The 56,476-nt window shown below is 70.8% G+C and carries 54 protein-coding genes and 2 tRNA genes (1 of these 56 cut by a window edge); 27 read left to right on the top strand and 29 right to left on the bottom strand.

All coding sequences use genetic code 11. From position 1 onward, the window contains the following. Positions 1–194: 194 nt before the first annotated feature. The 3 genes from ABZV93_RS22460 to ABZV93_RS22470 form a co-directional block, all read right to left on the bottom strand. Entirely contained in the window at positions 195–395 is a 201-nt protein-coding gene (locus ABZV93_RS22460; RefSeq protein WP_092656270.1) for a cold-shock protein, read from the bottom strand. A 250-nt stretch (positions 396–645) separates the two neighbouring features. Beyond that, positions 646–1,680: a methyltransferase domain-containing protein gene (locus tag ABZV93_RS22465; protein WP_354939283.1), complete on the bottom strand. Its 1,035-nt coding sequence runs from the start codon at positions 1,678–1,680 to the stop codon at positions 646–648. Between the two features lie 62 nt (positions 1,681–1,742). Next, positions 1,743–2,525: an enoyl-CoA hydratase-related protein gene (locus tag ABZV93_RS22470; protein WP_354939285.1), complete on the bottom strand. Its 783-nt coding sequence runs from the start codon at positions 2,523–2,525 to the stop codon at positions 1,743–1,745. Between the two features lie 490 nt (positions 2,526–3,015). On the opposite strand from ABZV93_RS22470, the gene ABZV93_RS22475 reads away from it, so the two are divergent. From ABZV93_RS22475 to ABZV93_RS22485, 3 genes are all read left to right on the top strand, one after another. Next, on the top strand, positions 3,016–4,653 hold the full coding sequence (locus ABZV93_RS22475) for an MDR family MFS transporter (RefSeq protein ID WP_354939287.1): 1,638 nt from the start codon (positions 3,016–3,018) through the stop codon (positions 4,651–4,653). A gap of 133 nt (positions 4,654–4,786) precedes the next feature. Next, positions 4,787–5,872, top strand: coding sequence for an S-(hydroxymethyl)mycothiol dehydrogenase (locus ABZV93_RS22480; protein ID WP_354939289.1), 1,086 nt, complete (start codon positions 4,787–4,789; stop codon positions 5,870–5,872). Continuing rightward, positions 5,869–6,498 carry an MBL fold metallo-hydrolase gene (locus ABZV93_RS22485; RefSeq protein ID WP_354939291.1) on the top strand — a complete coding sequence of 210 codons (630 nt, stop codon included), beginning with the start codon at positions 5,869–5,871 and terminating at the stop codon, positions 6,496–6,498. The genes ABZV93_RS22480 and ABZV93_RS22485 overlap by 4 nt, the downstream gene beginning before the upstream one ends. 142 nt (positions 6,499–6,640) lie before the next feature. Here ABZV93_RS22485 and ABZV93_RS22490 read toward each other — a convergent pair whose 3' ends face one another. Next, positions 6,641–7,561 carry an SMP-30/gluconolactonase/LRE family protein gene (locus ABZV93_RS22490; protein ID WP_354939293.1) on the bottom strand — a complete coding sequence of 307 codons (921 nt, stop codon included), beginning with the start codon at positions 7,559–7,561 and terminating at the stop codon, positions 6,641–6,643. Positions 7,562–7,899: 338 nt separating this feature from the next. Between ABZV93_RS22490 and panC the strand changes: the two genes are divergently transcribed. Genes panC through panB form a run of 3 tightly spaced genes read left to right on the top strand, consistent with a single transcriptional unit; the run spans position 7,900 to position 11,035 of the window. Then, a complete protein-coding gene (gene panC / locus ABZV93_RS22495; protein ID WP_354939295.1) occupies positions 7,900–9,702 on the top strand; it encodes a pantoate--beta-alanine ligase in 1,803 nt (600 codons plus the stop codon). Positions 9,703–9,704: 2 nt separating this feature from the next. After that, positions 9,705–10,127 carry an aspartate 1-decarboxylase gene (gene panD, locus ABZV93_RS22500; protein ID WP_354939297.1) on the top strand — a complete coding sequence of 141 codons (423 nt, stop codon included), beginning with the start codon at positions 9,705–9,707 and terminating at the stop codon, positions 10,125–10,127. Continuing rightward, positions 10,124–11,035 (top strand): 3-methyl-2-oxobutanoate hydroxymethyltransferase, encoded by a 912-nt coding sequence (panB, locus tag ABZV93_RS22505; protein WP_354939299.1) that lies wholly within the window; start codon positions 10,124–10,126, stop codon positions 11,033–11,035. The genes panD and panB overlap by 4 nt, the downstream gene beginning before the upstream one ends. A 34-nt stretch (positions 11,036–11,069) precedes the next feature. On the opposite strand, the gene ABZV93_RS22510 is transcribed toward panB, so the two are convergent. The 3 genes from ABZV93_RS22510 to ABZV93_RS22520 are packed head-to-tail and all read right to left on the bottom strand — an operon-like array spanning position 11,070 to position 13,563. Next, entirely contained in the window at positions 11,070–11,504 is a 435-nt protein-coding gene (locus ABZV93_RS22510; protein WP_354939301.1) for an OsmC family protein, read from the bottom strand. Next, positions 11,501–12,367, bottom strand: coding sequence for a universal stress protein (locus tag ABZV93_RS22515; protein ID WP_354939303.1), 867 nt, complete (start codon positions 12,365–12,367; stop codon positions 11,501–11,503). The genes ABZV93_RS22510 and ABZV93_RS22515 overlap by 4 nt, the downstream gene beginning before the upstream one ends. Further along, the gene (locus ABZV93_RS22520) at positions 12,364–13,563 is read right to left on the bottom strand and encodes a universal stress protein (protein WP_354939305.1); all 1,200 of its coding nucleotides are present in this window, start codon (positions 13,561–13,563) and stop codon (positions 12,364–12,366) included. The genes ABZV93_RS22515 and ABZV93_RS22520 overlap by 4 nt, the downstream gene beginning before the upstream one ends. A gap of 339 nt (positions 13,564–13,902) precedes the next feature. Here ABZV93_RS22520 and ABZV93_RS22525 point away from each other — a divergent pair, with 339 nt between their 5' ends. The 5 genes from ABZV93_RS22525 (at position 13,903) to ABZV93_RS22545 (ending at position 21,080) form a co-directional block, all read left to right on the top strand. Next, positions 13,903–15,153: a site-2 protease family protein gene (locus tag ABZV93_RS22525; protein WP_354939307.1), complete on the top strand. Its 1,251-nt coding sequence runs from the start codon at positions 13,903–13,905 to the stop codon at positions 15,151–15,153. A 35-nt stretch (positions 15,154–15,188) separates the two neighbouring features. After that, a complete protein-coding gene (locus ABZV93_RS22530) occupies positions 15,189–16,709 on the top strand; it encodes a GAF domain-containing protein (protein WP_354939309.1) in 1,521 nt (506 codons plus the stop codon). Between the two features lie 34 nt (positions 16,710–16,743). Next, positions 16,744–18,279: a GAF domain-containing protein gene (locus tag ABZV93_RS22535; protein ID WP_354939311.1), complete on the top strand. Its 1,536-nt coding sequence runs from the start codon at positions 16,744–16,746 to the stop codon at positions 18,277–18,279. A gap of 120 nt (positions 18,280–18,399) precedes the next feature. Then, positions 18,400–20,514: a glycogen debranching protein GlgX gene (gene glgX / locus ABZV93_RS22540; RefSeq protein WP_354939313.1), complete on the top strand. Its 2,115-nt coding sequence runs from the start codon at positions 18,400–18,402 to the stop codon at positions 20,512–20,514. 146 nt (positions 20,515–20,660) lie between these two features. Further along, positions 20,661–21,080: an RbsD/FucU family protein gene (locus ABZV93_RS22545; protein ID WP_354939315.1), complete on the top strand. Its 420-nt coding sequence runs from the start codon at positions 20,661–20,663 to the stop codon at positions 21,078–21,080. Positions 21,081–21,254: 174 nt separating this feature from the next. On the opposite strand, the gene ABZV93_RS22550 is transcribed toward ABZV93_RS22545, so the two are convergent. From ABZV93_RS22550 to ABZV93_RS22570, 5 genes are all read right to left on the bottom strand, one after another. Next, positions 21,255–22,112, bottom strand: coding sequence for a PhzF family phenazine biosynthesis protein (locus ABZV93_RS22550; protein ID WP_354939317.1), 858 nt, complete (start codon positions 22,110–22,112; stop codon positions 21,255–21,257). An 89-nt stretch (positions 22,113–22,201) separates the two neighbouring features. After that, entirely contained in the window at positions 22,202–23,470 is a 1,269-nt protein-coding gene (locus ABZV93_RS22555) for a hypothetical protein (RefSeq protein WP_354939653.1), read from the bottom strand. Next, positions 23,391–24,692: an ATP-dependent Clp protease ATP-binding subunit ClpX gene (gene clpX / locus ABZV93_RS22560; protein WP_092656288.1), complete on the bottom strand. Its 1,302-nt coding sequence runs from the start codon at positions 24,690–24,692 to the stop codon at positions 23,391–23,393. Before clpX ends, ABZV93_RS22555 begins: the two co-directional genes overlap by 80 nt. Positions 24,693–25,058: 366 nt before the next feature. Beyond that, complete coding sequence (locus ABZV93_RS22565; protein WP_354939319.1) at positions 25,059–25,748, bottom strand: ATP-dependent Clp protease proteolytic subunit; 690 nt, start codon at positions 25,746–25,748, stop codon at positions 25,059–25,061. Positions 25,749–25,776: 28 nt separating this feature from the next. Beyond that, positions 25,777–26,391, bottom strand: coding sequence for an ATP-dependent Clp protease proteolytic subunit (locus ABZV93_RS22570; RefSeq protein ID WP_354939321.1), 615 nt, complete (start codon positions 26,389–26,391; stop codon positions 25,777–25,779). Between the two features lie 229 nt (positions 26,392–26,620). Here ABZV93_RS22570 and ABZV93_RS22575 point away from each other — a divergent pair, with 229 nt between their 5' ends. Beyond that, positions 26,621–27,370: a winged helix-turn-helix domain-containing protein gene (locus tag ABZV93_RS22575; protein ID WP_354939323.1), complete on the top strand. Its 750-nt coding sequence runs from the start codon at positions 26,621–26,623 to the stop codon at positions 27,368–27,370. Further along, positions 27,367–28,719: an MFS transporter gene (locus tag ABZV93_RS22580; RefSeq protein WP_354939324.1), complete on the top strand. Its 1,353-nt coding sequence runs from the start codon at positions 27,367–27,369 to the stop codon at positions 28,717–28,719. Before ABZV93_RS22575 ends, ABZV93_RS22580 begins: the two co-directional genes overlap by 4 nt. Positions 28,720–28,836: 117 nt before the next feature. Here the strand turns inward: ABZV93_RS22580 and tig are convergent, their stop codons facing one another. Continuing rightward, the gene (gene tig / locus ABZV93_RS22585; protein WP_354939326.1) at positions 28,837–30,306 is read right to left on the bottom strand and encodes a trigger factor; all 1,470 of its coding nucleotides are present in this window, start codon (positions 30,304–30,306) and stop codon (positions 28,837–28,839) included. 180 nt (positions 30,307–30,486) lie between these two features. Next, positions 30,487–30,560, bottom strand: a tRNA-Pro gene (locus ABZV93_RS22590). A 217-nt stretch (positions 30,561–30,777) separates the two neighbouring features. Between ABZV93_RS22590 and ABZV93_RS22595 the strand changes: the two genes are divergently transcribed. Continuing rightward, a tRNA-Gly gene (locus ABZV93_RS22595) sits at positions 30,778–30,851 on the top strand. 190 nt (positions 30,852–31,041) lie between these two features. On the opposite strand, the gene ABZV93_RS22600 is transcribed toward ABZV93_RS22595, so the two are convergent. From ABZV93_RS22600 to ABZV93_RS22610, 3 genes are all read right to left on the bottom strand, one after another. Next, on the bottom strand, positions 31,042–31,353 hold the full coding sequence (locus tag ABZV93_RS22600; RefSeq protein WP_354939328.1) for a replication initiator: 312 nt from the start codon (positions 31,351–31,353) through the stop codon (positions 31,042–31,044). Between the two features lie 57 nt (positions 31,354–31,410). Beyond that, positions 31,411–32,196: a class F sortase gene (locus ABZV93_RS22605; RefSeq protein WP_354939330.1), complete on the bottom strand. Its 786-nt coding sequence runs from the start codon at positions 32,194–32,196 to the stop codon at positions 31,411–31,413. Positions 32,197–32,279: 83 nt separating this feature from the next. Beyond that, the gene (locus ABZV93_RS22610; protein WP_354939332.1) at positions 32,280–33,056 is read right to left on the bottom strand and encodes a hypothetical protein; all 777 of its coding nucleotides are present in this window, start codon (positions 33,054–33,056) and stop codon (positions 32,280–32,282) included. Positions 33,057–34,164: 1,108 nt separating this feature from the next. Between ABZV93_RS22610 and ABZV93_RS22615 the strand changes: the two genes are divergently transcribed. Then, entirely contained in the window at positions 34,165–36,084 is a 1,920-nt protein-coding gene (locus tag ABZV93_RS22615; protein WP_354939334.1) for a glycoside hydrolase family 76 protein, read from the top strand. 33 nt (positions 36,085–36,117) lie between these two features. On the opposite strand, the gene ABZV93_RS22620 is transcribed toward ABZV93_RS22615, so the two are convergent. After that, positions 36,118–37,506 carry a bifunctional DedA family/phosphatase PAP2 family protein gene (locus tag ABZV93_RS22620; RefSeq protein WP_354939336.1) on the bottom strand — a complete coding sequence of 463 codons (1,389 nt, stop codon included), beginning with the start codon at positions 37,504–37,506 and terminating at the stop codon, positions 36,118–36,120. Continuing rightward, entirely contained in the window at positions 37,503–38,165 is a 663-nt protein-coding gene (locus ABZV93_RS22625) for a phosphatase PAP2 family protein (protein WP_354939338.1), read from the bottom strand. Before ABZV93_RS22625 ends, ABZV93_RS22620 begins: the two co-directional genes overlap by 4 nt. A 114-nt stretch (positions 38,166–38,279) precedes the next feature. Between ABZV93_RS22625 and ABZV93_RS22630 the strand changes: the two genes are divergently transcribed. The 6 genes from ABZV93_RS22630 (at position 38,280) to ABZV93_RS22655 (ending at position 43,722) form a co-directional block, all read left to right on the top strand. Continuing rightward, the gene (locus ABZV93_RS22630; RefSeq protein WP_354939340.1) at positions 38,280–38,645 is read left to right on the top strand and encodes a BlaI/MecI/CopY family transcriptional regulator; all 366 of its coding nucleotides are present in this window, start codon (positions 38,280–38,282) and stop codon (positions 38,643–38,645) included. 3 nt (positions 38,646–38,648) lie between these two features. Then, complete coding sequence (locus ABZV93_RS22635) at positions 38,649–39,587, top strand: M56 family metallopeptidase (RefSeq protein WP_354939342.1); 939 nt, start codon at positions 38,649–38,651, stop codon at positions 39,585–39,587. A gap of 75 nt (positions 39,588–39,662) precedes the next feature. Then, positions 39,663–40,265, top strand: coding sequence for a methyltransferase domain-containing protein (locus ABZV93_RS22640; RefSeq protein ID WP_354939344.1), 603 nt, complete (start codon positions 39,663–39,665; stop codon positions 40,263–40,265). Positions 40,266–40,402: 137 nt separating this feature from the next. Then, on the top strand, positions 40,403–40,813 hold the full coding sequence (locus tag ABZV93_RS22645; RefSeq protein ID WP_354939346.1) for a hypothetical protein: 411 nt from the start codon (positions 40,403–40,405) through the stop codon (positions 40,811–40,813). Between the two features lie 91 nt (positions 40,814–40,904). After that, positions 40,905–42,467, top strand: a complete 1,563-nt coding sequence (locus ABZV93_RS22650; RefSeq protein ID WP_354939348.1) for a multicopper oxidase family protein — start codon at positions 40,905–40,907, stop codon at positions 42,465–42,467. A gap of 331 nt (positions 42,468–42,798) precedes the next feature. Further along, complete coding sequence (locus ABZV93_RS22655) at positions 42,799–43,722, top strand: cation diffusion facilitator family transporter (RefSeq protein ID WP_354939350.1); 924 nt, start codon at positions 42,799–42,801, stop codon at positions 43,720–43,722. Positions 43,723–43,809: 87 nt separating this feature from the next. On the opposite strand, the gene ABZV93_RS22660 is transcribed toward ABZV93_RS22655, so the two are convergent. From ABZV93_RS22660 to senA, 3 genes are all read right to left on the bottom strand, one after another. Then, positions 43,810–45,249, bottom strand: coding sequence for an MFS transporter (locus tag ABZV93_RS22660; protein ID WP_354939352.1), 1,440 nt, complete (start codon positions 45,247–45,249; stop codon positions 43,810–43,812). 330 nt (positions 45,250–45,579) lie between these two features. Then, positions 45,580–46,569 (bottom strand): selenoneine biosynthesis selenosugar synthase SenB, encoded by a 990-nt coding sequence (senB, locus tag ABZV93_RS22665; protein ID WP_354939354.1) that lies wholly within the window; start codon positions 46,567–46,569, stop codon positions 45,580–45,582. 16 nt (positions 46,570–46,585) lie between these two features. After that, positions 46,586–47,938: a selenoneine synthase SenA gene (gene senA / locus ABZV93_RS22670; RefSeq protein WP_354939355.1), complete on the bottom strand. Its 1,353-nt coding sequence runs from the start codon at positions 47,936–47,938 to the stop codon at positions 46,586–46,588. Between the two features lie 117 nt (positions 47,939–48,055). Here senA and selD point away from each other — a divergent pair, with 117 nt between their 5' ends. Continuing rightward, on the top strand, positions 48,056–49,093 hold the full coding sequence (gene selD, locus ABZV93_RS22675; protein ID WP_354939357.1) for a selenide, water dikinase SelD: 1,038 nt from the start codon (positions 48,056–48,058) through the stop codon (positions 49,091–49,093). 163 nt (positions 49,094–49,256) lie between these two features. Then, a complete protein-coding gene (locus ABZV93_RS22680) occupies positions 49,257–50,252 on the top strand; it encodes a permease (protein ID WP_354939359.1) in 996 nt (331 codons plus the stop codon). A 10-nt stretch (positions 50,253–50,262) separates the two neighbouring features. On the opposite strand, the gene ABZV93_RS22685 is transcribed toward ABZV93_RS22680, so the two are convergent. The 3 genes from ABZV93_RS22685 to ABZV93_RS22695 are packed head-to-tail and all read right to left on the bottom strand — an operon-like array spanning position 50,263 to position 51,864. Beyond that, on the bottom strand, positions 50,263–50,547 hold the full coding sequence (locus ABZV93_RS22685; protein ID WP_354939361.1) for a class I SAM-dependent methyltransferase: 285 nt from the start codon (positions 50,545–50,547) through the stop codon (positions 50,263–50,265). Positions 50,548–50,605: 58 nt separating this feature from the next. Next, complete coding sequence (locus ABZV93_RS22690; protein WP_354939363.1) at positions 50,606–51,175, bottom strand: amino acid transporter; 570 nt, start codon at positions 51,173–51,175, stop codon at positions 50,606–50,608. Further along, positions 51,136–51,864 carry a TetR/AcrR family transcriptional regulator gene (locus ABZV93_RS22695; RefSeq protein WP_354939365.1) on the bottom strand — a complete coding sequence of 243 codons (729 nt, stop codon included), beginning with the start codon at positions 51,862–51,864 and terminating at the stop codon, positions 51,136–51,138. Before ABZV93_RS22695 ends, ABZV93_RS22690 begins: the two co-directional genes overlap by 40 nt. 91 nt (positions 51,865–51,955) lie before the next feature. Here ABZV93_RS22695 and ABZV93_RS22700 point away from each other — a divergent pair, with 91 nt between their 5' ends. Both ABZV93_RS22700 and ABZV93_RS22705 read left to right on the top strand, forming a co-directional pair. Next, positions 51,956–52,375: a DoxX family protein gene (locus tag ABZV93_RS22700; protein WP_354939367.1), complete on the top strand. Its 420-nt coding sequence runs from the start codon at positions 51,956–51,958 to the stop codon at positions 52,373–52,375. A gap of 31 nt (positions 52,376–52,406) precedes the next feature. Continuing rightward, positions 52,407–52,877: an NUDIX domain-containing protein gene (locus ABZV93_RS22705; RefSeq protein WP_354939369.1), complete on the top strand. Its 471-nt coding sequence runs from the start codon at positions 52,407–52,409 to the stop codon at positions 52,875–52,877. A gap of 168 nt (positions 52,878–53,045) precedes the next feature. Here ABZV93_RS22705 and ABZV93_RS22710 read toward each other — a convergent pair whose 3' ends face one another. Beyond that, on the bottom strand, positions 53,046–53,633 hold the full coding sequence (locus ABZV93_RS22710; protein ID WP_354939371.1) for a dienelactone hydrolase family protein: 588 nt from the start codon (positions 53,631–53,633) through the stop codon (positions 53,046–53,048). A gap of 58 nt (positions 53,634–53,691) precedes the next feature. Between ABZV93_RS22710 and ABZV93_RS22715 the strand changes: the two genes are divergently transcribed. Next, a complete protein-coding gene (locus ABZV93_RS22715; protein WP_354939373.1) occupies positions 53,692–54,294 on the top strand; it encodes a winged helix-turn-helix domain-containing protein in 603 nt (200 codons plus the stop codon). Here ABZV93_RS22715 and ABZV93_RS22720 read toward each other — a convergent pair. Both ABZV93_RS22720 and ABZV93_RS22725 read right to left on the bottom strand, forming a co-directional pair. After that, positions 54,240–54,827 (bottom strand): GNAT family N-acetyltransferase, encoded by a 588-nt coding sequence (locus ABZV93_RS22720; RefSeq protein ID WP_354939375.1) that lies wholly within the window; start codon positions 54,825–54,827, stop codon positions 54,240–54,242. The two genes, ABZV93_RS22715 and ABZV93_RS22720, sit on opposite strands and share 55 nt — an antisense overlap. A gap of 40 nt (positions 54,828–54,867) precedes the next feature. Then, positions 54,868–55,374 carry a GNAT family N-acetyltransferase gene (locus ABZV93_RS22725; protein ID WP_354939377.1) on the bottom strand — a complete coding sequence of 169 codons (507 nt, stop codon included), beginning with the start codon at positions 55,372–55,374 and terminating at the stop codon, positions 54,868–54,870. A 67-nt stretch (positions 55,375–55,441) separates the two neighbouring features. Here ABZV93_RS22725 and ABZV93_RS22730 point away from each other — a divergent pair, with 67 nt between their 5' ends. Next, complete coding sequence (locus ABZV93_RS22730; RefSeq protein ID WP_354939379.1) at positions 55,442–56,293, top strand: class I SAM-dependent methyltransferase; 852 nt, start codon at positions 55,442–55,444, stop codon at positions 56,291–56,293. Between the two features lie 129 nt (positions 56,294–56,422). On the opposite strand, the gene ABZV93_RS22735 is transcribed toward ABZV93_RS22730, so the two are convergent. Further along, positions 56,423–56,476: the 3' portion of a bifunctional nuclease domain-containing protein gene (locus ABZV93_RS22735; RefSeq protein WP_354939381.1), read on the bottom strand. 1,083 nt of this gene lie beyond the right edge of the window; 54 of the gene's 1,137 nt are visible here — the last part of the coding sequence; its start codon lies off the right edge, out of view; the stop codon is at positions 56,423–56,425.

Here is a 56,476-nt window from a genome sequence, read left to right on the forward strand (position 1 = left end):
CTCACCCACGGCACCAGCTACAACGAAGCCACCGCCTGGCCAACCCAAGAAGCCATCGCCGCTTGACAGCTTAGAGCCGTGGGATGTCTAGGCCATGAGACGCCTCGACCCCGGACATGACAAAGGCCCGCGGGGACATACCCCGCGAGCCTTCGTTTCTCACCGTGATGTGTGCGACCACACCCGGAGGAGGGTCACACCGTGCGGACGTTCTCCGCCTGCGGGCCCTTCGGACCCTGCACGACGTCGAACTCCACGCGCTGGTCCTCGTCCAGTGAGCGGTAGCCGTCGGCGACGATCGCGGAGAAGTGGACGAACACGTCCTGACCGCCGTCGACGGAGATGAAGCCGAAGCCCTTGTCAGCGTTGAACCACTTGACGGTTCCCTGCGCCATGTTTCTCTGTTTCCCCTCGCGGAGACGTTGGTGCAGCACTCGAACCTCACGAGCACCGAGTCGCCACGGGGCACTGCCCGCGTGTCGAATCCCGCGGGCCGAGAGCCACGCGTGCAGACCGACCGGAACCCTCCGACGGCCTGCGACGCACGCTCCCGCGCGTCTTGTTGAAACGACGAACGACCGCGCAGGAACGTATCACTTCCGTGCTCGTCTGACCACGCCTCGACCGGTTTGCCTCCGATGTCGGTCAGGGCGCGTCGTTCGGGGGACGGATCCCGGTGATCGAGACGTTGTAGTACAGCTCGGCGGGCACCACCGGCTTCAGCAACCGGTCGACCGCGCTCAGCCGCTGCCAGCTCCGGTAGGCGAAGTTGGCCCACCCCCAGCCGAGGCGGTCGGGGTTGACGGCGTACTCGAACGTCCGGACCGGCCAGCCGAACCACGCGGCGGTCAGCTCCTCGGTGACGGTCCGCACGTCCGCCGCACCCGCGCGCTCGGCGGTGCGCGCCAGGGCGTCGGGGTCGAAGGTGTGCAGGTCGACCACCGACTCCAGGGCCGCGGCGCGGGAGGACTCGTCGAGCTCCTCCTTCGAGCGGGCCCAGCGGCGGCGGAGCGGAGCCAGGTGGGTGGCCCTGGTGGCCAGCCACCAGGTGGCCTGGGACAGCTTGCGCGCCACCCGGTCGCCGTACCTCGTCGGCTCGCCGCAGATCACGAACCGCCCGCCCGGACGGAGCACCCGCAGCATCTCCGCGAACGCGAGCTCCACGTCGGGGATGTGGTGGATGACGGCATGCCCGACCACCACGTCGAAGGTCTCGTCGGGGTAGGGCAGGCGTTCGGCGTCGGCCACCCGGCCCTGCGCCTCGAAGCCGAGCCGGCGGGCGTTCTGCCGGGCCGCCTCCACCATGCCCGGCGACAGGTCGGTCACGTGCACCTCGTCCACGACACCTGCCTGGCGGAGGTTGAGGCTGAAGAAGCCGGTGCCGCACCCCACCTCCAGCGACTTCGCGTACGGCCAGCCGGCCGCACCCGCGGCGGCCACGAACCGGTCCCGGGCGTAGGCGATGCAGCGGTCGTCGAAGGAGATGGACCACTTGGAGTCGTAGCTCTGCGCCTCCCAGTCGTGGTAGAGCACGTTCGCGAGCTTGGGATCGCCCCAGGCTGCCGCCACCTCCTCCTCAGTCGCCACCGGGTGCGGTACCGGGTCCTCCGGTGTGCCGCGGGTGCTCGGTGTGCTCGGGGTGCTCGGGATCGGTGCGAACTCCTCGACGTGCGACGACATAGGGCTCCTAGCGCTCGGTGGTACGGCAGTGCGGGCGGTGCGCTGATACGGCGGCGCGGTGGTCAGCGTCCCTCGAAGCGGGGCGGCTTCTTGTCCACGAACGCCTGCATGCCGATCGTGCGGTCCTGCGTGGCGAACAGTGCGGCGAAGCTCTGGCGTTCGATCTCCAGGCCGGTGCCGAGGTCGACGTCCAGCCCCCGGTCGACGGCGGACTTGGCCGCACGCAGCGCCACCGCCGGCCCGCCGACGAACTGCGCCGCCCAGGCCCGGGCCGCGGCGTACACCGCGTCCGGCGCCTCGTCCTCGACCACCTCGTCCAGCAGTCCGACGGCCCGCGCCTGCGCGGCGTCGACCATCCGCCCGGTGAAGATCAGGTCCTTGGCCACCGACGGGCCCACCAGCCTCGCCAGCCGCTGGGTGCCGCCGGCGCCGGGAATCACGCCGAGCTTGATCTCGGGCTGTCCCAGGCGCGCCGTCGCGGCACCGACCCGCCGGTCGGCGGTCAGCGCCAGTTCGCAGCCGCCGCCGAGGGCGTACCCGGTGATCGCGGCCACCACCGGCTTGGGTATCCGGGCCACGCTGTCGAACGCCGAGGTCAGTCCGCGCGAGCGGACCTCCATGTCGGCGTAGGACATCGCCAGCATCTCCTTGATGTCGGCGCCCGCGGCGAACACCCGCTCGCCGCCGTAGAGCACCACAGCCGCCACGTCGTCCCGGTCGGTCGCCTCTCGCGCCGCCGCCCGGATCTGTTCCTGCATGGCGGTGTCCAGCGCGTTCATCGGCGGCCGGTCGAGCCGGATCGTGCCGACGCCGTCCTCCACCTCCAGCCGCACCCAGGTGTCCACTCGGGGCCTCCCCTGACGCCGTTCGGTGAGTCATCCGGCCGGTTTCGGCCTGCCACGACCCTAGGGCACCGGGCGTGGCGGATCGGCCGGGATGTCGGCTTTCTCCACGGCGGTAGGGGAGGGGCGCACGAGAGGGCGGCCGACGCGGCCGATGACGGTCAGCGGCCGATGCGTTCCGACGTTCGAAATCAAAGTTGCAGTAAGCAACCATATTCTGTGAAAGTCGACCGAACGCCCACAGAACAGGAGTGCTCACCCCGCGATGTCCGCGCCCGGTTCACATACCAGCGTCACAAGCCCGACCAGCCGTTCCACCGACCGTCAGCCCGCCGGCCCTGTCACCAGGCAGGCCGCCGGTGCGGTCCCCGGCCCCGCCACCAGCCCGGAGAGCCGGAAGGGCCTGGACAGTCCCGAAGGCCCGAAGAGACCGCCGGCCCCCTCCCCCGCGCCCGTCCCGGCAGCTGAACCCAGTGCGGTCAGCCCGGCCGCCGTGTCCAGCGCGGCCGAGCCCGGTGCGGCGGCGACCGCGGCGACGACCTCGACACCGCCCGCGTTCACCCACAAGGAGATCCTGGAGATCGTCTGGGCGCTGGTGCTGTGCCTGTTCGTCTCCTCGTTGTCCGGCACCGTCGTCGGCACCGCCCTCCCCACGATCGTGGGTGACCTCGGCGGTCAGGACCAGCTCGCCTGGGTGGCCAGCGCCACCCTCCTCACCACCACCGTCTCCACTCCGCTGTGGGGCAAGCTCTCCGACCTGTACGGCCGCAAACCGCTGATGCAGGTCTCCATCGCCGTCTTCGTGGTGACCTCGGCACTCGCCGGGCTGTCCCAGTCGATGGGCGAGATGATCGCCGCCCGGGCCGGGCAGGGCATCGGCGCCGGCGGCCTGATGGCGCTGTCCCAGGCGATCATGGCCGACATTGTGAGCCCGCGCGAGCGGGGCCGTTACTCCGGCTACCTCGGCGCGTCGTTCGGCGTGGCCACCGTCGCCGGCCCGCTGATCGGGGGCTTCCTCGTCGACGGACCCGGCTGGCGCTGGTGTTTCTACGTCGGCATCCCGATCGCCGTGCTCGCCTCGGTCGTCCTGCAGAAGACCCTGCACCTGCCGCGGGAACGCCGCAACACCCGGATCGACTGGCTCGGCGCCACCGTCATCACCGGCTCGGTGACCTCGCTGCTGTTGCTGGCCTCCCTCGGCGGCAAGGAGTTCGGGTGGGTGTCGGGCTGGTCGCTGCTGCTGGCGGCGATCTCCGTGGGTGGTCTGGTCGCGGCCGTACTCGTCGAACGCCGGGCCGCCGAACCCATCCTGCCTCCCAGGCTGTTCCGCAACCCCACCTTCAACCTCACCGGCACCGCGGCGTTCTTCACCGGCTTCGCGATGTTCGGCGCGATGATCTACCTGCCGCAGTACCTCCAGGTCGTGCGGGGCCAGAGCCCCACCGCGTCCGGGCTGCTGACGTTCCCGCTGGTCGTCGGGATGCTGTCGGTCTCGGTGCTGAGCGGCCGGGCGATCACGAAGTGGGGACGCTGGAAGGTGTTCCCACTGGTGGGCCTGACGCTCGTCGGCATCGGCACCGGGCTGCTGGCCACGCTGCGGGTGGACACCCCGATGGTCGCCGTCTGCGCCTACATGCTGGTGTTCGGAGCGGGTCTGGGCTTCACCATGCAGGTGCTGATCCTCGCGGTGCAGAACACCTCCGAGCGGCGCGACCTCGGGATCGCCACGTCCGCCTCGACGTTCTTCCGTTCCATGGGTGGAGCGGTGGGAGTCGCGGTGTTCGGCGCGGTGCTCAGCTCCCGGCTCACCTCGGCCATCCCCGAACTCCTCGCCGAGCACGGTGTGCGGGCGCGGCCGTCCGGGGGCTCCTCGGCGCCGCATCTGGGCACGCCCGCGGAGATCGCCCGGCTGTCCGAACCACTGCGGTCGGTCGTGCGGGAGGGCTTCACCCTCGGCCTGGACCGGATCTACCTGCTGGCGGTGCCGCTGGTGGTGCTGGCGTTCCTCGCCGTGCTCGCCGTACGCGAGGTCCCGCTGCGCGGTCGCGGACCCGACACCGGCAACGACTCCGGCGACCACCCTGGCGGCACCCGTCCTCGAGCCGCCGCGCGGGGCCGGCACCGGCGCTGAGGCCGGCCCGGCCTTCCATGGCCGCGCGCCCGGGTTCCCAACCGGGCGCGCGTCCTGGAAGGATCGCAACCGCGGAGCGAACCACCCGGTCGAGTCATCCGAACCACCGAACGATCCGAAGGGAAGTACGCCGATGCCGGACGTACAGGCCGTCGTTGCCCGAGCCAAGAACGAGCCGGTCCGCGTGGAGACCATCCACGTGCCCGACCCCGGACCCGGTGAGGCGCTGGTCAAGGTGCAGGCGTGCGGTGTGTGCCACACCGACCTGCACTACAAGCAGGGCGGGATCGGCGACGACTATCCGTACCTCCTCGGGCACGAGGCGGCCGGTGTCGTGGAGTCGGTCGGCGAGGGCGTCGACGACGTGGCGCCCGGCGACTTCGTGATCCTCAACTGGCGCGCGGTGTGCGGCAAGTGCCGGGCCTGTAAGCGTGGCCGGCCGTGGTACTGCTTCGACACCCACAACGCCAGGCAGAAGATGACGCTCGCCGACGGCACCGAACTCTCCCCCGCCCTCGGCATCGGCGCGTTCGCGGAGAAGACGCTGGTGGCCTCGGGCCAGTGCACGAAGGTCGACCCCGACACCCCGGCCACGGTCGCCGGCCTGCTCGGCTGCGGCGTGATGGCCGGGCTGGGCGCGGCCCTCAACACCGGCAACGTCCAGCGCGGCGACTCGGTCGCGGTGTTCGGCTGCGGCGGCGTGGGTGACGCCGCGGTCGCCGGCGCCAGCCTCGGCGGCGCGACGACCGTGATCGCGGTGGACGTGGACGACCGCAAGCTCGAGTGGGCCCGCCAGTTCGGGGCCACCCACACGGTGAACGCCCGCAACGAGGACGCCGTGGAACGGATCCAGGCGCTGACCGGCGGGTTCGGCGTCGACCTGGCGATCGAGGCGATCGGCCTGCCCGAGACGTACAAGCAGGCCTTCTACGCCCGCGACCTCGCCGGCACGGTCGTCCTGGTCGGCGTACCCACCCCGGAGCAGAAGCTCGAGCTTCCGTTCATCGACTTCTTCGCCCGCGGCGGATCGCTCAAGTCGTCGTGGTACGGCGACTGCCTGCCCGAGCGCGACTTCCCGACGCTGATCGACCTCTACCGTCAGGGCCGGCTGCCGCTGGACGCCTTCGTCAGCGAGGAGATCGGCATCGGCGACGTCGAGGAGGCGTTCACCAAGATGCACGCGGGCGACGTGCTGCGGTCCGTGGTGGTGATGAAGTGAGCGTACGCATCGAGAACGTGGTCACCTCCGGGACGTTCAGCCTGGACGGCGGCACCTGGGACGTCGACAACAACGTCTGGCTGGTCGGCGACGACGACGAGGTGCTGGTGATCGACCCCGCCCACGACGCCGAGGCGATCCGCGCGGCGGTCGGCGACCGTCGGGTCACCGCGATCGTGTGCACGCACGGGCACGACGACCACATCGGCGCGGCACGCGACCTGGCCGAGACGGCGAAGGCACCGGTCTGGCTGCACCCGGCGGACCGGATGCTGTGGGACGTCGTGCACCCCGACGCCGCACCGGACGCCGACCTCGCCGACGGGCAGGAGTTCGCGGTGGGCGACGTCACGCTCACGGCCGTCCACACACCGGGTCACTCACCCGGCGGCGTCTGCCTGTCGGCACCCGCGCTGGGCGCGGTGTTCAGCGGCGACACGTTGTTCGCCGGCGGACCGGGCGCCACCGGTCGTTCGTTCTCCGACTTCCCCACGATCATCGACTCGATCCGGGACCGGCTGCTCACGTTGCCGCCGGAGACCGTCGTGCACACCGGTCACGGTGACACCACCACGATCGGCGCCGAGCGGCCGCACCTGCAGGAGTGGGTCGACCGAGGCCACTGACAGACCCGCTCGTGGTCCTACGAACGCCGATGCCGGCGACGGTTTCACGCCGTCGCCGGCATCGTCATTCGTGGCGGGGATCATCGGAGCCTGTCCAGCCCGCAAGGACCGGTTGACGGTGTTCCGGTGGGATTGACAGACCCTAGCGGCGCAACGCGCCGTTGACGGGGAGCAGGACGCTGTACAGCGACGTGGTGGCGGCGATGAACAGCCGGTTGCGGCGCGGGCCGCCGAACTCCACGTTGGCCACCGTCTCCGGCACGAGGATCTTTCCGAGCAGCGTCCCGTCGGGGTGGTAGCAGTGCACGCCGTCGGCCGCGCTGGTCCAGATCCGCCCGGCGGTGTCCAGCCGGAAGCCGTCGAACAACCCCGACGTACAGGTGGCGAACTCCTTGCCGCCGCTCAGCGTCCCGTCGGCGGCGACGTCGAAGACCCGCATGTGCCGGGGCCCGCCCCGGTGGTGCGTCGAGCCGGTGTCGGAGACGTAGAGGCGGGTCTCGTCGGGTGAGAACGCCAGGCCGTTGGGGCGTACGAAGTCGTCGGCGACGATGCGCACCTCCCCCGTCGTCGCGTCCCAGCGGTAGACGTGGCAGGCGCCGATCTCACTGTCGGCCTGGTGACCCTCGTAGTCGCTGTCGATGCCGTACGCCGGGTCGGTGAACCACACCGACCCGTCGGACTTCACCACCACGTCGTTGGGGCTGTTGTAGCGCTTCCCGCCGAAGTTGTCGGTGAGCACCGTCAGCGAGCCGTCGTGCTCGGTCCGGGTGACCCGCCGGTTGCCGTGTTCGCAGGTGACCAGGCGCCCCTGCCGGTCGACTGTGTTGCCGTTGGTGAACCCCGCCGGCTCCCGGAACACCCCGACCGCCCCGGTGGTCTCGTCCCAGCGCAGCATCCGGTCGTTGGGGATGTCGCTCCACACGAGGTAGCGGCCCGCCGGGAAGTACGCCGGCCCCTCCGCCCAGCGGCAGCCCTGGTAGAGGCGCTCCACCTGGGCGCTGGTCTTGACGAGGGTCGAGAACCGCTCGTCGATGATCTCGAACCTCTCGGCGACGCCGGGCATACGTGCCTCCTGATCTCCACTCCGATGCGCACTCCCGCACTCCGACCCGTCCGGGCGGGGATGTTCTGGTGCGAACGTAGCGACCCGGACGTGGCGGGCGCGACCGGCAGGTGCCAGGGTGCCGACCTTGGCCGTCGGTCGCCGTCCGGCCACGGCTCGCAGCCGGGCCGCCCTCGGCTTCGGCCGCCTTCGGCGGGACCCGCGAGCACCTATACTTTTGCTGCGCCGCGACCCGGAGCCCGCACTTTTCGCGAGACCTGGGCGCGGACGCGAAAGGTTCTGAAAAGCACCAAAGCACACAACCACGCACCCACACCGAAAGCCGTCTGGTATCTCCGATGCGAGAACTGGAACGGAACCGAGACGCCCCTGACCAGGGGGCGCCGACCGGGCTGCGCAGCCTCGCCGTGATCGGCGCCGGCCGCACCGGCGGTTCTGTCACACCCGCCGCCCGCGCCGCCGGGCTCGACGTCCGCGTCGGCACCCGGGGCACCGTCGCCGACGCCGCAGGTGGCTCCGACGTCACGTTGCTGTGCGTCCCCGACGAGTCGATCTCCGCCGTCTGCGCCGAGGTCGCCGCTGCGACCCACCTCCCCGCCTACGTCGGTCACGTCAGCGGTGCCACCGGCCTGGACGCCCTGGCGCCCGCCGCGGACCGTGGAGCGCAGACGTTCCGGTTGCACCCGCTGCAGACCATCCCGGCGGCGGGGACCAGCCTGGCCGGGGTCGCGGCGGCGGTCACCGGGTCCAGCCCGGCCTCGGCCGACGTCGCCCGCGCGCTCGCCCGCCGGCTCGGGATGGTGCCGTTCGACCTGCCCGAGGAGCACCGGGCCGCCTACCACGCGGGTGCGGTGTTCGCGTCCAACTTCGTACTGGCCCTGGCGGAGACGGCGGCCGGCCTGCTCACCCGCGCCGGGGTGAAGGACGCCCGGGCGGCCCTCACGCCGTTGGTGCTGAGTACGGCCGCGAACTGGGCCAACTCGGGCCCGGCCGCGCTGACCGGCCCCATCGCCCGGGGCGACGAGGAGACCGTGCGCGCCCACCAGGAGGCGCTGGCCGACCTCGCCCCCGACCTGCTGCCGGCCTACGCAGCGCTTGCCGACCGCACCCGCGCCGTCGCCGCGGACCCGAGCTCGCCGAAGTCGGCGAAGCTCTCCGAGTCCCTTGCCCACAAGGGACTGTCCGACCAGCACCACCCAGGAGGTACGCCGGTGTCCACCCCGAAGATCGTCCGGACCCGGGAGGAGTTGCGGGCGGCGCTGGCACCCGCTCGCCGGTCCGGCGCCCGGATCGGCCTCGTACCCACCATGGGCTTCCTGCACGAGGGGCACGCCAGCCTGCTGCGTGCCGCCCGGGAACGCAGCGACGTCGTGGTGATGAGCCTGTTCGTCAATCCCACGCAGTTCGGCCCGAACGAGGACCTCGCGGCCTACCCACGCGACGAGTCGGCCGACCTCGCCGTGGCCGCCGCTGCCGGTGTCGACCTGGTGTACGCACCGGCCGCGGACCACGTGTATCCGCCCGGGTTCGCCACCACCGTCGAGGTCGGCGGCGAGCTCACCGGCGTGCTCTGCGGCGATCCCGCGCGCCGGGGCGCCGCCCACTTCCGTGGCGTCACCACCGTGGTGGCCAAGCTGCTCAACGCCGTCGGCCCGGACGTGGCGTTCTTCGGCCAGAAGGACGCCCAGCAGGCGATCGTCGTCCAGGCGATGGTGCGCGACCTCGAGCTCCCCGTCGAGATCGCGGTCCTGCCCACCGTGCGCGAGCCGGACGGCCTGGCGATGAGTTCGCGCAACGTCTACCTCACCGCCGAGGAACGCGTCCGGGCCCGGGCACTGAACCAGGCCCTGACCGCGGCCGACCGCACCGCCCGTGCCGCTGGCACGGGATTGAGCACCCGGGACGCACTGGCCGCCGCCGGGAAGGTGCTCGCCGACGCCGGAGTCGAACCGGAGTACCTCGAGGCCCGTGACGCGGAGAACCTCACCGTGGCGGAGCGGTTCGGCGACCGCCCCGTCCTGATCGCGGTCGCCGCCCGGGTGGGCCGCGCCCGGCTGATCGACAACGTTGTCGTCCACGTGGGCCACGTAGCTCGGGAAACCCGAGAAGCTCGAGAAGCCCAGGAAGTCCGAGGAGCATGACCATGCAGCGCACCATGCTGAAGTCCAAGATCCACCGCGCCACGGTGACCGCGTGCGACGTGGACTACGTGGGCAGCATCACCATCGACACCGACCTCATGCGGGCCGCCGACCTGCTGCCCAACGAGCAGGTGCACGTGTGGGACGTCGACAACGGCGCCCGCTTCGTCACCTACGTACTGGAGGGCGCGCCGGGCTCGGGCTCCATGCAGGTCAACGGCGCGGCCGCGCTGCTGGTGGAGCGGGGCCACAAGGTGATCGTGGCGTCGTTCGCGAGCTTCGACGCGGCCGAGCTCGCCACCCACGACCCCGCGGTCGTGCACGTGGACGCCGGCAACGCCATCGCCCTGGTCGGCTCCGACGCCGGGGTGCTGATGGACTCCCCGCTCGCGTCCGCCGCCGGTTTCGAACGGAGCGTCCCGTGAGCACCCGGCCCGCGACCGGTTCCGGAGCAGGCACCGACGGAGCCGCTCCGGCCCGGGCCCGGCTCACCGTCGGCTCGCTCGCCCAGCTGAAGGCGACCGGCATGCCGATCACGATGGTGACGGCCTACGACTTTCCCTCCGCCCGGGTCGCGCAGGACGCCGAGGTCGACGTGGTGCTGGTCGGCGACTCCGCCGCGATGACCGTGCTGGGCCACGACTCGACGCTGCCGGTCGGGATGACCGAGATGCTGGTGCTCGCGGCCGCGGTCCGGCGTGGCCTGCGTACGCCTCTGCTGGTCGCCGACCTGCCGTTCGGGTCGTACGAGCGGTCCGACGAGCTCGCGATCGACAACGCCCAGCGGTTCGTCAAGGAGGCCGGGGCGGACGCGGTGAAGCTGGAACGCGGTGGCACCTCCGCCGACCGGGCCCGGGCGATCGTCGCCGCCGGCGTACCCGTGATGGGTCACGTCGGGCTCACCCCGCAGACGGCCGGCCAACTGGGCGGCTTCCGCGCCCAGGGCCGCACCGCCGCGGGGGCGACGCGCATCGCCGAGGAGGCCCTTGCCCTGCAGGAGGCCGGCTGCTTCGCCCTGGTGCTGGAGGCGATCCCGGCGGCGGTCACCGAGCAGCTGATGCCGTACCTCCACATCCCGGTGATCGGCATCGGCGCCGGGCCGGCCACCGACGGGCAGGTGCTGGTGTTCCACGACCTGCTGGGGATGTCGGCCGGCACCCCCGCGAGGTTCGTCAAGCGGTACGCCGACCTGCACGAGCAGATGGTGCGTGCCGTCGGCACGTACGCCGAGGAGGTGCGGATCGGGAAGTACCCCGGACCCGAGCACACCTACCGCATCGACGCCGAGGAGCTGCGGGCGTTCAGGGAGAGCCTGGCCGCGCGGGCGGTCTGAAGGTCCGGCGCGGTCTGCGGTCTGCCCTGCGGCCCTAGCCCGGCGCGAGACTCGGGAAGCCGTCGATCTCCAGGTCCAGCTCGACGGCCTGCGTCAAAGTGTTCTTGACGGTGCACGCGCCGAGCACCGCCCGCAGCGCGGGTACGCGTTCGGGCGGCAGGTCCGGCGGCACCACGACCCGCACGTGCACCGCCTGCACCCGGGCCGGACCGTCCGCCGCCATCGACGATGTCGCGCGGACCACCAGTCCCTCGGTGCCGACGCCGTGCCGGGTGAGGAACCGTCCGGCGAAGACGGCGACGCAGGCCGCCAGCGAGCCGATCAGCAATTCCACCGGGGTCGGCGCGGTGTCGGTCCCGCCCTCCTCGCGCGGCTGATCGACGTGCAGTTGGTGCCCGCGTACCTCCACGACGTACGCGTCGCCCTCCAGCGGGCGGACCTCGACCGGCGCCGGCTCGTGGCTGCTCACCGGCGGGCCGCCCGTACGACCGCGACCGAGCAGTGCGCGTGGTGCAGCAGGGACTCGGCCACCGAACCGAGCAGCATGCGTTCCAGGCCGCCGCGACCACGCGACCCGACGACGACCAGCTCCGCGCCCCGCGACGACTCCGACAGCAGCACCGCGGCGCGCCCCTCCAGCACGCTGGTGGTCACCGCGACGTCCGGGTACTTGGACCGGAAGCCGGCGAGGGACTCCGCGAGCCACACCATGTGCTCGTCGCGTCGGCGGGAGAAGGCGTCCGCGTCCCACTGCGCCTCGTCGGGGTGTTCCAGCCGCCAGCAGTGGATGGCGACCAGCGGCAGGCTGCGGCCGGCGGCCTCCTCGAATGCGAACTCCACCGCGCGTTCGGAGCACTCCGACCCGTCCACTCCCACGATCACCCGCGGGCCGGCCGGTGAGTGTTCCTTCGATGCCCGGGCCACGATCACCGGACAGCGTGCGTGGTGGGCGACGGCCGACCCCACCGAGCCGAGCACCACCGAGGCCACCGTCGACCGCGCCCGCGAACCCACCACGATCAGCTCGGCGCCCGCGTCCTCGGCCTCCCCGAGAATCGCCGGTGCCGGCCGGTCGGCGACCACGGCTCTGGACACCTGGTCGGGGTCGAGCTGGTCGCGGGCGATGGTCACCGCCGCGTCCACGTCGGCGGTCTCAGCTTCGGTGTCCAGCTCGTCGATGCCGCGCATCGGGGCGGGAAGCTCGTGGGAGACGACGATGCGCAGGGGAAGCATCCGGTTGCGGGCTTCCTCGATGGCCCACTGCAGGGCCAGCCGGCTCTCCGCCGTTCCGTCGACGCCCACCACCACGGGGTGCCGGTTCCGATCGGTCATCGCAGGGCCTCCTCCCGCGGCCGGGCCGGCGGCTGGGTGGCCGGGCGGCGAGCCTGCGGAACGCGGATGCGCCGGCGAATGCGGTCCCTGGTCTTGTTCCCGGTCCCCTCCCCGGGGCCGTCGCCGGCCGGGACGGGAACGAGTGCGACCGGGCACCGGGCCCGGTTGATCGCCGTGCATCCGAGGGTGGAACCGAGGAGTCCACTGACGCCCGCGTCCCGGCTGCCGACCACGAGCAGGTCCGGCGGCCGCGCGATCCGCAGCGGCCCGGCCACCGTGCCGTCGCCCTGCGCGACCGCGACCTCCACGTCGGGGAAGGCCGAGCGGTGGGACACCAGCAGCGCCTCGACCTCATCCACGGCCGGTGCGCTCACCCCGTGCACGTGGGTGTCCAGGGCGCGGGTCCACCACTTGTCTCCGCGTGGCGGCACGGGCACGGCGAGCAGCCGGGCACCGCGCCGGGCGGCCACGTCGAACCCGAACCCCATCACGGCCCGTGTCGACGCCCCGCCGTCCACGCCGACCACCACGTGGGCGTCCAGCCCGTCCAGCAGGTGCCCGTCGCCCACCGGCAGACCCGACAGCGCCGGCGGCCCCTGCAGCCCGGGCAGTTCCGGCAGATTCGGCAAGCCCGTCAGGCCGGTCAGGCTCGTCAGGCCCGTCAGGCCCGTCGAAGTCGGGCGGGCCGACCTGCTGTCCTGCCGGGCGAGGACCACCGGCGGTACCGGTCGTCCCTCCCGCCCGGCTCGGTGCGCACCACGAAGGAACGCGAGCAGCACGCCCCTCCCCCGGGTGCCCACGACGACGAGAGCGGGATCGGCGACCGCCTGGCCGAGTACGTCGGGCAGCGGACCGGCGGCGGCCCAGGCGTACGCCTGCAGCGTGGGTTGCAGCGCCACCGCCGTCGCGACCGCGGCGTCGGCCAGCCGCCAGGCCCGTTCCCGGGTCGTCGGCGTCCCGCCCTCGTCGTCGTCGACGGCCCTCTGGCCGTCGCCCGGACCGGATTCACTTCCCACCGGCCCGTCGGCGGGTCGCCGGTCGGTACGAGGACGTTCGCCGTACGCCTGCACCACCACCAGTGGCAGCTGGCGGAGGACGGCCTCGCGGGCGGCCCAGTGCAACGCGGGGCTGGCCAGCGCCACCCCGTCGAACGTCACCACGACCGCCCGCGCGGGACGCGGCTGCCGACCGGTCATCGAACGTCCCCCGATCTTTCCCCGCCCCTGGTGGCGACCCAGGCGCCAGACTCGTCCGGCACGTACGGGTCGACGTAGAGACCAAGGTCCCGTACCGGCGAGTCCTTGGCCCTCGCCGGTTGCGAGAGCCGGCTCGAGGACCCGCCATGGTCAAGAGGTCCGTGCCGCCGGGTTCATACCCACCGGCCCCGGCTCGGACGCCAGGATCTGCGCGCCGGCCCCACGCGAGCACAGGGAACGGGCCCTAATCCTCTGTAGGTCCCGGACCGGCGCGCGGACGCTTGGACCGGGGGTGCGGGCCTGTCGCCGGACGGCCCGCCGTTGACACATGGCCGACTCATGAAACCGACGTTCACGCTGGGCCGCGTCGCCGGGATCTCGATCGGCGTGCACTGGTCGGTCCTGGTGATGATGCTGCTGGTCACCGAGATCGTGGCGGTGGCCATCCTTCCGGTGCAGGCGCCGATCGCCAGTACGGCGGTCGACTGGGTGGCCGGGGTGCTGGCGGCGGTCGCGTTCCTCGCGTCCCTGCTGGCGCACGAGCTCGCCCACGCGGTGGTCGCCCGGCGGTACGGCATGCCCGCCGACCGGATCACCCTGTGGCTGCTAGGCGGGGTGACCGAGCTCGGCACCAACCCGCCCAGCCCGCGCGCCGCCTTCCTGGTCGCCGGCGCGGGCCCGGCGGCCAGCCTGGTCCTCGGCGCGGTGCTCGGCGGGCTGGCCGCGGGTGCCGCCCTGCTCTCGCTGCCGACCGTGCTCCGCGAGGTGCTGACCTGGCTGGGGTTCGTGAACCTGGTGCTCGGCGTGTTCAACCTGCTGCCCGGTGCGCCGCTGGACGGCGGCCGGCTGCTGCAGGCCGGACTGTGGAAGCGCTCCGGCGACCGGGCCAGGGCCGGAGTCTCGGCCGCTCGGGCCGGCCGGTTCCTCGGCATGACGCTGATCGCCCTCGGTGTGTTCCAGCTCGTGGCCGGCCAACTGGTCAGCGGTCTGTGGCTGGCCCTGATCGGCTGGTTCCTGGTCATGTCCGCGCTGTCGGAGGAGTCGACGACCGGGCTGCGTGAACGCCTGACCGGCGTGCGGCTGCGGGACGTGATGAGCCCGCAGCCGGTGACCGCCCCATCGTGGTGGACGGTGGACACCTTCCTGGAAAGGGTCGCCGAACACGACCACCACCGGACCTTCCCGGTGGTGGACATGGAGGGCCGGCCCGTACGGCTGGTCACCCTCACCGACCTGGTCCGCGTGCCCGAGCAGACGCGGGGCACCACCAGGCTCGCCGACCTCGGCCGGCCGCTGCGACCGGACGGGACCGCCGGCCCCGAGGACCTGCTGACGGAGCTCCCGGCGGGTACGTGGCAGCTGTCCGGCCGCGGGATGCTGCTGGTCGTCGAGGGCGGTCACGTGGTCGGCATCGTGAACACCCACGACGTGAACCGCGCCGTCGAGCTCGCCAACCTCGGCCACCTGCCCCGCCCCGGCGACGGCTCGGCCGGCGAACAGCCGAATCAGGCGGGGCATGCGGGTCAATCGGGCCGAACGGGTCAGGGCACCTCGAGCCCGTACGTACCCGAGCAACGGCCCGGCGGTTGACCGCCCGCCCGCACCACCCGGCCTACCATCGAAGGGTGGTCGGGAACGGTTCCCCTCCGCGCGAGCGCCTGCGCTCCCTGGTCAGTTCTCTTCTCACCCTCGGCACCGACCTCGAAGGCGAACAGGCGGCCGAGCGGATCCTGCGGTCGGCGAGCGAGCTCGTCCGTGGCCGGTATGCCGTTCTGCGCCGGGCGATCCCTCCGCACGGGGCGATCGAGCTCTTCCTGCACGGTCTGAGCCGGGCCGAGTACGCAGAACGCGCCGATCGCCCGGAATTCACCCGGTTGGTCGAGCAGCTCACGTTGTCTGGCCGGCCCGTCCGCACCCCGACCCTGCTGGGCGTGCCCATGCGCCCGCGTGACCACCACTCCGGCCAGCTCCTCGTCGGGGACCCCGAGACGGGCAGGTTCACCAGCGACGACGAGGACCTGCTGGCGGCCTACGGCGCCGCCGCGGCGATGGTGATGCACCGGGCCGATCTGCGCGAACGCGAACGCCGGCAAGAACGCTGGCTGCACGCGGTCGCCGAGATCACCGACCTGCTGCTCGGCCAGGTCGACCGGGAGAAGGCCCTCGGCACGCTCACGTCCCGGCTGCGCGAGGTGTCCGGCGCGGACTACAGCGCACTGCTCCTGCTGGATCCCGCCGACCCGGAGACCGGCACCCTGCACGCGGTCAGCGGACTGTCGCTGGAGCCGCACACCGGTCGGCGTACTCCGCTGCGCGGCCTCACCGCCCGGGTCGTCCGCACTCGGCGCAGCGTGGTCAGCCCCGAGCTGGACCAGGTGTACGGATACGGGGCGCCGCCTGCGTGGCGGACCGCGCTCGCCGAGATCGGGCTGGGGATGCTGCTCCCGCTTCGTACCGACGGCGAGGTGCTGGGCGTCCTGTTCGCCGGCTGGCGCAAGGGGTCCCCGGTGGCGCACCTGGCCGCCCGGGAGGTGGATCTGGTGGAGATGTTCGCCCACCAGGCGGCGCTGGCGCTGCGACAGGCCCGCGCCCAGACCAGCCGTACCGAACAGAAGGTCCTCGCCGACCGGGAGCGGATCGCGCAGGACCTCGACACCGTTGTCGCCCACCGCCTGACCCGGGTCGCCGCGGACCTGGGCGTCGCGGTCGAGCAGAGCCGGCGTTCGGTGGTACGCGAACGGCTGGCCGCGGCCGCACGGGGGGTGGACGAGACCGTCGCTCGCATCCACGACGTCAGCGGCGACCTGCGTAATCCTGCCGGTCCCGCGGGCGGTGCTTCGCGGTGCTGGCTGCGGTTGCAGGCGGAGGTGGACGAGGCACGGGACCGGTTCGGCGTGGTCCCGGGCCTGGAGGTGCACGGCGCGCTGGACGCCCTGCCCGAGGCCACCCAGTGCGCGCTGGCCGCCCGCGTGCGGCAGGCGCTGGACCGCGCGGCGGAGTACGACTCGCCGAGCCGGGTCGACCTCGTACTCGACGTCGAGGAGGGCCGGCTCCGGCTGATCGTCGCCGGGGCCCGCGAGCCCCAGGCGAGCGGCGAGCAGGTGTCCGGCGACCAGGTGACCGAGTGGGCGGTGCGGCTTGGTTGACCAGTGGTCGCGGAACGCGGGCCGGAGCACCCTGGTGCGCCTGGTCGACGCGATGGTCGACGTCGGTTCGGAGGTCGACGTCGAGAGCGTGGGAACCCGGGTGGCCGCCGCGTCCGCCCGGCTCACCGGCGCCCGGACGGCGATCCTGCGGCTCACCTCCGGGCCGCACGCGGTACGGACGTTCCGGCACGGTGTCGGCGCCGAGGACGCGGCGCGACTGCTCGCCGACTCCGAACTCACCGCCGTCCGCGAGGCGCTCGCCGAGACCGGCGAACCCGTACACCGACCCGGCCTGCTCGCCCTGCCGCTGCCGGCCGACGGCACCGACCACACCGACCACACCGAACACACTGACCACACCTCCACCGCCGAGCTGTACCTCCTGAACCGGCGGGACGCCCCCTTCACCGCCGACGACGAGGCGGCCGTCACCGTCCTCGGCAGCGCGGCCATGACCGCGCTGCACAACGCCGAGCGGTACGAGGCCGAACGCCGCCGCCAGCGGTGGCTGCGCTCCACCGCCGAACTGACGTACCAACTGCTCGGTGAGCTGGACCGGCACCAGGCCCTGGACCTGCTGATCACCCGGCTGCGCGAGGTGTCCGGCGCCGACTTCGGCGCGCTGCTCCTCCTGGATCCGGCCACCCCGGACGCCGTCATCCTCGAGGCCGCGCAGGGTGAGGGGATCGAGGACACGGCCGGCGGCCGGGCACCGCTTCGGGGGCTGACCGCGCAGGTCGTCTCCTCCGGGCAGAGTGTGGTGAGCGACGACCTCCGTACGGTTCCGGGCTACAACCCGCCGCCTGCCTGGCACGCGGCCCTGGAGAAGGTGGGTCCGGGCATGCTGACGCCGCTGGCCGCGGAGGGCCAGGTGCTCGGCGTGCTGTTCACCGGGTGGCAGCGAGATTCCCGGTCCGAACCACTGACCGATGCCGACGTCGCCCCGGTGGAGATGTTCGCCAATCAGGCGGCACTGGCGCTGCTGCACCAACGTGCACAGGAAGAACGCGTCGAGCGGCGGGTACTCGAGGACCGGGACCGGATCGCCGCGGACCTGCACGAGCGGGTGATCCGCCGGTTGTTCGACGTCAGTGCGAAGCTGGACCTGGTCGCCAGCCTCCGTGACCGGCCCGAGGTCGGCAGCCGCGTCGAGCGGGCGATCGGCGACCTGGACGCCGCCACCCGGGAGGTACGCGGCGCGATCTTCGCACTCACCGAACCATCCCCCGGCAGGCAGTCCCTGCACGCCGACCTGCTGGCCGCGATCGACCGTGCCCGCGAACGCCTCGGCGTCGTTCCCCGGCTCGTCGTGCACGGGCCGCTGGAGTCCGTGCCGCCGGCGGTGCGCGCCGATCTCCTCGCGGCCGCGCGGACGGCGTTCGACCGGATCGAGGAGGCGGGACCGCCACGCCAGCTGCAGGTCGAGGTGCGGGCCGCCCACGACGAGGTACGGCTGCGGGTGACCTACTCCCTCGCCGACGAGCCGCCGGGCGGTCTGGCGTACGAGCAGACGGCCGCCGACTGGCGCGCCCCGCTCGGCGAGCGGAACCCCGAGCGGAAACAGCCCTGAGCCGGTGCCGAGCAGCGGAAACCACACCGGTCAGCGCCGGGATGGTCACCGAACGGCATCGAGCGGGGCGGTCTGGATGATCCCTGCCCGCCACGCCGGCGGACCGGCGAGGATGAGCGCGTGAGCACACCATCCCAGACCCAGTGGTGGCCCGACGGTGGCCCTCCGCGCGGGGCGACCTATGACGGATCCGGCGTGACGTTCGCCCTCTGGGCGCCGATGGCCGACCGCGTCGAGGTCTGCCTGTTCGACGACAAGTCCACCGAGCGCCGGGTTCCGCTCACCGAGCAGTTGTTCGGGGTCTGGTCGGGCCGGGTGCCCGGCCTGCACCCGGGCCAGCTGTACGGCTACCGCGTGCACGGGCCGTGGGACCCCTACACCGGTCACCGGTTCAACGGCGCGAAGCTGCTCGTCGACCCCTACGCCCGGGCGATCACCGGTGAGGCCGACGACCACGCGGCGGTGTTCGGCCACGTGGCCGATGCCGACGACACGGTGCGCGACGACCGGGACTCCGCGCCGTACGTCCCGCGTTCGGTCGTGGTGGACCCGACGTTCGACTGGGGTGAGGACCCGCGGCCGTACGTACCGTGGAGCGACACGGTGCTGTACGAACTCCACGTCCGCGGGGCGACGATGCGGCACCCGGAGGTGCCGCCGGAGCTGCGCGGCACCTACGCCGGTCTGGCGCATCCGGCCGTGCTGGGCTACCTGCGCGACCTCGGCGTCACCACGGTCGAACTCCTGCCCGTGCACCACTTCGTCAGCGAGTTCGTGCTGCGCGGGCGGGGGCTTTGCAACTACTGGGGCTACAACACCCTCGGCTTCTTCGCACCGCACGCCGGCTACGCCAGCAGCGGCACCGAGGGCCAGCAGGTCACGGAGTTCAAGCAGATGGTCAAGGCGATGCACGAGGCGGGCCTCGAGGTGGTGCTGGACGTCGTCTACAACCACACCGCGGAGCAGAACGAGTTCGGCCCGACGTACTCCTTCCGCGGTATCCACAACATCGCGTACTACCGCCTGGCCGGCGGCGGACGTCGTTACCGCGACCTCAGCGGCACCGGCAACACCCTCAACCTGCGCCACCCCGACATCGTGCGGCTGGTCCTGGACTCGCTGCGCTACTGGGTGCAGGAGATGCACGTGGACGGTTTCCGGTTCGACCTCGCGCCGATCCTCACCCGCGGGGTCGGCGACGTGGACATGTTCGGGGCGTTCCTCGCCGCGGTCGGGCAGGACCCGGTGCTGTCGCGGGTCAAGCTGATCGCCGAGCCGTGGGACCTCGGCTTCGACGGCTACCAGGTGGGGGGGTTCCCGGCTCCGTGGTCGGAGTGGAACGACCGTTTCCGCGATGCCGTACGCGAGTTCTGGGCAGGTTCGGCCGACGGCGTACGCGACCTCGCCTCCCGGCTGTCAGGGTCCAGCGACCTCTACCGCCGCAGTGGGCGGCGGCCGTTCGCGTCCATCAACTACGTCACCGCGCACGACGGCTTCACCCTGCGCGACCTGGTGACCTACGTCGACAAGCACAACGAGGCCAACGGCGAGGCCAACGACGACGGGCACAACGACAACCGGTCGGTCAACTTCGGGGTGGAGGGCGAGACCGACGACCCGGAGATCGTCAAGCTGCGGTTGCGCCAGGTGCGAGGACTGCTCACCACCCTGCTGCTGGCCACCGGTGTGCCGATGCTGCTCGCCGGCGACGAGAGCGGTCGTACGCAGCACGGCAACAACAACGCGTACTGCCAGGACAACGAGATCTCCTGGCTGGACTGGGCGGAGGACCAGACCTGGCCGCAACTGCGCGACACCGTGCGGGAGCTGCTGCGGATCCGCCGCGAGCATCCGGTGTTCCGCCGGCCGCACTTCTTCCACGGCCGGCTGGACCCGGCCGGCGGACGGCGCGACGTCGGCTGGTTCGCACCGTGGGGTGAGGAGATGGACGACGAGGCCTGGCACGACTCGTCCCTGCACACCCTCGGGATGTTCCTCGCCGGTGAGCACACCGGCCGGACCGCGCCGAGCGGTGAACCCGTACGCGACGACTCGTTCCTGCTCTGGCTGCACGGCGGCGACGCCCCGGTCGACGTCACCCTGCCAGGGCCGCCGTGGGCGATGGCGTACACCGTCGTGCTCGACACCAGCGACTGCCTGGGCACCGACCAGGTGGCCGCCGGGGAACACCTTCGTCTCGCCCCGCACACGGCGGTGGTCCTGCGGGCGGTGTGACCCGGAGTGTGACCCGGAGTGTGACCCGGAGTGTGACCCGCGATGGGCCGACCGCGGACAGCGCGCGGCCACCTGGCCCGTAGCACCGGCTGAGGGCCGATTCCACCCGTTATAGTCCGAGGCCGAAGCCGACGAAGAGGTTGTCCATGCTGCGCTACACCCTGATCCACCCCGAGATCCTGGCCGCGCTGGCGTCGGCCGGGCACGGCTCGCGGGTGCTGATCGCCGACGGGCACTATCCGTTCGCTACCGCGGCGGGCCCGAACGCCACGCACGTCTTCCTCAACCTGTCCCCCGGCAAGCTGTCGGTGACCGACGTGCTGACCGCACTGGTGGACGCGGCGCCGATCGAGGCGGCCGCGGTGATGCAGCCGCCGCCGGACCAGCCGACCCCGGCGATCTTCGCGGAGTTCGAGGACCTGCTGCCCGCCGGCACGCCGGTGGAGCGCCTGGACCGGTTCGACTTCTACGACGCGGCGAAGACCGACGACGTGGCCCTGGTCGTAGCCACCGGCGAGCAGCGGACGTACGCCAACCTGCTGTTGACGCTGGGCGTCGCCGCCTGAGCGTCTCTCCTAGGGTCTGTCCTGCGGATCAGGGCCGAGTAGTGAGCGGGTCATCCGCGCCCGGTCGGCAAGGCGGAGGAGGAGTCGCGTAGCGGTGTTCTACGCGCGACGACGACAACGCGGCCGGGCGGGATGCGGGGGCACGCGAACCGGCCATGGTCCGCAGGACGGACCCTAGCCGGGTAGCCGGATCTCGCCGGCGGCCACCAGCGCGACCTGCCCGGTGACCCTTGTCTCGCGCGCCTGTCCCGCCTGGGCGCGCACCACGCAGTCCAGCCGGGACGGCCGGCCCATCTCCGCGCCCTGGACCACGGTGTAGGTCGTCTCGCCCTCGCCGGGTACCAGGCCGTTGCCCACCAGCCACACCCCGAGCGCCAGCGCCGCCGACCCCGTGGCCGGGTCCTCGGCGATGCCGAGTTCGGGGGCGAACAGCCGGGCGTGCGCCTGCCGCCGGTCGGCGTCCCAGGAGAACAGGTAGACCTTCTTCACACCCTGCGTGCGGGCAGCACCCGAGTCCAGGCTCGCTCGGGCGACCGCCTCGTCGACGACGGGAAGAAACACGTGGTCGACGCCGGCGGCCGCGCCCTGGGCGGGCGGGCCGAGCAGGTCGGCGAAGCTCAGTCCGGCGGCGGCCAGCAGCGGCCCCGGGTCGAGCTTCGCACCGAGCACCGGCTCGCCACCGGTGATGGTGGCCAGGTCTCCGTCGACGTGCACCGGCAGGTTGCCGGCTCCGCACTCCTGTACGACGTCCCCGGAACGGATGCGGCCGAGGCGGGCCAGCGTCGCCGCGGTCCCCACGCTCGGGTGTCCGGCGAACGGAAGCTCCGAGCCCGGGGTGAAGATGCGCACGCGGTAGTCGCCACCGGACTCCGGCGGGAGCACGAACGCGGTCTCGGAGAGGTTGAACTCCTTGGCGAGCGTCTGCATCGCCTCTCCGCTGAGGCCCTCGGCGTCCAGGACGACGGCAAGCGGGTTGCCGGCGTAGGGCCGGTCGGTGAACACGTCGACGATCTCGTACGGTCTGCTGGGCATGGGCCCCATGATCGCAGCCGGGTCTGCCCTGCGACCAACGAGTTAGGACAGACCCTGACTGCTGCGGGGACCCCGGCGCGGCCGGCGGCTCAGCCCGCGGTGAACGGCTCCCAGGTGCGGCCGCCGTCGTCGGTGCGGAACAGCTGGGACGTGTGCAGGTCGGCGTAGCCCGCGACCAGCGTGCCGTGCAGGTCGTCGGTGAACGCGAGGTCGTACACCGGGCCGCGCTCGGGCACCGCCATCGTCGTCTGCCAGCTGCGGCCGCCGTCGAAGCTCGCGTGCACGAAGCTCTCGTCGCCACCGGTCGCGCCGACCGCCGGCGTGCCGTGCGGGGACACCGCGAAGCCGGTGGTGATGCCGGTGGCCGGAGCCGTCCCGACCGTGGTGAACGTGCCGCCCTCGCCGGCCAGGCGGACGTCCTTGTCCATCCGGCCGCGGCCGGGGTTGAAGCTGCACAGCGCATAAACGTCGCCCGCGCCAGACAGCCCGAGGTCGGTACTGGCCTCCTGCCGGCACGGAGCGCTCCGCGACGTCCAGGCGCGGCCGTCGTCGGAGGAGGTCCAGTAGCGGGTGGGCGAGAACACCTGGCCCAGGCTCACCGCGACCGAGGACCCCCGGGCGGCGAGCGACCCGCTGGCGTACACGCCACCGCCGTTGTCGGCGAGGCGTATGCCCGGAACGGCGGCCCAGGCACGCTCCCCGATCGGGGTGCGGAAGACCTCGGTGCGCTTGTCCTGCCCGGACCCGGACGCCAGCACGACGTACGCCGTCCGGTGGGTGGCGGCGATGTCGCCGACGTAGACGGGCGTGCGCGCGCCGGCGAGCTGCTCGGCCCGCCAGGTCCGGCCGCCGTCGTAGGTGGCGTACAGCTCCAGGCCGTTGGTGACCAGGCCGATCGAGCGGCGGTGGGCGAAGTCACCGAAGCGCTGGGCGAACACGACGCGCACCTGGTCGTGGCTGGGTGAGCTGCGGACCGGCGGCGCCGGCACGCGGGTCCAGCGGGCGCCGCCGTCGGTGGTGTGCAGCAGGACCGGGCACTGCCCGCCCGGACCGGGGCCGGAGGGCCAGCACACGGAGTAGCCGAACACCCAGCCGTCACGCGGCGTCGTCCACGACGTCGAGGAAGGGCTGAAGCCGGGCGGGGCGACGCTCCTGCCCGGAGCCTTCGCCGCTGCGGACGCACGAGCGCCGGCACCGGCGAGCGGGACGGTGAAGGCGATCAGGAGGGCGGTGAGGACCAGCGCCGAGAGGGTGCGTGCCCGTGGGCGCCGCGCGCCGTCAGGCCGACTTCTCGCGGCGCTCCCCGCTGCGGGACTTGCGACCTGGCTGCTCGCGCGGGACCAGCGTCGGGTTGACATTGTCGAGTACCACCTCGCGTGTGACGATCACCCGGGCCACGTCGTCTCTGCTGGGTACTTCGTACATCACGTTGAGCAGAACTTCCTCGATGATCGCCCGGGTCGCCCGCGCACCGGTGCCGCGCAGCAGCGCCTGCTCGGCGATCGCCTCCACGGCGTCCTCGCTGAACTCCAGCTCGACCCCGTCGATCTCGAAGAGCTTTTGGTACTGCTTGATGAGCGCGTTGCGGGGCTCGCTGAGGATGCGCATCAGTGCCGGGCGGTCCAGCGGCTGGACGGTCGCGATGACCGGGAGCCGGCCGACGAACTCCGGGATCAGCCCGAACTTCAGCAGGTCCTCGGGCATCACGTCGGCGAACGTGTGCTCCTTCTCCCGGTCCTCCCGGGTGCGCACGTTGGCGCCGAAGCCGACGCCCTTCTTGCCGACGCGCTGCTCGATGATGCGCTCCAGCCCGGCGAATGCGCCACCGACGATGAAGAGCACGTTGGTGGTGTCGATCTGGATGAACTCCTGGTGGGGGTGCTTGCGGCCACCCTGCGGCGGCACGCTCGCCGTGGTGCCCTCCAGGATCTTCAGCAGCGCCTGCTGAACCCCCTCGCCGGAGACGTCACGGGTGATCGACGGGTTTTCGCTCTTGCGAGCGATCTTGTCGACCTCGTCGATGTAGATGATGCCCGTTTCGGCCTTCTTGACGTCGTAGTCGGCGGCCTGGATGAGTTTGAGCAGGATGTTCTCGACGTCCTCGCCGACGTAGCCCGCCTCGGTGAGCGCGGTGGCGTCGGCGATCGCGAACGGCACGTTGAGCATCTTGGCCAGCGTCTGGGCGAGGTAGGTCTTGCCGCAGCCGGTCGGGCCGATCAGCAGAATGTTGGACTTCGCCAACTCGACCGGCTCGTCCTTGGCGTGCCGGCCGCCGGCGGAGAGCCCGGACTGGACGCGTTTGTAGTGGTTGTACACCGCCACCGAGAGCGCCTTCTTGGCCGCGTCCTGGCCGACGACGTACTGGTCGAGGAACTCGAAGATCTCCCGGGGCTTGGGCAGCTCCTGCAGCCCAACCTCGGAGGACTCGCTGAGCTCCTCCTCGATGATCTCGTTGCAGAGGTCGATGCACTCGTCGCAGATGTAGACGCCCGGACCTGCAATGAGCTTCTTGACCTGCTTCTGGCTCTTCCCGCAGAACGAGCACTTGAGCAGGTCGCCGCCGTCACCGATGCGTGCCACTCCGGAACGTCTCCTTAGGTTGCTCCGCCCGATGCTCGGGCGTGTGTCGAACCTGCCTCGGACCCGGGCGGGTCGCCTACCTCGTCGCCGCCCCGGCCTTGTGGGCCCGTCAGCCGCGCACCTGAGAGTACAGAGAACGACGGTACCCCGTTCTCGGCGCGAACGGTCGTGTTCAACCTCGCGATGTGTACGCCCCTGGCGAAATCGGGAACTCCCGACTGTCCCCGGCCATCACCACAGCGTGGCCGACGGCGCTGGTCAGCAGGGGCATACCCGCTCGACGCCAGCCGACCCGCGGCAATCGCGTACCGGCATGTCGCCGGTACGGATCCGCGGGTCGGCACGGGCGTGTTGCGAGACCTGGACCTAGACCTCGATCAGGCTCTTCTTGCGGCTGACCAGGACCTCGTCGATGAGGCCGTACTCCACCGCCTGCTCGGCGCTGAGGTACTTGTCCCGCTCGATGTCGCGGGCCACCTCCTCCAGCGGCCGACCGGTGTTTTCGGAGATCATCTGCTCGAGCATCCCGCGCATGCGCAGGATCTCGTTGGCCTGGATCTCGATGTCGCTGGCCTGCCCGTAGCCGCCCTCGGTGTAGGGCTGGTGGATGACGATCCGGCTGTGCGGGAGCGCGGACCGCTTGCCCGTGGTGCCGGCCGCCAGCAGCACCGCGGCCGCGGACGCGGCCTGCCCGAGGCACACCGTGTGCACGTCGGGGGTGATGTAGCGCATGGTGTCGTAGATCGCGGTCAGCGCCGTGATGGAGCCGCCGGGACTGTTGATGTAGATCTGCACCTCGCGCTCGGGGTCCATCGACTCAAGGCACAGCAACTGAGCCATCACCGCGTTGGCGATGTCGTCGCTGATCGGCGTGCCGAGGAAGATGACGCGCTCCTCGAACAGCTTCGCGTAGGGGTCGATCTGGCGGTAGCCGTAGGGAGTGCGCTCCTCCCAGCGCGGGATGAAGTAGTCCGCGCGCGGCAGCCGCTCGGCCGGAGTGGCGAGCCCTGGGGTCGTCAGGCCCGGCGTGGGGAGGGGCGGTGGGATCGTGGGCATGTGCTTCTTCCTCCAGGTAGCTGCCGGGTCAGGAAACGGGTCCGACGGAGGTGACCTCGCCGGCGTACTTCACCACGTGGTCGATGAAGCCGTACTCACGGGCCTGCTCCGCGGTGAACCACCGGTCGCGGTCGGAGTCGAGCTCGATCTGCTCGAACGTCTGGCCGGTGTGCAGCGCCTGTAGCTCGTTCAGGCTCTTCTTCAGGTGCAGGCTCTGCTGGGCCTGGATCTTGATGTCGGACGCCGTTCCGCCGAGACCGCCGGACAGCTGGTGCATCATGATGCGCGAGTGCGGCAGCGCGTAGCGCTTGCCCTTGGTGCCGGCGGCGAGCAGGAACTGCCCCATGGACGCGGCGAGGCCCATCGCGACGGTCGACACGTCGTTGGAGATGAACTGCATCGTGTCGTAGATCGCCAGACCGGAGTCGACCGAGCCGCCCGGGCTGTTGATGTACAGCCAGATGTCCTTGTTGGGGTCCTCGGCGTTGAGCACGAGCATCTGCGCGCAGATCGCGTTGGCGTTCTGGTCACGGACCTCGGAACCGAGGAAGATGATCCGTTCCTTGAGTAGCCGCTGGTAGATGTGGTCATCGAGGCCGCCCTGGCCGTTCTGGCCCTGCGCCTCCTGCGCGTATTCGTTCACGTCCTCCGCCTACGTCCTCGTGACTCGTGGTGGGTGGCGTACGGGCCCTGTCTCGGTCCGTACGCCTGGGAACCTGCCACCGACCCTAGCCAACGCTCCCCCTGTTACCCCGAGGCAGCCGCCGGTGTTCGCTCACGGCGCAGAGTTGGTGGACGGGGAACAGCCCTGCGCGAACGGCAACCGCAAACAGGTCTTTGCAAAGATTCCTTTGCGGTCTACTGTGTCGGTCATGTCCGAACCTTCCGACTCCTCCCCCGCACCGGAGCCCGCCTCCTCACCTCGGCCGGGACGCGACGAGGACACCGCGGCTGCCGGCGCCCGGGCCGCCTCGATTCCCGACTTCGACCCCGAGCGCGACCGCGCCCTGGACGCCAAGTCCCTGCGCGGCCTCGCCCACCCCGTCCGGGTGCAGATGCTCGGCCTGCTCCGCACCGAGGGCCCGGCCACCGCGACCCGCCTCGCGGCCCGGCTGGGGCTGAACTCCGGCGCGACCAGTTACCACCTGCGCCAGCTCGCCGCGCACGGTTTCGTGGTCGAGGCCACCGACCTCGGCACCGGCCGGGACCGCTGGTGGCGCGCGGCCCAGCGGTCCACCTTCTACGACATGCGGGCCGCGACCGACGACGCGGAGGCCGGCGACACCTACCTACGCAGCGTCGCCCGGATCTACGCAGACACCCTGCTGCGCGCCGTGGACGAACGCCCCACGCTGCCGCCGGAATGGCAGGACGTCAGCACGATGAGCGACTTCGTGCTCCAGCTCACCCCGGCGGAGGCCGACCAGCTGAGCACTCGGATCCTCGAGGTGCTGCGGCCCTACCGCCGGGCCGACCCGGAGGCGCCGGCGCCCGAGGGCACCGCACCGACGACCTTCCAGTTCGGCCTCTTCCCGCTTCCCGGCGCGCTCGGCGGCACCGATCCCGCCTCGGACGCCGATGCCGACGCCGACACCGGCTCCGACCCCACGGAGCAGCCATGAACACTTCCGGCACGCGGGCCACGGCCCGGCCGCGCTCCCGGCGCGGGCTGATCGGCCTGCTCACCTCGCAGGCGATCTCGCTCACCGGCACCCGGATCTCGGCCATCGCGCTGCCGTGGTTCGTGCTGGTCTCCACCGGCAGCGCCACCAGGACCGGCATGGTGGCGTTCTGCGAGATGGCTCCGTACGTCGTGGTCAAGGCGCTGACCGGACCGCTCGTGGACCGGCTCGGACCGCGCCGGGTCAACGTCACCGGCGACCTCGCCAGTGCGGCCGTAGTGGGAGCGATCCCGCTGCTGCACACGCTCGGGCTGCTGCACTTCGGGGTACTGCTGGCGCTGGTCGCCCTCCTCGGCGCGCTGCGCGGACCGGCCGACTCGGCCAAGGAGGTGCTGATCCCCGACATCGTGGCCGACGCGCAGGTGCCCACCGAACGCGTCACCGGCCTCACCGGGACGATCGAGCGCCTCGCCTCCACCATCGGCCCCGCGGTGGCCGGCGCGATCGTCGGGCTGATCGGCCCGCTGAGCGCGCTGGTGCTCGACTCGGTGTCGTTCGCGCTGTCCGCGGTGATCATCGCGACGACCGCACCCCGCCGACACGTCACCGAGGAGGGACACGAGGAGGAGTCGGTCGACGGCTACGTCCACCAGTTGCGCGAGGGGTTCGACTACCTGCGCAGGGAACGCCTGCTCCGCTCGATCATCGGCATGGTCGCGGTGACGAACCTGCTGGACGCGGCGATGTTCGCGGTCCTGGTGCCGGTCTGGGCGCGCGACTCCGGCCGCGGTCCGGCGGCGGTCGGTCTGGTCGCCGCGGTGATGAGTGCCTTCGCGGTCGGCGGCAGCCTGCTCGCCGCGACGTTCGCGCACCGGCTGCCCCGGCGGACGGTCTATCTGCTGGGCTACTTCATCGCCGGCGCGCCGAGGTTCGTCGCCCTGGCGCTGGGCGCGCCGATCTGGCTGGTGCTGGGCGTGCACGCGGTGGCGGGGTTCGGGTCCGGGTTCCTCAACCCGATCATCGGCGCCGTGGTCCTCGAACGCATCCCGCGACGGCTGCTCGGCCGGGTCAACGCGCTGGCCGACGCGGTGTGCTGGGCCGGCATCCCGTTCGGCGGAGTGCTCGGTGGCGCGCTCATCGGGCTGGTCGGGCTGTCACCGGTGATGCTGGTGTTCGGCGGGATCTACTTCCTCGCCACGACCCTGCCGGGGCTCCGGCCGGAGTGGCACGAGCTGGACCGGGACCGATCAGCGGCCACCACTGGGCAGGCCGAGGCCGACCGGTCCCCGGCCGCCGTCGGTCCGGGCCCCGCCGCGGAGGTCGGCACGGAGTCCGGACGGATCACCTGACCGCCTCCGAGCCGGGTCCGTACGCCCCTGAACGACGTCGTACGGTCCGGAAACGACTGTCGCCCCGGTGCCGGCCAACAGGCCGGCGTCCGGGGCGACAGTGACGTACTCGGGACCTCAGGACTCCGACTTCTCGCCCTCGCCCTGCTCGCCCTCGCCCTGCTCGCCCTCGCCCTTCTCGCCCTCGGCCTGGGTAGCCTCGGCGGACTCCTCGGCCGGAGCGGACTCCGCGCCCTCGGCCTCCTCGGCCCCTTCCTCGGCGTACGTGCCGTCCGCCTGCAGGCGGCTCAGCTCGACCGGGTTGCCGGACGCGTCGGTCACCACGGCCTGCTCGACCAGGAAGCCGAGCGCCTTGCCGCGGCGCACCTCGCGCACCAGCGTGGGGACGTAGTTGTTCTGGACGACCTGCTGGATGTACTCGTCCGGGCTCACGCCGGCCTGCTGCGCCCGCTGGAGCAGCGCCTGCGTCAGCTCGGGCTCGCTGACGTTGAGCTCCTCGGTGTCGGCCACCTTGTCGAGGACGAACTGCGTCATCAGCGCCTCGCGGGAGCGGCGGTCGAGGTCGGCGACGAACTCCTCCTCGGTCTGGCCCTCGCTCTGGAGGTACTGCGCCTCGGTCGCGCCCATGTGCTGCAGTTGATGACCGATCGCCTCGCGCCGCGCCTGGACCTCGTCGGTGACCGCGCCCTCGGGGACGGGCACCTCCACCTGGTCGAGGAGCTTCTCCAGCACGTTGTCGCGGGCCTCCTGGGCCTGCTGGAGCCGCTTCTGCCGGATCAGCCGGTCCCGCACGTCGGCGCGCAGCTCGTCCAGGGTGTCGAACTCGCTGGCCATCTGGGCGAACTCGTCGTCCAGCTCGGGGAGCTCCTGGACCTTCACGCTGTCGACCACCACGGTGACGTCGACGTCCTGGCCGGCGTACTCACCGGAGGCGAGCTGGCTGACGAACGTCTCCGACTCACCGGCCGACTTGCCGGTGACGGCCTCGTCGAGCCCCTCCAGCATCGAGCCGCTGCCGATCTTGTAGCTGAGCCCGGTCGCCTGGGCGTCCTCGATCGGCTGGCCGTCCTTGCTCGCGGCCAGGTCGATGGTGAGGAAGTCGCCGTCCTCGGCGGCCCGCTCGACGGTGCTCAGCGAACCGAACCGCTCCCGCAGGGAGGTCAGCTGGTCCTCGACCTCCTCGTCGGTCACCTCGGCGTCGGCCACGCTGACCTCGAGACCCTTGTACTCGGGCAGGGTCACGTCGGGGCGTACGTCGACCTCGGCGGTGAAGGTCAGGTCGGCGCCGTCGGCGAAGTTGGTGACGTCCACCTCGGGCTGGCCGAGCGGCTCGACGTCGTTCTCCTGCAGGGCGCTCACGTAGAGCTGCGGGAGGGCGTCGTTGACGGCCTGCTCCAGCACGAACTCCCGGCCGACCCGCTGGTCAATGATCTGCGGAGGGATCCTGCCCTTGCGGAAGCCGGGGATCGTCACCTGCTTCGCGATCTCACGGTAGGCGGTGTCGAGGTTTGTCCTGAGCTCCTCGAAGGGCACCTCGACGGTCAGCCGAACCCGGGTGGGGCTCAAGGTCTCGACGGCGCTCTTCACGATCGTGAATCTCCTCCGGATGCGGCGTGGATCGCCCGAATGCGCCAACCGGCGCTCGCAGGCTCGGGACCTCGGGACGGCCGATGGCGGACGTACCCGACGCGCGTGGCAGTGTACGCCAACGGCCGGCGTGCCCGGCCGCCGCGGTGAGCGCGACGGGGGCACGCCGTACGTCGTACGTCGGGGAGGGGGGATTTGAACCCCCGGCCTTCGGCACCCAAAGCCGACGCGCTGCCAAGCTGCGCCACTCCCCGCCGACATGTCCCGTAGTCGCGCCCGCCCCGGCCACACAGTCGTGCACCGGGCCTGGCTCGGACGGAACGTGAGACATCTTCCACCCACCCCGAGCGCACCGGAGTGGACTGGCACTACGCTTACTGCGCGGTGCCGCCCGGAGTTTAGTCCACGGACCACGACGGGTGAGTCACCGAGCCGGTCTGTGCGGGGTCGTGGGAACATGGGCCGGCACACGCGGGTGTAGCTCAATGGCAGAGCTCCAGCCTTCCAAGCTGGTCATGCGGGTTCGATTCCCGTCACCCGCTCCACCGCACCACCCGAGGTCAGAACGGGTGCCCCCACACGGGCACACCCCTCCCCAGGATCGAAGGCACGTCGTGCCATTAGCGTTCCATCAGCGGGCCTCGCGCGGCTCGTGCACCTCGTCTACGTCTTCGGACTCCTCGATCGGGGCGCGCACCTGGACCAGGGCGCTCAGCCGGTCCGCGATCTCCCCGGTCACGCTCGCTGGTCGCGTGTTGGTAGGTCATCGCCGCGCGAACACTGCCGTCCCCATCCGAAGCCAGGCGTGAGGGTGACGACCATGGACGGTCGCCAGGTCTTGCCGTCCCGCCCGGTGAACGTACGCCCACACTGCTGGATTCGCAGCTTGCGTGCCTTGTCGGCGCAGGTGGGGCACCTGGAGGCGAGGGTGGACCCGCAGGGGATGGCGACGCGGGTGGATTCACCGGTGGAGGTGTCAAGGCGCCCCTGACGCGGCGCCGCCCGGCCGCCCTGCGGGCGGCGCAGGGGCGCCGTCCTCGGGCTCACCGGGCGGCACGACGGTCAGCGAGCCGTGGCTGAGGTGGTCGCCGGACCGTCAGGCTTTCATCGCGGCGGCGTGTCGAGATGCATTGGCTTCCTGCGCTCCGCGCTGGTCGCATAGTGCCACGAGACCATATGAGCGTAGACAATGACATTGCCTGACCAGCCGGTTTTCTTGCTGTACGTGCCGCCGCAGGTTATGAGCCGGAGTTCGGAACGCCTACTTTTCCCGTAGATCTGGCCGGCGGGAAAGTTCGCCTTCGACTGAAGCGATGCGCCGTCGACGACGTACTCCACGACTACTCCGTCGGCGCGCCTCACGGTTAACTTCTGACCTCGCTTCAACGCGCCGAGGCGGTAGAAGACAGCGGTGTACTGGCTGCTGAACCTGGAGTCCAGATGGCCCACTATGACGGTACGGCCGGGTTCACCAGGGGCGGCGCTGTACTTGTACCACGCGGCGAGATAGGGCTTGTTCTCGGGCGGGATGCCGATGGTGCCGTCGGGGGCGTTACCTACCCCGATGAGGGGGGCGGCGACATCGATGGCGCCGATGTCGACTCGGACGGGCCGCGCGTTGGTCGTCGGCAGCTGCGTCGAACTGGGACCAGGCGTTGGTGACGCGCTCCTGTTACGGCTGGACCCGCCCGTGGTGTTCGTCGGTTTCGGTTGGGACGTCTTCGCAGCCTGCTTCGGTGGGGGCGTTGACGCGGCTGGTTCCGGTGGTGGCGTCGACGCAGCTGGTTCCGGTGGAGGCGTCGTCGCTACCGGCATCGGTGGTGGCGCCGCCTGGCCGAGTTGGTCAGAAGCGATCAGCCCGACGCCGCTCACCGCCATGAGCACGAGCATCAGGGTTACGGCGGCCCTCCGCGCCGCAGGTCGCGGGCGGAGGGCCAACCACAGAAGGTGTTTCACAGCATCCAGGCCTATGGTCAGGCCGCAGTGCTCTCACTGTGGGGGCGCCGGCGCCGCAGCACCAGGGCTCCACCAGTGATTGCCAGTCCCAGCAAGGCGCCGCCGGCGGCGGTCGCGGTGCCAGGACCAGTGCTCATGCTCGCGCCGTCGCCGGTGTTCGGCCCAGCGGGGGCGCCGACTGCTGGCGGGGTGGCGGAGTCACTGTTTCCAGGCGCTGACGCACGCCCAGCCTCAGGCGCGGGCCCGGAGGCGGTGTCTTCCGGTAGCGGCGTGAGTTCCTCGAAGTCCGCGCAGCGTTCGTTCGGGTCGAACGGGTCGTTGGCGTTGTCCGGGTTGACGGTGCAGTCCGTCTGCCAGACCTGCTGCTCGGTGTCGTTCTGCGTCACGATCGTGATCGCGACCTCGTTGCCGTGTGCGGTGATGGTCGCGCAGACGATCCCCTCCGGGATGGCATTCGCTCCCTCAGTCTCGGTGAACAGCACCCAGGGGTCGACACTCCCGCCGCCGCGGTTCTCCTTCCAGACCCACAGATCGTTGTCGGTTCCCGGCACGTAGACCAGGAACTTTTCGTTGTTCTGCTGGCTGGAGTCGATACATCCGTTGAACTTGTTCTTCGGCTTCTTCCACATCGGCAGCGCGGCCGCCTTCGGTGCTGCCGCGCCAACCGCCGCTGTGTTCTTGGTCGGCGATGCGGGTGCGGCGCTGGCCGAGCCCGGCATCGAGAGCAGGGCAAGCCCGCACGCCACCGTCAGACCAACGATGCGCAGTGGCTTACCAAAGGTAGATTTGCCCATCTGATTTCCCCCGTTCGTATCAGATGGTGTAACCAGTGCTATCTGCGTTCATCACAAGTCAGGTGATGTATCAGCCTGGTTCGCCATCAGATGGTTGCTTGAGACTGGTACCCGGGTCGTTGCGAAGACCAAACCGAGTTGATTCAGGCCGGAAATCTGCGTTTTCTTCTTTGCCTTTGTGACAGGCAATAGCCCGATCCGGACATACCTGCTTGAGGCGAGTACAGGAAGTGCAGCCACCCCAAAAAACTGTCATTCACCAATATCGCCATTCCTGGGAGCAATCCGGTTCCAATCCCACCCAATGGCAACGATGTTGCTCCGGTGGTGCATCCGCGCCAAGGAATGTCAACCGCGGGAGGCGAGCGGCCGGCCATTGCCTCGTCACTTCCCGCGCACGGTGTGAGGTGCCGGACCCGACCCGGCGGCACCCCAACGTCACCCCAATGGCTTGCAACGCATGGCGACGGGAGCCACGAGCAGGGCCTCCCGCCAGCGTTCCAAGCTGGTCAGGCGGGTTCGATTCCCCGTCACCCGCTCCACGCACTACCCGGGGTCAGCTGAGGTGTGACCTCCACCGAGCAGCACCCCTTCCCCGCCACGTTCGCCGCGGCCGGCACGGGTCACTTCTCCAAGCGCCCTAGTCCGCTACGGCCAGGTCGCCAGCCGCCGGGGTCATGGAGTGTGCCGGCCTCACTTCGCGACGCGAAGTTGCCAATGGCGTGGTCTCGCAGCCCGCTGTCGCCGAAGGTCCGCGAGGACTTCCGTGACCAGGTGTTCGCGCCGAACCCGCTCGGCTTGCACGCCGTGACAGGACACTCGGCCGACGACCTCAGGCGCCTTGACGACCACCTCGCGAGAGGCGCCCATCTGCAGGTGCGCGCCACTCTGCCGGCCGTACTGCGCCCACACGTCCTCGAGCCAAGCCCCGCCGATTCATCCAGGGCGTCGGTGTCCAGTTCTGGTCCGGTCCACTCGTGTCCGAGTTCTGCAGGTGTCTTACCTACCTTCGGTCCGGGCCGTAGGTTTGTCCCGCCTCAGCGCGCGTCCCGCGTCCAGGGCGTCGTCGTTCATGAGCGGCACACACCTCGAGAAGGCAGGTCGAGTCTTGTCCACTGCGCTGCTTCGTCGCCGGGGCCGAACTGTCCTCGTCGGAATCGTCGCCGTTCTCGTCGGCCTGCTGCCCGCCGCTGTCGCCTCCGCTGACACGGCCACCGTGACGACCGCCGACGGTCCAACCACCGTGGCGCGGGCACGGGTGGCGGCCGACGTGCTGATGTCCTCCTACGACCCGGAGAAGGCGTGGTTCCCCTCCAGTTGGTGGAACTCCGCCGTCGCCCTGCAGACCATCGGCGACTACATGCAGCGGACGGGTGACCGGCGCTACCTGCCGCAGTTGGACAACACGTTCCAGAAGGACCAGGGGAAGTTCCCGGCCGGTGAGTTGTCCGGCGACGAGCTGTGGGGCAACTTCACCAGCCGCGCCATCGACGACTCCGAATGGTGGGGCCTGACCTGGATCCAGGCGTACGACGTCACCGGCGACGCCAGGTACCTCCGGATGGCGGTCAAGATCGCCGAGTTCACCAACGGGTACTGGGACAACACCTGTGGTGGCGGCGTCTGGTGGAACGCGGAGAGAACGTACAAGAACGCGGTGACCAACGGCCTGTACGTCCGGCTGACCGCCGAACTGCACAACCGCATGCCCGGCGACAGGAGGTGGCTGGCCCGGTCGCAGGCCGCGTGGGACTGGTTCACCGGCAGCGGCATGATCAACTCGTCGGGTCTGGTCAATGACGGACTGAACGACGACTGCCAGAGCAACGGGCAGACCGTGTGGAGCTACAACCAGGGGCTGGCCATCGGCGGGGCGCTGGAGCTGTGGCGGGCGACCCGTGACCCGAAGTTGCTGAGTACGGCGCGCCGGCTCGCCGACGCGGCGATCGACGGGGGTCTCACCACCGACGGCGTACTGACCGAGGCCTGCGACTCCCTCGACCGGACCTGTGACGACAACGCCAAGCAGTTCAAGGGAATCTTCCTTCGCTACCTCATGGACCTGGCCGACACCACCCAGGCCGACAAGTACAAGGCGTTCGTGACCAGGCAGGCCGACACCATCTGGGCGCGAGACCACGACGCGGCCGATCGACTCGGCACACGCTGGGCCGGTGGCACCGGCACCGAGCACCCCAACGTGTTCGACTGGCGTACGCAGGCCAGCGCGCTGAGCGCCCTGATCGCCGCGGTGCCTGTGCCGGCACCGACGCGTTCGCTGGCCGCGACCACCTCGCCGGCCCAGCCGGTCGTGATGCCGGCCGGCAATGGTTCCACGAAGATCACTGTCAACGTCGGATTGTCGGCCACCGGGCCGGCCTCGCAGCCGGCGACTGCCAAGGTGACGGTCAGCGCGCCGGACGGCTGGACCGTCTCGCCGACCACCGGGACGGTCGTCCTCAGCCCGCACGGCAACGCGCACCCGGTCTACGGCACCTTCCCGGTGGAGGTCACGATCCCGGCGAACGCCGAGGACGGCCACCACGACGTGTCCGCGACGGTCACCGCCGACTCGGGGCTGTCCTTCAGTACGCGGTCGGAGGTGACGGTCGCGCACGAGATCGACTTCGACACCGGCACAGCCGCCGAGATGCCGTGGCTTTGGGACGCGGACGGCTCACAGAGCAACGGCGTCCAGAACCGCTTCGCCGACGGCAACCACTACTTCGTCTACAGGTTCCCGTTCCCGGCCGACACCGTGACGGCCCACGCCACCGTCACCATCGACAACGAGTACGTCGTCGAGGCCAGCTCCGACGCCGAGCACTGGACCACCGTCTCGAAGGAGACGGAGCGCATCACGGACGGCTCCAACAAGGCCGACCAGGTCATCGACCTGACCGCGCACCTCGGTCCGGACAAGGCGACCTACCTGCGGATCTCGGACTCCTTCCCCGAGGACGGCTGGGGAGGCCGCGTCTACCACGTCACCGCCACCACCACCACCGACGCGACCGACGCTGGCTAGGAGTTCCGGCGGGACAGCAACCGTCGCGTGCGGTCAGGCGGGTTGGAGTTGCGCGTCGTTCCGCTCCACTTCGCGCCGGGCGAGCATGGACAGGCGCACGATGCCGTACAGGCTCAGCAGTCCGACCCCGAGCGCGACCGAGGCAAGTACGTCGGTGGGCCAGTGCACGCCGAGGTAGACCCTGCTCACGGACACCAGCAACATCACCGATGCGGCGACCGAAGCCAGCAGTACGCGGGTCCGGACGGTGACCCCGCTCATGGCCAGGATGGCGACGATGCCCCACCCCACGGTCGCCTGAATCGTGTGGCCGGACGGATAGGACAAGCCGCCCGCGCCGGCCAGCCAGTCGGTGGCCGGCGGCCGGGCTCGGTGCACCCACTCCCGTACGACGGCATGGACCAGCAGCGCGGCCCCGTACGTCACCACGATCGTGACGGCCGGACTCCACGATCGGTGCCGACGGACCAACACGACGGCCGCGATCGTCAAGCCAGGCAGCAGAAACGTGTTCGAGCCCAGCCAGGTCGCGATCCGCAGCACGTCGTTCAGCCAGGCCTCGCGGTGATGCAGAACCCAGGCGTGGATGGTGGGGTCGACGGTCGCGAGTTCCTCGTGGGCGAGCACGTCCTGGGTCACACCGAGGAACACCCACGTCGATCCCACCGCCACTACCGTCGCGACGGTCATCGACAAGCCCGTCGGCACCGCGTGGTCGAGCCGGGCACCGACCCAGGCGACCGGACCCGGGAACCGCTCGCCCGCCCATGTGGCAGCCCGGCTCTCACGGATCCGCTGCCCCTGTCGCCGCCACCAGTCGCCGCGCGTCCGGCGGACCAGATACCCGGCCGCCGCCAGCAGGACGACCACGACCAGGACGCCCAGCCCGATGCGCGAGGCGAGGTGTTCGACGTGACGCCAACTGCTGCCGCCGACATAACCCAGCAGCACACACATGCCGCCCCAGGCGACGCCACCGGCGATGTTGAAGGCGGCGAACTTCGGATAGTGCATGCGCGCCATGCCCGACAGGCCGGGGATCATCACCCGCAACGCGGCGGTGAAGCGCCCGAGGAACACCGCCTTCCCGCCGCGCGCGGCCAGGTAGCGCTCCGCCCGATCGAAGTGTTTGTGGTTGACCAGCCGGCCCAACGTGCCTTCGAGCAGGCTCCGGCCGTACCTGCGCCCGATCAGGTAACCGACGGAATCGCCGACCACCGCACCACCGATCCCGGCGAGCAGGACCGCGGCCAGGCTCACCCGGTTCTCGAACGCCAGCACACCGCCGAGGATCAGCGCGATCTCACCGGGGAAGACGAAGCCCACGAACGCCGACGACTCCAGCGCGGGAAGCGCGAAAACGACCACCAGCGCCACCCACCCGGGCAGCGTCAGGATGTACGACGCAACCGTGCTGATCACGTGGCCACGCGGTCCCCGGTCCGACGGATCGTTTCGGACGGAGGTACGGCGGTCAGCAGTGGGCGCACCGGCGTACGAACCAGTGCGGCCACCAGCCACACCAGTGCACGGCGAAGGAGGGCGAAGCCGATCAGGGAAACCGCCGCTCCCACCACCAGCCCGGCCAGTACGTCACCGGGAAAGTGTGCGCCGACATACACCCGCGCAAACGCCATCACCACGGCCGCGAGAAGACCGACCAGGCCGAGACGGCGGCCCACCAGGAACAGGCCGGCCGTCACCGCTCCCGCCATCGTCGCGTGGTCACTGGGGAACGAGTAGTCGGCGCTACGGGTCACCAGGACCAGCACATGCGGCAGTGCGGTGTAGGGACGCGCTTCGTGGACGCCGTGCACGATCGGCTGGTTCACCCCGACGGCGACCAGGGTGCCCACCGGCGCCCACAGCGCGGCCGCCACCTTGGCCAGGTCACCGGTCCCGCGGGCGGTCCACCACCCCCACAGCAACAGGAGCGCGAACACGACCACACCGAACTTCGCGTACGCGGTGATCGGCGCGTGCAGCCACCCCGTCGCCCGCGAGAAGGCGTTGACGGCCCGGAACCACGCCGGATCGCCCGGCAGTTGCCCGGCGCCGGAGGCAAGCATCACTGCACCCATCAGACGGCGTTCTCCTACCGGTAGCGCGGCCGCGGCCGCACGATCATCTGGCGTCACCTACAGTCTTTGTAGGTGCAGGGTACTACTACACATTTTGTAGGTGCAGGAGGACGCGTGACGCTGGCTCGACGCGGGCACGGTGATCTTGAACAGGAGATCCTCGCCGCCCTCGCCTCGTCCGACGGCCCGATGACCGCGGGCCAGGTCCGCGAGCGCCTCGGCGAGGCGTTGGCGTACAACACGATCACGACCGTGCTCAGCCGGCTCCACCGCAAGGGACGGGTCACCCGCACTCCCGTCGGACGCGGATTCGGCTACCAGGTGGTGCGCGACCCCGCCCAGGTGACGGCGTTCCAGATGAGACGCCTGCTGGACGCGGACACCGACCGCGGTGCGGTTCTCACCCGGTTCGTCGGCAGTCTTTCCCCGGAGGACGAGGAACTACTGACGCAACTGCTCCGATCGACCGACCAGGAGTGATCCGTGATCGCTTCGGTTCTTGTCGTCCTGGTCTGTGCGGGAATGTACGGCTGGTCCGCGCCGGTGCTGGCCCGCAGCCTGTCCCCCGCCATGGCGACCAGGCTGCTGGTCCCCGCCGGCATGGCGGTCAGCACGGCGGTGTGGTTCGTGCTGGCGGTCACGGCGTTCACCTGGATCGGCCAGGACGCGGAGATCGCCGAGCTCGGCCCGTGGTCGCCCCAGCGAGTACGAGCACTGGCACCGATCGCGCCCGGGATCGCCGAGATCGCCCTCGGCATTCTTGCCGTGGTGTGCGTACGGACGGTTCTGCGGCTGGTCGCGCGGACCCGCGCGTTGCTGCGGATCCATCGCCTCTGCGGGGGGCTCGGGCGACCCGGCGCGGTGGTGGTGGTCGACAGCGACGTGCCCGACGCGTTCACCACGCCGGAGGCCACCGGGCGGATCATCGTCACCAGCGGCATGCTGGCAACGCTGACCGACGACGAGCGAGCGGCCCTCGTCGCACACGAACGGTCCCACCTCCGGCACCGGCACAGTTGGTGGATCCTCGCCGCGGAGGTCGCCGCCGCGGCGAATCCGTTCCTCTCTCGTACGTCCCAGGCCGTACGCCATGCGGTGGAGCGCTGGGCCGACGAGGACGCCGCTGTGGACGTGGCGGACCGGCGCCTCGTCGCACGGGCGCTGGCCCGGGCCGCCCTCACCCGTCAGGCACACACCCGGGCACTCTCCGCGCCGTCCGACAGCGCCGCGACCGCGGCGGTCGGAGGTGACGTACCCACCAGGGTTCAGGCGCTCATGGACCCGCCCACCCGGCACGTGCGTGCCGGTGTCGCCGCTCTCGTCGCGTTACTGGTCGTGGTGACCACGGCAGGAGCCGTCGTCGAACGCCAGGGTGAGCACCTGTTCGAGGAAGCCACCACCACGTCGGCACCGCACCACTGACGTACGCCGAAATCTTCAGGAAGATCCGGGCAGTCCCTGAGCGAATTCGGGCCGCTGTTGTGATGGGCTCTGGACGTGAACGATCTGCTGATACGCATCGTGGATCCGGCGTTCGGACATCCACGGGGAATCCTCGGCCGGCTCGGCGGCCGCCTGATGGCACGCGGCAACGCCGAGCAGGAACGATGGGCGGTCGACTCCGGTGATCTGAAACCGGGCGAACACGTCCTGGTCGTCGGCCACGGCCCAGGCGTGGGTCTGGTGCTCGCGGCACGCGCGGTGGGGCCGACCGGGCACGTGGTCGGTGTCGACCCGTCCGAGACGATGCGCCGCATGGCTGCGGAACGCTGCGCGGCCGAGATCCCGAACGGCACCGTCGAGATTCGCGACGGAACCGCCGAGGTCACCGGCGCCGAGCCGGCGAGTCTCGATGTCGTCATCTCGGTAAACAACGTGATGCTCTGGCAGCTTGCCGACGGATTCGCCGAGATCGCACGGGTGCTGCGGCCCGGTGGACGGCTCGTCCTCACTGTCCATCGGCACGTCCTCGGCCGACCGCCGGAGGATCTGCAGCGGGCGGCGGAGGAAGCGGGCTTCCACGAGGTGGCACTCAACCTGCGTCCTCGCCGAAGGAACAGCCCCGCCGTGGAACTGACCGCGCAGAAGCCCGCTGCCTGATCCGGCAGGGTGCGCGGTCCTCCTGGTGCGTAAGGACATTTCGCGCTGACACGGAGTCCGCGATGACGGTCAGGCGTACGTCGCTGTCAGGCTCGTGAGTTACCGTGAAGCGCGAACGGCCGGCACGAGGAGCGGTGATGATCAACAGGTCGGGGCAGGCCGTCATGCGGCTGCTCGTCCTCGGCCTGCTCACGCTCGGGGTCATGGGCATGCACACGCTCGGGCACCCCTCCTCCCACCACGCGCCGGCCGACGCGGCAATGGCCATGGGCGGAGAAGCTCCGTCGATCACGCCAGGCATGCATCTCCTGGCGCCGTCCCACCAACCGGGCGCGCCCGGTATGGCCCTGAACCCGCTGTCGGTCTGCCTGGGCGTACTCACGGCGCTCGGCCTGGCCATCGCCCTCCGCCTGGTGTGGCTTCGCCGGGTCAGGGGTACGGCGGCGCGGCGATCGCTCGCAGTGGGAGTCGGCGGGTCCGCGACACGCGGACCACCCGGGTGGCCTGTCGGCCTTCACCTCGCCGACCTGTCGGTGCAGCCGATCTAGGAACGCCATCCCGGTCGCGACGCCTCGTCGCGCCCGGACTTCGGCGTACTCCCACACTGCTGCACTTCCACGATCGTGAGGTAACACCGCCATGCGTCCAGTTGATCGACGCTCCCTTCTTCGCGCCACCCTTGCCACCGCCGGCGCCGGCCTGCTCGCCTCCTGCGGTGACGGCGACACCTCGGCCGGATCCATGGACCACGAGTCGATGGGCCACGGCTCCATGGGTCACGACTCTGCTGCCACTCCCACCGCACATCCCTCCGGACGCCTGCCGGCGGGATTCGTCGACCCGAACGGCCCGCAGGTCCGGGCAGCCGAGGCGGCCCGCAAGCCGGGCAGGATCCGCGACGTACGACTGACCGCCACCGCCGGCGAGATCGACCTCGGTGGCAAGACCGTCACCACGTGCACCTACGGCGGACAGCTTCCGGGCAGGCCGATCAGGGTCAGGGCGGGCGAGGTGGTCCGCGCACGGCTGACCAACCAGCTCCCCGACGACACCACCGTGCACTGGCACGGTCTCTCCCTGCGCAACAACGCCGACGGCGTACCCGGAGTCACCCAGAAGAACGTCCCCGCAGGGAAGGAGCTCACCTACGAGTTCACCGCTGCCAACCCTGGCACGTACTGGTTCCATCCCCACACCGGCCCGCAACTGGACCGCGGTCTGTACGCACCACTGATCGTCGACGACCCGAACGAACCGCTCGCCTACGACGACGAGTGGATCGTCGTCCTCGACGACTGGCTGGACGGCGTCACCGGCACCCCCGACGAGGTTCTTGCCGAACTCCGCCGCGGGATGGGTGGTGGCATGAGTGGCGACGCCGGTCACATGATGATGGGCGCCACGAGTCCGTTGCTCGGTGGCGATGCGGGTGACGTCCGCTATCCCCACTTCCTTGTCAACGGCAGGTTGCCCAGCGCCCCGGCGACCTACCGCGGCAAGCCGGGGACCCGACTGCGGATCCGGTTCGTCAACGCCTCCGGGGACACCGCGTTCCGGGTCGCCCTCGGCGGGCATCGCATGACGGTCACCCACACCGACGGGTACGCCGTGAAGCCGGTGCAGACCGATGCTCTCCTGCTGGGCATGGGCGAACGCTACGACGTCCTCGTCACCCTCGAGTCCGGCGTCTTCCCGCTGGCCGCCCTGGCCGAGGGGAAGAAGGCCGCCGCACTCGCGGTCGTACGTACGGGCTCGGGCTCGGCTCCGAGTGCACGCACGCGTCCACGGGAACTCGACGGCCACGTGGTCTCCTACCGCGAACTGCGGCCTGCCGAGGGTGTGCGGCTCGCCAACCGTGCCCCGGACCGTACGCGGACGTTCAGGCTGACGGGCTCGATGATGAAGTACGACTGGGCCTTCGACGGAAAGCCCTACGCCCTGTCACAGGTCACCCCGGTGCGGGCCGGCGAACGCGTACGGCTCAACTTCGTCAACACGACCACCATGTGGCACCCGATCCACCTGCACGGGCACACGTTCGCCCTCGGCAACGGGCTGCGCAAGGACACCGCGATCGTGCTGCCCCACAGAACACTCACGGTCGACTTCGACGCCGACAACCCAGGAATCTGGATGGTGCACTGCCACAACGTCTACCACGCGGAGGCCGGCATGATGACGCTGCTCGGCTATCGGGCGTAGGGGCACACCGACCGGAAATGCCCGGGCCGCGACGGACCACCCCGAGCGGTCGCGGCCCGTTCCGCCCGAGGATGCTCGCCGGTGCGCTCAGCCGAGTCACGGTGACAGGCTTGCTGCACACGATTCGCGCTTGCGCAGGCATGGCTGTTCGAGGGGTGCTGCAATCGGATTCGGGTGTGATTCTTGTCAGGTGACCTCAGCTCCCACCAGCAACCACGGGCATGGGCATGGGCATGGGCATGGGCACGGCCACGCGCACGGACACGGGTCTCGATCGTGGCTCGCCAGGCTCCGGCATGTCGTCACACCCCACAGTCATGACAGCGCCGACGTGGTCGACGGCGCACTGGAGTCCAGCAAGCGAGGCATGCGTGCCCTGTGGATCTCCTTCGCCGCCCTGACGGTCACCGCGCTCGCCCAGGCTGTCCTGGTCAGCGTGACCGGTTCGGTGGCTCTGCTGGGCGACACCCTGCACAACGTCGCGGACGCGCTGACCGCGGTCCCCCTCGCGATCGCGTTCCTCCTGGGCCGTCGGGCCGCGACGAGCCGGTTCACCTACGGACTCGGCCGCACCGAGGATCTGGCCGGGCTCGTGGTGGTCCTCGTCATCGCCGTCTCCGCCGGGCTCGCCGCCTGGGAGGCCGTCGACCGGCTGACTCATCCGCGGCAGGTCACGAACCTGGGCTGGCTCGTTCTGGCCGGCATGGTGGGCTTCGTCGGCAACGAACTCGTCGCCCGCTACCGCATCAAGGTCGGCAAGCAGATCGGTTCGGCCGCGCTGGTCGCCGACGGGCTACATGCCCGCACCGACGGATTCACCAGCCTGGCCGTCCTCCTCTCCGCCGGAGGAGTCGCGGCCGGGTGGTCGTGGACCGACCCGGTGGTGGGCCTGCTGATCGCCGTCGCCATCGTGAGCGTCTTGTGGGGCGCGGCCCGCGAGGTCTTCGGCCGGCTTCTGGACGGAGTGGACCCCGGCCTGGTGCGCCTCGCCGAGCAGGTAGGGGCCGACACTCCCGGCGTCGCGGCGGTGCAGGCCGTACGCCTGCGATGGGTCGGCCATGCCCTTCACGCGGAGATCGACATCGCCGTCGATGCGCGGTTGAGCGTCGTCGACGCCCACCACATCGCCCACGATGCCGAACACCGACTGCTGCACGCGGTGCCTCGCCTTGCCCGCGCCAACATCCACACCAATCCCCTCGGCCCGCAGGGTCGGCTCGCGCACAGCCGCACCGCGCACCACAACCGCGGTTGACAGGCTTCGCACTATTTCCGCTACGGGGTCAGGGCCGGTGACCATGGTTCGGCCACCGGCCCTCGACCTGGCGAACGCGCCTGTCGGTCAGGCGGCGACCTTCTCGGCCGGCTCGGCGTCCGTCGCGGCCCCGGCTCGCCTGCTCCGGATGGTGACGACAGCGAGCACGGCCCCGAGGAGGGCTACCACTGCCGCCGCCACGAAGGCGGCCGAGAAGCCGTCGGTGAGTGCTGTGAGGTCGCCGATCCTCCCGGCCCCGTTGGCCGTGGCGATGGCGGTGACGACGGCGAGGCCGAGCGCGGAGCCCACCTGGTAACTGACGTTGACGATTCCGGACGCCAGGCCGCCGTCCTCAGGCGGCGCGGCCGAGATCGCGGTGCCCAGCGACGGGATGAACGCGAGGCTCATACCGAGCGCGGCCAGCAGGCTGGCGGGAAGGACGTCGACCCAGAAAGTCCCGTCAGGGCGTACGAACGACAGCCACCCCATCGCGGCGGCAAGCAGCGCGAGACCGGTCACGATCATCGTCCGTACGCCGAAGCGGGCCATCGCCTTGGGCGCGAACACGATCATTCCCAGCATGATCAGTCCGGTCATCGGCAGCAGCGCCGCGCCGGCGGGAAGCTCGCTGTAGCCGAGTACCTGTTGCAAGTAGAGGTTGAGGAAGAACCACATCGGAATCCACGCGGCACCGAGCAGCAGCTGCGCGAGGTTCGCCCCTGCCAGGTTGGGCCGCCGGAAGATGGACAGCCGCATGAGGGGCTCGCGCCGGTTGGCCTGGATCACGACGAACGCGACGAGCAGGACGAGCGCGGCCGCCAGTACGCCGAGGGTCGAGCCGGAGAGCCAGCCCACCTCCGGAGCACGCACGATCCCGTAGACCGCAAGCGCCAGGCCGGCGGTGACCGCGGCCGCGCCAACCACGTCGACGGATCCACCGCGTCCTCCCCCGGCCGGCATGAGTGCCCGGCTCCCGAGGAGGGCGAGGAGAGCCACCGGCGCGTTCACGAAGAAGACCCATGGCCACGAGGCGTACTGCGTGAGCACTCCGCCGAGGAACACCCCCGCCGTACCGCCGGCCGGCGCCGCAGCTCCGTACAGCGCCAGCGCCTTGGTGAGCTCCTTCGGATCGGACCCGAACAACGTGAACAACAACGTGAGCGCGGACGGCGCGATCAGCGCGGATCCAGCGCCCTGCACGGCTCGTGCGGCGAGCTCGACACCGGGGCTGCCGGCCAGGCCGGCCGCCAGCGATCCGACCAGCAGGGTCGCCCAGCCGGCCGCGAAGACCCGACGGGCCCCCAACAGGTCCGACAGCCGGCCACCCAGCAGCAACAACCCGCCGAACGCCACGACGTAGGCGTTGAAGACCCAGGACAGGTTCTCCTGGGTGAAGCCCAGATCAGCCTGGATCCTCGGCAGCGCGACACCGATGATCGACGTGTCCATGATCACCATGAACTGCGCCATGGCGATCAACCCCAGCGCCAGCCCGCGCCGCCGCGCGGGTCTGTGGACGGAACCCATCTCTCCTCCTCGACTCGAAGTGCGTGACCGGGCCATTGATACCATACGGGGGTACCCTATTTGCTTGTTAAGCTGAGTTCGTCCGACTGGAGGGCCGGTCGGTGAGAGTGCGGAACGTCCACCGAGCGAGGCGCGCTGGTCGGCCGGAGAACGACCGGTTCAATGGACGGCGTCGCCTCGGCTACCTATAGGGGGTATGCACGCGGGTTAAGAGCAACGCTCACGGCCGCAGAGTCTTCTGCCGGTCGGTAGCATCGGCGCGTGGATGCCGACCAGGTGCGCGAACTCGCGTCGGGCTTTCCCCTGACCGGAAGCGCGGCGACCTATGGGTCACTCCTGGCTGCGTGTGGCCGCTTCGCCGAACTCGGCCAGAAGTGCGGCCCAGGCGTCCCGCTCCCGCGCTGGTGACGCGAGGTCGGCCAGCCGCCCGCAGTCCCGTAGGAGATCGTCATACAGGCCTTCACGGTTACGTTCGACGCGGTACAGCAGCTCGGCAAGGGCCTCGCCGTCCCCGACCGGGAAATAGCCGGGGTAGTCCGCGCCGAGAATCCCTTCCGTACCAGGGATCTTCGTGGCGACGACCGGCACGCCGGCCGCCAGCGACTCAGAAACCACATTCGCCCCGCCCTCGTGCCGCGAGGGGCAGACCAGCAGGCGGCTGCGGGCCAACAACCGCTGGGCGTCCGGCGGCGGGACTTCACCCAGCCAGGTGTAGCGCGAATTCGTCCGCGACTCCTCCTCGGCCCGGGCTCCGAGTTCGGGCTCGATGACCGCACCGGCGTGTTGAACCCGAATCGTCGAGTCGGCAGGGAGCATACGTACGGCTTCGGCCACCAGGAGCGGATCCTTGACCTGCCGTACGTGCGCGAGAAGGGCGACCGCGAAGTGGGCCTCCTCCAGAGAGGGGGGCGCAGCACTGTCGGGCGGTGGTCGTTCGGCCGACTGCTCGATGACGCGGGCCCGCCCCCGCAGATACTCGGGGATCTGCTCCACCCCGAGCGACTGGAGGACGACCAGCCGGTCGGCCGCGGCCAGGACTCCGGGGTCGACGCCGGTGCTGTCCAGGTCGGGATAGAGGTCGGTGCCGGTGAGCGCGAGCACGATCGGAGTGGCCGGGTGCTCGGCCCGGGCCCGTCGTACGGCATCGGCACTCTTGCGTGCGTGCAAGGCGATCAGCAGGTCGGTCGGGCCGCCATCGTAGGTCTGGGTGACCTCGACCGAATGGCCGAGCTCGCGCAGGATGGCCGCCCAGCGCAGCGCGGTGACGCGGTTGCCGTGGTAGCTGCGCGGCGGAGCCGGGGTGACCAGGCAGATCCGCATCGGTCCCCCCGGCCCGTCAGCTCGCTGAGTCCGCAGAGCCCACGGCCGCGGTCCGGAACCCCGCGAGCACGTCGCGCCGGTCGGGCGTGAAGTAGTTGCGCAGCGTCCCCCGGATGAACCGCGACCGGGTGGCCCAGGCCCCGCCGCGCAGCACCTTGCGGCTGCCGAACCACGGCCAGGAGTTGTCCCGGTAAGGGTCCTGCTCGAAGTTCGGGTACGGCTCGAACGTGGTGGCCGTCCACTCCCACACGTTGCCGACCATCTGTCGGCAGCCGAACGCACTGTCCCCCGCGGGGTAGGCGCCGACGTCGGCGGTGCCGAGCTGCTGCCAGTCCAAGTTGGCGTGCTGGGCCTCCGGCGCCTCGTCTCCCCACGGAAGCCTCCGCTTTCGCGGGGAAAGTCCGCCCGACCCGTCCGGCTGCCCGATCGCCGCGGCCTCCCACTCCGCTTCTGTGGGCAGCCGCCGGCCGGCCCACCGGCAGTATGCCTCGGCCTCGTACCAGCAGACGTGGCTCACCGGCCGGTGCGGCTCCAGGGGTACCCAGCGGTCGAAGTCGCGGCGTTCCCAACCGTTCGCCCCGCGCCGCCAGTAGACCGGAGCGTCCGCTCCGGCGCCACGCCGCCAGGCCCAGCCGTCGTCGCCCCACACCTCCCGTCGCCGGTAGCCGCCTTCGTCAACGAAGGCGGCGTACTCGGCCTGTGTCACCGCCGCCCTGGCCAACACGAACGGTGCGAGGTCGACCGGATGGACCCACTTCTCGTTGTCGTGGACGAACTCCGCGTCCCGATCGGCACCGAGGAGGAACCGACCCCCCGGAATCGAGGCGTCCCCCTCCAGCGGGCCGCCTCCCCCCGGCGCGTCGGGCACCTCGCTCGGTACGGCCGCCCCGGGCAGTGTGGGTGCGGGGTAGCCGAGCGTCTGCCGCGTGTACGTGAGCGCCTCGGTGTGCATGTCGTGGTGGTGCACGGCATACCGGCTGATGTACCGCAGCTGCGCGGTCGCCTCCGGCCGCCCGAGCCGGTCCGCCACCCGCTCGGCGACCTCGTCGATGTAGCCGAGCGTCTCCTTCCGCGACGGAAGCACCAGTGACCAGCGGGTGTCGTGCGGGATGGCGCCGGAATCCCAGATCGCGTCACCGTGGCCGAAGATCGGCGGCTCCGCCAGGGCACGCCGCAGCACGAACGTCTCCATGAACCACGTGATGTGGCCGATCTCCCAGATCAGTGGGTTGATCGTCGGGATCTTCGGCCCGACCATCTGCTCGTCGGACAGGTCGGCGACCAGTTCGGCCAGCCGGCTGCTCGCGTCCCTGACCCAGCCGGCCAGCTCCTCCGCGGTCAACGACCGCGCATCCGTCGTACTGCCCACGAGGCGCTCCTCCGTTCTCTCCGCCAGACAACTCCGTCCGAGGAGGGACACGAGGTCTCGGCCGAACGGCTCTGTCGTGGCTAGGCTGCAGGAGCGAACCTACCGAAGGGGACGGCCATGAACCACCAGCCGAGGCGGCTCACCAGCTACAGCCACCGGGCTGGTTGAGCTGGCAAACTCGCCCCTGGCGAGCTGGCGCAGGTCCTGCGCCACCTGAACGCCGGTCACCCTGACCTGATCGTGGGGACCGAGACAGGCGACGACGCCGCGGTGTGGCGCCTCGACGACAACCGCGCCCTCGTGTCGACCGCCGACTTCATCACACCGATCGTCGACGACGCCCGGGTCTGGGGTCGGATCGCGGCGGTCAACTCGGTGTCCGACGTGTACGCCATGGGTGGCCGCCCGCTGTTCGCGCTCAACCTGGTCTGCTGGAACGCGGCCGAACTCTCCCACGCCCTGCTCGACGAGGTGGTCGCCGGCGCGGCCGAGGTCGCCGAGGAGTGCGGCTTCGTGATCGCCGGCGGTCACACGGTCGACGACCCGCAACCGAAGTTCGGGCTGAGCGTGGTCGGTGAGGTGCATCCCGACCGCGTGCTGCGCAACTCCGGCCTGCGCGCTGACGACGTGCTGGTGCTCACCAAACCCGTGGGTACCGGTGTCATCTCCACGGCGTCCAAGGCCGGCGAGGCGTCCGACGAAGCGGTGGCAGCGATGGTCGCGTCGATGAGCCGTACGAACGCCGACGCCTCGGCCGTGGCGCTGGACGCGGGCGCCGGCGGTTGCACGGACGTGACCGGGTTCGGCCTGCTCGGCCACCTCGGTCAGATGGCGCGGACGTCCGAGGTGGACGTCGACCTCGACACCGCCGCCGTACCGGTGCTTCCCGGCGCGCGCGACCTGGCCGCCGAAGGTCACCTGCCCGGGGGATCCGCGCGCAATCTGGAGTGGATCCGCGACCGGCTGGACCCTGGACGCACCGATGAACTGACCGTGAGCCTGCTCGCCGACGCGCAGACCTCCGGTGGCCTCCTTTTCGGAGTGACGCCAGACGCGGTGCCGAAGGTGCTCGACCGGCTCGAGTCCACCGGCCACACCTGTGCCGTCGTGGGACGCGCCACACCTGGAACAGGACTGCTGCGCCTACGACAGTGAAGGCGGAGAAAACGCCATGAGCGAACACACCAGGGCCGCGGGCAGGGACGCTCGAACTGCGCCACCCTCATCGTCGGCTCTTCCTTCATCACCGTCGTCCACACCGTCGGGGCCATCGGCCAAGAGCATGCTGGTCGGGCTGACCGTATTTGTCGTACTTCTTGTGGGCGCGCTGACGTGGGCCAAGTGGCTGCCGTACGTCCACAAGACGGCCGGGGTTCTCCACAGCGGCAGACTGGACGCCACCTCCTCCATCACCGACGGATCCGGTGCGCCACCGGCACCTTCATGGCATGCGGCCTGGTCCTTCGGGCTGGCGTACTTCAAGTCGGTGTGGATGGCGCTGCTCGCCGCGCTGGTCATCGCCTCGGCGGTGGAGGCGTTCCTGCCGCGGCAGTGGCTGCTCCGCGTGCTCACCAGCGGGCCGCGACGCCTCGGCGGGTCGCTGGCCGGCGGGCTGCTCTCGATGCCCTCGATGATGTGCACCTGTTGCACCGCCCCGGTGACGGCTTCGCTTCGTCGCAGTGGCGTGCCGACCAGTTCGGCCCTGGCGTACTGGATCGGTAACCCCACCCTCAACCCGGCTGTGCTGGTCTTCATGGCGGTCGTACTGCCCCTGCAGTGGGTGGGCGTGCGGATCGTGGCGGGAATCCTTCTCGTCTTCCTCGTCCCGCCGCTGGTCGCGCGGCTGAGCCCGCAGCCGACCGCGGAACCCACCTGGTCGGCGGACGAGGAGACCGACACCAGCGTGACCCCACGTGCGGCACTGGGTCGGTTCGCCCGGACGTTCGGCAGGCTGTCACTCACGCTCGTGCCGGAGTACCTCGTCATCGTTCTGGGACTCGGCGCCGTCCGCGCGTGGATGTTCCCGATCAGCGGGCATCTGGCCGAGTGGGGCGTCCTCGCACTGGTCGTACTCGCCGTTGCCGGGGCGCTGTTCGTCATTCCCACGGCCGGAGAGATCCCGATCATCCAGGGACTCCTCCACGCCGGCCTGGGCGCGGGTCCGGTGGGGGCGCTGCTCGTCACCCTTCCGGCACTGAGTCTCCCGTCGCTTATCATGCTGCGGCGGTCGTTCCCGGCCCGCGTCCTGCTCGCCGTGCTCGGCGCCGTCGTGGTCGTCGGCATCGGGACAGGTCTCGCTCTCTGGGCGTTGTAGCACAGAGGTGTCAAGGCACGGTTGTCAGCTGTCGGTACGACGACGGCCCGGCGGCTCCGTACTCACTGATCGCCAGGTCGAAGCTCGCGTCCGGATAGGGCACCTGCTCGGCGTTGCCATGCAGCAACGGAAAGCTGATCCCGAACTCCTCCTGCATCGCCTGCGCCGCCGCAAGCTGCTTCGCGGAGTTGTCGATCCCTACCGGTCTCCCACCGGCACGGGCGACCCATGACGACACGTACCCGGTGCCGCAGCCCAGCTCGATGACGTCCTTGCCGCGGCGCGCATGCCGCAACCGCTGTGCCGCAGCCGCCTCGCCGAAACCAGGCTTCGTGTCGTCCGGCTCTACGACCTCAGACGAGACCTGCTCGCCAGGGATGGTCCGGCGCGGTGAGAGCGAGCGCGTCGTCCATCCACTGCCGTGCCTGGCGATCCAGCACCGGCAGGGCGGCCGCGCGGTCGGCTTCGTCCTTCGGCCGCGCACCCCTGGCCTTGTAGAACAGCTGGACCTCCGGAACGAGGAACGGCGTTCCGTCCGGAGAACGAAGCCCGAGCGAGGAGATCGGTCGACGGATCCGGCGGTCGCGGCGAGACACCCACTCCTCGCCCTCGGCCTCGTCCAGCATCACCTGGACCCGCCACGGACCGTCCGGGCGTTCGCGGCACCAGATGTCGTGCACCGACTCGGGCAGGGTCTCCCCCGCGGGCCACGGCCGGAGAGTGCCGGGAGGGTCGGCCGCGTGGATGTCCCATCCGCGCAACACCTCGTGCACCTTCTCCTGATCACGGCGCAGGAGAAGTACGTCGACGTCGTCGTGAGAGCGGAACGCACGGCCGAGGAACAACTCGATCGCGTACCCGCCCGCGATCCACCACGGCGTCGTCAACGTGCCGAAGAGCCCGGCGACCTCTCCGACCGACATTGGCTCCCACGGCCCAAGATCTGCACCCATGCGGGCCAGCCTGGCATCAGTGGTGCTCGTTCGTCACGGCGTTTTGAGCGCGTGGCCGACCGCCTGACTCCCAGCACGTGGGCGATCACGTCGTCCACCATGCCGTCCGGGATGGGACGGTGGGCGACGAACCGGCGGTAGAAGAACGGGCTGGTGAGCAGGTCGGTGACCAGCTCCGCATCGAGGTCGTCGGGAAGCTGGCCGCGCGCGCGGGCACGTTCGAGTACGACGAGGACCGGCTCGCGTCGGCGTTCGGTCAGGTCGGCGTGCAGGGCGGCCAGGGCCGGGTCACGTTCGGCGGCGTCGACGAACGCGGCGAGCAGGCGGGGGAACGGCGTTTCCTCCAGCAGCCTGACGAACGCGCCGAGCAGGTGCGCGACATCGGCCTCGACCCGGCCGGTGTCGGGGACCGGGAACGGCTGGAACGTCGCGTCCATGGCGTCGACCAGGAGGGCACCGGCGCTGTCCCAGTGGCGGTACAGCGTGGCCTTGCCGGCGTTCGCGCGCCGGGCCACCGCCTCCATGGTGAAGCCGGGCAGGCCGTGCTCGTCGAGCACCTCCAGGGCGGCGCGCAGGACTCGCTGACGCGCGCCGGCGCCTCGCGAGATCGGCTGCCGCGGATCCTTCGGCTTCGGTGCGGACGGCTTGACCGAAGACATTGCCACACCTCCATCGGACGCGTACCGTCCATCCTAAAGGAACGGATCCGTATCGATACGATCCGGCCGATTCCGGCGGGAGGTTCCTCGAATGAGTCGTACGACAACCGCGTCCCGGCCGGCGGCTCCAGCGCCTTCGGCCCGGCCCCGTTGGCGGGCCGGCCTCTACTGGACGGCCACCGCACTCCTGGTCGGGGAGTGCGCGATCGGCGGCGCGATGGACCTGCTGCGCATGCCGCCGTTCTATCCGGTGATGATCGAGCTCGGGTATCCCAGCTACCTCTCCACGATCATGGGTACGGCGAAGATCGCCGCCGCCGTGGTGCTGGTGGCGCCCCACCTGCCCCGGCTGAAGGAGTGGGCGTACGCCGGAGTCATGATCGACCTGCTCGGCGCCATCGCGTCGACCGTCGCTGCGCACCAGCCGTTGAGCGGCCTGGTCGCGCCGTTCGCGTTCGCCGGCCTGGCCCTGCTGTCGTGGGCACTGCGTCCGCCCACCCGCCGCCTCTGAATCCTGGGCACGTCGAAGCGCGTTGCCTAGCATGGGCCGCGTGCCGCGCGCTGGAGTGATCCTGGTCGAGAACGGAAGCGTCGCCGCGGTCGAGCGGGTTCGATCAGGCAGGCGTTATCACGTGTTGCCGGGCGGTCAGCTCGAATCCGGCGAGGACTACGTGCACGCGGCGGTACGCGAGGCGGCGGAGGAGCTCGGTGTCGAGGTACGCATCACCGGACTGGTCGCCGTCGTGCACTTCCACGGCCGTGAACAGCGCTACTTCCTCGCCCGTTCGGTGGGCGGCACGTTCGGCACCGGCGACGGACCGGAGATGGACAGCCCGGCCGACTCCGCGTCAGGAAGTTACCGTGCGGTGTGGCTGCCCACGGACTCACTGCTCGCCGCGGACCTACGGCCATGCCCCCTTGCCGAACGCATGCAGCAGTCCGCATCCCTGTCGTCCTGGCAGGCGCTCCTGACCGATCCCCTGGTCATCCACGAACCCGCAGCCGACCGGTAGAACGGGCACATGCCGGAGTAGCCACGAAGGGCAGAGAACTCAGTACACGTTGGCGAACGGGCCCGGTAGGCGACGGTGCTCGCCGCCGCGCTCGGCGAGGTCGATCCCCGCTGAGCGCGGACGGTCACCGAGCTCGCCCGCGGTGCGCGTCGTTGTCAGCGGGCCGGGTCAGTGGATCCGGGCGAGGAAGTCCAGCACGCGGCGGGTCAGCAGCTCGGTGGCCGCCTGGTCGTACGACGACAGCGAGGAGTCGGCGAACAGGTGCTCCTTGCCCGGATACAGGAACAGCTCGGCGTCCTCGACCGAGCCGACCAGCTCCCGTGCGGCGTCGAGGTCGCCCTCGTCGGCGAAGATCGGGTCGCCCTCCATCCCGTGCACCTGCACGGGAACGCCCGCCGGCCACGTGCCGAACTCCGCAACCGGCACGCAGGAGTGGAAGAACAACGCGCCCCGGGCGCCGGCCCGGGTCTGGGCCAGCTGCTGCGCAGCCATGACGCCGAGCGAGAAGCCCGCGTAGACGAGGCCGTCACCGAGCCCCTCGGCGGCGGCGAGCCCACGTGCGTTGACGGTCCCGAACCCGGTCTCCCGCGCGTACCCCAGACCGTCCTCGAGGGTCTCGAACGTGTGCCCCTCGTAGAGGTCCGGCACGTGCACGGTGTGGCCGGCCCGGCGCAGCTCGGCCGCGAAGGCCTCCACTCCCTGAGTCAGTCCCTGCGCGTGGTGGAACAGCACGACCTCGGCCATGGCGTCGCTCACTTTCGATGCTAATGATCCAAATATCTCGAACGATCGACGATGCTAGTCTGATCGAACTATGTCGAGCAATACCCCTGCCCCGGACTACGACCTCGACGACCGGCGCGAGCTCACCACCGCCGAACAGGTGCGGGCGATCAGCGACCCGTTGCGTACGACCCTCCTCGGGCTGCTGCACGAGCGGGCCGCGACCGTGACGGAGCTGGCGGCTGCGGTGAAACGCCCGAAGAGCACGGTCGCCCACCACGTCAACCTCCTCGTCCGGGCCGGCCTGCTCCGAGTCGTCCGCACCCGGCGGGTCAGGGCGATCGAGGAGCGCTACTACGGCCGCACCGCGCGGATGTTCTACGTGGGCCTCGGCCGGCAGTCCGCCGACGGGGACACGCTCCCGCACGACTTCAACGACTTCGAGGTCGCGGCGAAGGAGTCGGCCGCGGCATACGAGGACGGCCGGATGCGCGCCTTCCTCCGGCACGCGCGGATTCCCGAGGAACGCGCGAAGGAGTTCTGGCGACGGGTCGACCAGGTGATCCACGAGTTCGACCAGTTGCCCCGCGCCGGGGACACGGTCTACGGCTTCGCGGTCGGGCTCTACCCGATGCCCGACTACCCGACCCTGCCGCCGGCATCTGAGGATGCGTCCGAGGAGGATTCGGACTGAGGGACGTCTGCGGCGATGCCGCCATCGTGGAGGCGTTTCCCGTACACGACCTGCGGCCCGTCCCTGTGCGGCTCGCCCGGGCCGACCAGCGTCCAGCCGCAGCGTTCGTACAGCCTCCGCGCCCTGGTGTTGGCAGCCTGCACGTGCAACTGCGCGCCCTGGTAGCCGACAGACGCCAGGGCCCGCTCGGCGAAGCTCAGCACGCCCCGGCCGTATCCGAGTCCCCAGTACGCCGGGGCCACCGCGACCAGGCTGACGTGCGCCTCGGTCTCGGACAGAACGCCGTCGGCCGAGCGCAGCGGACTCCCGAAACAGCAGGCCACCGTCTCGCCCGCGCGTTCCCCGACGACCACCACGGTTCGCGGCGCGTCCAGGCGAGCGCGGAGCACCTCCACCAGCCGCCGGTCGGCCACGACGGGCTCAACCTCTCCGAGCCGGCGCGCGGTCGCCCGCTCGTACAGGAGAGTCACGGTCGCGGTGACCCGGCTGTCGGCCACCCGGAAGGCGACGTCCCCGTCGTCCTGCAACGCCATGCGCAGCAGCGTAGGCCGGAGCCCTGGTCGCCGACCGCGTTCAGCCGGGGTCGGCCGCGAGTGTCTTGGCGTACCAGTGGTCGGCGCCGTCGTGGGACGCCTTGTAGGACCGGGTTTCGCGGTAACCGTGCGCCTCGTACAACGCGCGGGCCTCGGACAGCTGCTTGTTGGTCTCCAGGACCATCCGCGACGCACCCAGTTTCCGGGCCGCGGCTTCCGCCGCCAGCAGCAACCCTCGGCCCAGGCCCGATCCACGACCTTCCGGGCGTACGTACATGCGTTTCAGCTCGGCGGCTCCCGGGACGGCAGGCAGCAGCCGGACCCCGGCGTAGCCGAGAAGTGCGCCCACCTCGTCCCGCGCGACCAGGAACTCACCCTGCGGCGGCCGCAGGTCGTGGTGCGGGTCGGCGACCAGGGCGGTCCGCAACTCCTCGTCGGTGGCCGGCCGGCCGAGGATCCGCACACCGACCTCGGCGAAGTAGTCCCGGATCGCGTCGTCCACCCAGTGCCCGTCCACCGGCTCGGCGTTGATCGTCCATGTGGCCATGCCGGTCACCGTACGACAGGGCACCGACACTCAGGGACTCCCATGACGAAGCTTGCTAGAAAGAGTCATGTCCACGACATCGTCCAGCGGCACCAGCAGTGGCACCACCAGTGGCAGCGGTGAAACCAGCAGCACCGACTACGGCGGGTGGTTCCAGGACCGGCTGATCGTCGAGGTCTACGACCGTCGCCCGCCCTACCCCGACGACCTCATCCGACTGCTGGCCGAGCTCGCCGGTGGCGCTGCCCACAACGCCGTGCTCGACATCGGGTGCGGGACCGGCGACCTGGCGCGGCGGCTGGCGCCCCTGGTCGGCCGCGTCGACGCCGTGGACCGCTCCGCGGCGATGCTGGCCCGCGGCCGGGATCTTCCCGGAGGCGACAGCCCCAACCTGCGTTGGCGTCGGGGCACCGCGGAGGACGCCGACCTCGATCCGCCGTACGCCCTGATCACCGCCGGCGAGAGCCTGCACTGGATGGACTGGGACGTCGCGCTGCCGAGGTTCGCCGAGGCGGCGGCGCCGGGCGGCGTGCTCGCCGTCGTCGAGCGTTCCTGGGACTGGCCGCCCGCACTGGGTTCCCAGCTGGGTCAGATCTTCGCCCGCTACTCCCCCTCACGCGACTACCGGCGGCGCGACGTTCCAGCTGAGCTGGAAAGCCACGGCCACTTCACCAGGCTGGGCCAGCGAACGTGCGGCCCGCAGGCCTGGCGGCCGACGGTGGACGAGTACGTCGAGGCACGGCACTCGCAGGTCGGCGGATCCCGTACCCACATGGGCGAGGCGACGGCGGCCGAGTTCGACCGAGCTGTCCGCGACCTGCTCGACGACCTCGTGGCGGCAGGTGAGATCCGGCGCGTCGGTGACCGGCTCGACCTCCGCGCCGGGGCGCGCGTCACCTGGGGACGCCCCCACCTCTGACGGCACGGACCGGTTGCCTCGCCACGAGAGCACGCAGACCGCCTACATCGATCGGTCACCCTGCCGGTCGTGGGCCGACCGGCACCTGCTCGTCCGACCTGTGCCCGCCGACCGGAGCACCGCCGGCAGCTACCTCGCTCCGGAAGCTCGGCGGATCTCCTCCGCCAGGTCGGACTCGGTGGT

Source organism: Actinopolymorpha sp. NPDC004070 (assembly GCF_040610475.1).
GTDB lineage: Bacteria > Actinomycetota > Actinomycetes > Propionibacteriales > Actinopolymorphaceae > Actinopolymorpha.

Bases quoted from the DNA above. Each gene is read 5' to 3' on its own strand.
- ABZV93_RS22460 (WP_092656270.1), bottom strand. From the start codon at position 395: ATGGCGCAGGGAACCGTCAAGTGGTTCAACGCTGACAAGGGCTTCGGC.
- ABZV93_RS22465 (WP_354939283.1), bottom strand. From the start codon at position 1,680: ATGTCGTCGCACGTCGAGGAGTTCGCACCGATCCCGAGCACCCCGAGC.
- ABZV93_RS22480 (WP_354939289.1), top strand. From the start codon at position 4,787: ATGCCGGACGTACAGGCCGTCGTTGCCCGAGCCAAGAACGAGCCGGTC.
- ABZV93_RS22490 (WP_354939293.1), bottom strand. From the start codon at position 7,561: ATGCCCGGCGTCGCCGAGAGGTTCGAGATCATCGACGAGCGGTTCTCG.
- panC (WP_354939295.1), top strand. From the start codon at position 7,900: ATGCGAGAACTGGAACGGAACCGAGACGCCCCTGACCAGGGGGCGCCG.
- panD (WP_354939297.1), top strand. From the start codon at position 9,705: ATGCAGCGCACCATGCTGAAGTCCAAGATCCACCGCGCCACGGTGACC.
- ABZV93_RS22515 (WP_354939303.1), bottom strand. From the start codon at position 12,367: ATGACCGATCGGAACCGGCACCCCGTGGTGGTGGGCGTCGACGGAACG.
- ABZV93_RS22520 (WP_354939305.1), bottom strand. From the start codon at position 13,563: ATGACCGGTCGGCAGCCGCGTCCCGCGCGGGCGGTCGTGGTGACGTTC.
- ABZV93_RS22525 (WP_354939307.1), top strand. From the start codon at position 13,903: ATGAAACCGACGTTCACGCTGGGCCGCGTCGCCGGGATCTCGATCGGC.
- ABZV93_RS22545 (WP_354939315.1), top strand. From the start codon at position 20,661: ATGCTGCGCTACACCCTGATCCACCCCGAGATCCTGGCCGCGCTGGCG.
- ABZV93_RS22550 (WP_354939317.1), bottom strand. From the start codon at position 22,112: ATGCCCAGCAGACCGTACGAGATCGTCGACGTGTTCACCGACCGGCCC.
- ABZV93_RS22555 (WP_354939653.1), bottom strand. From the start codon at position 23,470: ATGTCAACCCGACGCTGGTCCCGCGCGAGCAGCCAGGTCGCAAGTCCC.
- ABZV93_RS22565 (WP_354939319.1), bottom strand. From the start codon at position 25,748: ATGCCCACGATCCCACCGCCCCTCCCCACGCCGGGCCTGACGACCCCA.
- ABZV93_RS22575 (WP_354939323.1), top strand. From the start codon at position 26,621: ATGTCCGAACCTTCCGACTCCTCCCCCGCACCGGAGCCCGCCTCCTCA.
- ABZV93_RS22580 (WP_354939324.1), top strand. From the start codon at position 27,367: ATGAACACTTCCGGCACGCGGGCCACGGCCCGGCCGCGCTCCCGGCGC.
- ABZV93_RS22605 (WP_354939330.1), bottom strand. From the start codon at position 32,196: ATGCTCGTGCTCATGGCGGTGAGCGGCGTCGGGCTGATCGCTTCTGAC.
- ABZV93_RS22610 (WP_354939332.1), bottom strand. From the start codon at position 33,056: ATGGGCAAATCTACCTTTGGTAAGCCACTGCGCATCGTTGGTCTGACG.
- ABZV93_RS22625 (WP_354939338.1), bottom strand. From the start codon at position 38,165: ATGGGTGCAGTGATGCTTGCCTCCGGCGCCGGGCAACTGCCGGGCGAT.
- ABZV93_RS22645 (WP_354939346.1), top strand. From the start codon at position 40,403: ATGATCAACAGGTCGGGGCAGGCCGTCATGCGGCTGCTCGTCCTCGGC.
- ABZV93_RS22650 (WP_354939348.1), top strand. From the start codon at position 40,905: ATGCGTCCAGTTGATCGACGCTCCCTTCTTCGCGCCACCCTTGCCACC.
- ABZV93_RS22660 (WP_354939352.1), bottom strand. From the start codon at position 45,249: ATGGGTTCCGTCCACAGACCCGCGCGGCGGCGCGGGCTGGCGCTGGGG.
- senB (WP_354939354.1), bottom strand. From the start codon at position 46,569: ATGCGGATCTGCCTGGTCACCCCGGCTCCGCCGCGCAGCTACCACGGC.
- ABZV93_RS22690 (WP_354939363.1), bottom strand. From the start codon at position 51,175: ATGTCGGTCGGAGAGGTCGCCGGGCTCTTCGGCACGTTGACGACGCCG.
- ABZV93_RS22695 (WP_354939365.1), bottom strand. From the start codon at position 51,864: ATGTCTTCGGTCAAGCCGTCCGCACCGAAGCCGAAGGATCCGCGGCAG.
- ABZV93_RS22700 (WP_354939367.1), top strand. From the start codon at position 51,956: ATGAGTCGTACGACAACCGCGTCCCGGCCGGCGGCTCCAGCGCCTTCG.
- ABZV93_RS22705 (WP_354939369.1), top strand. From the start codon at position 52,407: ATGGGCCGCGTGCCGCGCGCTGGAGTGATCCTGGTCGAGAACGGAAGC.
- ABZV93_RS22715 (WP_354939373.1), top strand. From the start codon at position 53,692: ATGTCGAGCAATACCCCTGCCCCGGACTACGACCTCGACGACCGGCGC.
- ABZV93_RS22720 (WP_354939375.1), bottom strand. From the start codon at position 54,827: ATGGCGTTGCAGGACGACGGGGACGTCGCCTTCCGGGTGGCCGACAGC.
- ABZV93_RS22725 (WP_354939377.1), bottom strand. From the start codon at position 55,374: ATGGCCACATGGACGATCAACGCCGAGCCGGTGGACGGGCACTGGGTG.
- ABZV93_RS22730 (WP_354939379.1), top strand. From the start codon at position 55,442: ATGTCCACGACATCGTCCAGCGGCACCAGCAGTGGCACCACCAGTGGC.